Annotated in this window: 56 protein-coding genes and 2 pseudogenes (1 of these 58 only partly in view); 24 read left to right on the top strand and 34 right to left on the bottom strand. The window is 65.6% G+C overall.

The annotated features are described in order from the left end of the window. Window positions 1-303: 303 nt before the first annotated feature. Window positions 304-2,688 carry a glycoside hydrolase family 3 C-terminal domain-containing protein gene (locus ON19_RS34360; protein WP_043702665.1) on the bottom strand — a complete coding sequence of 795 codons (2,385 nt, stop codon included), beginning with the start codon at window positions 2,686-2,688 and terminating at the stop codon, window positions 304-306. A gap of 20 nt (window positions 2,689-2,708) precedes the next feature. Further along, window positions 2,709-3,113 (bottom strand): hypothetical protein, encoded by a 405-nt coding sequence (locus ON19_RS42550; protein WP_157229997.1) that lies wholly within the window; start codon window positions 3,111-3,113, stop codon window positions 2,709-2,711. A 131-nt stretch (window positions 3,114-3,244) separates the two neighbouring features. Between ON19_RS42550 and ON19_RS39475 the strand changes: the two genes are divergently transcribed. Further along, window positions 3,245-4,525, top strand: coding sequence for an NsdA family TPR-like regulatory protein (locus tag ON19_RS39475; protein ID WP_498043930.1), 1,281 nt, complete (start codon window positions 3,245-3,247; stop codon window positions 4,523-4,525). A 62-nt stretch (window positions 4,526-4,587) separates the two neighbouring features. On the opposite strand, the gene ON19_RS34370 is transcribed toward ON19_RS39475, so the two are convergent. From ON19_RS34370 to ON19_RS34380, 3 genes are all read right to left on the bottom strand, one after another. Further along, window positions 4,588-5,250 carry a DUF305 domain-containing protein gene (locus ON19_RS34370; RefSeq protein WP_043702668.1) on the bottom strand — a complete coding sequence of 221 codons (663 nt, stop codon included), beginning with the start codon at window positions 5,248-5,250 and terminating at the stop codon, window positions 4,588-4,590. Then, window positions 5,247-6,815 (bottom strand): LVIVD repeat-containing protein, encoded by a 1,569-nt coding sequence (locus ON19_RS34375; protein ID WP_043702671.1) that lies wholly within the window; start codon window positions 6,813-6,815, stop codon window positions 5,247-5,249. Before ON19_RS34375 ends, ON19_RS34370 begins: the two co-directional genes overlap by 4 nt. Window positions 6,816-6,998: 183 nt before the next feature. Next, entirely contained in the window at window positions 6,999-7,205 is a 207-nt protein-coding gene (locus ON19_RS34380) for a hypothetical protein (protein ID WP_043702674.1), read from the bottom strand. A 366-nt stretch (window positions 7,206-7,571) separates the two neighbouring features. On the opposite strand from ON19_RS34380, the gene ON19_RS34385 reads away from it, so the two are divergent. After that, a complete protein-coding gene (locus ON19_RS34385; RefSeq protein ID WP_043702677.1) occupies window positions 7,572-8,450 on the top strand; it encodes a hypothetical protein in 879 nt (292 codons plus the stop codon). Window positions 8,451-8,520: 70 nt separating this feature from the next. Here ON19_RS34385 and ON19_RS34390 read toward each other — a convergent pair whose 3' ends face one another. From ON19_RS34390 to ON19_RS34405, 4 genes are all read right to left on the bottom strand, one after another. Further along, on the bottom strand, window positions 8,521-9,882 hold the full coding sequence (locus ON19_RS34390) for a diacylglycerol/lipid kinase family protein (protein WP_043702680.1): 1,362 nt from the start codon (window positions 9,880-9,882) through the stop codon (window positions 8,521-8,523). Between the two features lie 3 nt (window positions 9,883-9,885). After that, window positions 9,886-11,325: a DUF2252 domain-containing protein gene (locus ON19_RS34395; protein ID WP_043702683.1), complete on the bottom strand. Its 1,440-nt coding sequence runs from the start codon at window positions 11,323-11,325 to the stop codon at window positions 9,886-9,888. A gap of 39 nt (window positions 11,326-11,364) precedes the next feature. Then, window positions 11,365-11,763 carry a DUF7144 family membrane protein gene (locus ON19_RS34400; protein ID WP_043702686.1) on the bottom strand — a complete coding sequence of 133 codons (399 nt, stop codon included), beginning with the start codon at window positions 11,761-11,763 and terminating at the stop codon, window positions 11,365-11,367. Between the two features lie 233 nt (window positions 11,764-11,996). Beyond that, on the bottom strand, window positions 11,997-12,533 hold the full coding sequence (locus tag ON19_RS34405; RefSeq protein ID WP_043702689.1) for a hypothetical protein: 537 nt from the start codon (window positions 12,531-12,533) through the stop codon (window positions 11,997-11,999). Between the two features lie 335 nt (window positions 12,534-12,868). Here ON19_RS34405 and ON19_RS34410 point away from each other — a divergent pair, with 335 nt between their 5' ends. The 3 genes from ON19_RS34410 to ON19_RS34420 all read left to right on the top strand — a co-directional run bounded on the left by ON19_RS34410 (window position 12,869) and on the right by ON19_RS34420 (window position 18,114). Further along, entirely contained in the window at window positions 12,869-14,713 is a 1,845-nt protein-coding gene (locus tag ON19_RS34410) for a glycoside hydrolase family 15 protein (RefSeq protein ID WP_043702820.1), read from the top strand. A 27-nt stretch (window positions 14,714-14,740) separates the two neighbouring features. Then, window positions 14,741-16,120, top strand: coding sequence for an MFS transporter (locus ON19_RS34415; RefSeq protein WP_255218450.1), 1,380 nt, complete (start codon window positions 14,741-14,743; stop codon window positions 16,118-16,120). 278 nt (window positions 16,121-16,398) lie between these two features. Further along, window positions 16,399-18,114: an alpha/beta hydrolase gene (locus tag ON19_RS34420; RefSeq protein ID WP_043702694.1), complete on the top strand. Its 1,716-nt coding sequence runs from the start codon at window positions 16,399-16,401 to the stop codon at window positions 18,112-18,114. 19 nt (window positions 18,115-18,133) lie between these two features. On the opposite strand, the gene ON19_RS34425 is transcribed toward ON19_RS34420, so the two are convergent. From ON19_RS34425 to ON19_RS34435, 3 genes are all read right to left on the bottom strand, one after another. Then, entirely contained in the window at window positions 18,134-19,303 is a 1,170-nt protein-coding gene (locus ON19_RS34425; protein ID WP_051169597.1) for a glutamate--cysteine ligase, read from the bottom strand. Window positions 19,304-19,395: 92 nt separating this feature from the next. Further along, window positions 19,396-19,686, bottom strand: coding sequence for an SHOCT domain-containing protein (locus ON19_RS34430; RefSeq protein ID WP_043702697.1), 291 nt, complete (start codon window positions 19,684-19,686; stop codon window positions 19,396-19,398). Between the two features lie 46 nt (window positions 19,687-19,732). Further along, entirely contained in the window at window positions 19,733-20,185 is a 453-nt protein-coding gene (locus ON19_RS34435; protein WP_043702700.1) for a DUF6325 family protein, read from the bottom strand. Between the two features lie 580 nt (window positions 20,186-20,765). Here ON19_RS34435 and ON19_RS34440 point away from each other — a divergent pair. Then, the gene (locus tag ON19_RS34440) at window positions 20,766-22,172 is read left to right on the top strand and encodes a hypothetical protein (protein WP_051169598.1); all 1,407 of its coding nucleotides are present in this window, start codon (window positions 20,766-20,768) and stop codon (window positions 22,170-22,172) included. A 111-nt stretch (window positions 22,173-22,283) separates the two neighbouring features. On the opposite strand, the gene ON19_RS34445 is transcribed toward ON19_RS34440, so the two are convergent. The 5 genes from ON19_RS34445 to ON19_RS34465 all read right to left on the bottom strand — a co-directional run bounded on the left by ON19_RS34445 (window position 22,284) and on the right by ON19_RS34465 (window position 26,485). Continuing rightward, window positions 22,284-22,688 (bottom strand): DUF7144 family membrane protein, encoded by a 405-nt coding sequence (locus tag ON19_RS34445; RefSeq protein ID WP_043702703.1) that lies wholly within the window; start codon window positions 22,686-22,688, stop codon window positions 22,284-22,286. A 48-nt stretch (window positions 22,689-22,736) separates the two neighbouring features. Then, window positions 22,737-23,216 carry an OmpA family protein gene (locus ON19_RS39835; protein WP_157229998.1) on the bottom strand — a complete coding sequence of 160 codons (480 nt, stop codon included), beginning with the start codon at window positions 23,214-23,216 and terminating at the stop codon, window positions 22,737-22,739. 343 nt (window positions 23,217-23,559) lie between these two features. Then, entirely contained in the window at window positions 23,560-24,576 is a 1,017-nt protein-coding gene (locus tag ON19_RS34455) for a hypothetical protein (RefSeq protein WP_043702708.1), read from the bottom strand. Further along, a complete protein-coding gene (locus ON19_RS34460) occupies window positions 24,573-25,907 on the bottom strand; it encodes a Dyp-type peroxidase (RefSeq protein ID WP_043702712.1) in 1,335 nt (444 codons plus the stop codon). Before ON19_RS34460 ends, ON19_RS34455 begins: the two co-directional genes overlap by 4 nt. 17 nt (window positions 25,908-25,924) lie before the next feature. After that, on the bottom strand, window positions 25,925-26,485 hold the full coding sequence (locus tag ON19_RS34465; RefSeq protein WP_043702715.1) for a hypothetical protein: 561 nt from the start codon (window positions 26,483-26,485) through the stop codon (window positions 25,925-25,927). A gap of 518 nt (window positions 26,486-27,003) precedes the next feature. Between ON19_RS34465 and ON19_RS34470 the strand changes: the two genes are divergently transcribed. Beyond that, on the top strand, window positions 27,004-27,414 hold the full coding sequence (locus tag ON19_RS34470; protein ID WP_043702718.1) for an SHOCT domain-containing protein: 411 nt from the start codon (window positions 27,004-27,006) through the stop codon (window positions 27,412-27,414). 86 nt (window positions 27,415-27,500) lie between these two features. Here the strand turns inward: ON19_RS34470 and ON19_RS34475 are convergent, their stop codons facing one another. Then, entirely contained in the window at window positions 27,501-28,748 is a 1,248-nt protein-coding gene (locus ON19_RS34475) for a cation:proton antiporter (protein WP_043702721.1), read from the bottom strand. Between the two features lie 516 nt (window positions 28,749-29,264). Here ON19_RS34475 and ON19_RS34480 point away from each other — a divergent pair. Then, the gene (locus tag ON19_RS34480; RefSeq protein WP_043702725.1) at window positions 29,265-30,086 is read left to right on the top strand and encodes a class II glutamine amidotransferase; all 822 of its coding nucleotides are present in this window, start codon (window positions 29,265-29,267) and stop codon (window positions 30,084-30,086) included. A 128-nt stretch (window positions 30,087-30,214) separates the two neighbouring features. On the opposite strand, the gene ON19_RS43500 is transcribed toward ON19_RS34480, so the two are convergent. Continuing rightward, window positions 30,215-30,376, bottom strand: a complete 162-nt coding sequence (locus ON19_RS43500; RefSeq protein ID WP_157229999.1) for a hypothetical protein — start codon at window positions 30,374-30,376, stop codon at window positions 30,215-30,217. A gap of 213 nt (window positions 30,377-30,589) precedes the next feature. Here ON19_RS43500 and ON19_RS34485 point away from each other — a divergent pair, with 213 nt between their 5' ends. Further along, window positions 30,590-31,816: a glycosyltransferase gene (locus tag ON19_RS34485; RefSeq protein ID WP_043702830.1), complete on the top strand. Its 1,227-nt coding sequence runs from the start codon at window positions 30,590-30,592 to the stop codon at window positions 31,814-31,816. A gap of 12 nt (window positions 31,817-31,828) precedes the next feature. Here the strand turns inward: ON19_RS34485 and ON19_RS34490 are convergent, their stop codons facing one another. From ON19_RS34490 to ON19_RS34505, 5 genes are all read right to left on the bottom strand, one after another. Further along, window positions 31,829-32,194: an HPF/RaiA family ribosome-associated protein gene (locus tag ON19_RS34490; protein WP_043702833.1), complete on the bottom strand. Its 366-nt coding sequence runs from the start codon at window positions 32,192-32,194 to the stop codon at window positions 31,829-31,831. A gap of 104 nt (window positions 32,195-32,298) precedes the next feature. Next, a complete protein-coding gene (locus tag ON19_RS42560; protein WP_157230000.1) occupies window positions 32,299-32,469 on the bottom strand; it encodes a hypothetical protein in 171 nt (56 codons plus the stop codon). A 39-nt stretch (window positions 32,470-32,508) separates the two neighbouring features. Continuing rightward, the gene (locus ON19_RS34495) at window positions 32,509-34,107 is read right to left on the bottom strand and encodes an MFS transporter (protein WP_043702836.1); all 1,599 of its coding nucleotides are present in this window, start codon (window positions 34,105-34,107) and stop codon (window positions 32,509-32,511) included. A gap of 50 nt (window positions 34,108-34,157) precedes the next feature. Further along, window positions 34,158-34,436, bottom strand: coding sequence for a hypothetical protein (locus ON19_RS34500; RefSeq protein WP_043702728.1), 279 nt, complete (start codon window positions 34,434-34,436; stop codon window positions 34,158-34,160). Between the two features lie 25 nt (window positions 34,437-34,461). After that, window positions 34,462-35,475: a poly(ethylene terephthalate) hydrolase family protein gene (locus ON19_RS34505; protein ID WP_043702839.1), complete on the bottom strand. Its 1,014-nt coding sequence runs from the start codon at window positions 35,473-35,475 to the stop codon at window positions 34,462-34,464. A 350-nt stretch (window positions 35,476-35,825) separates the two neighbouring features. On the opposite strand from ON19_RS34505, the gene ON19_RS44265 reads away from it, so the two are divergent. The 6 genes from ON19_RS44265 (at window position 35,826) to ON19_RS34530 (ending at window position 41,613) form a co-directional block, all read left to right on the top strand. Continuing rightward, a complete protein-coding gene (locus ON19_RS44265) occupies window positions 35,826-36,008 on the top strand; it encodes a hypothetical protein (protein WP_255218452.1) in 183 nt (60 codons plus the stop codon). A gap of 62 nt (window positions 36,009-36,070) precedes the next feature. After that, window positions 36,071-36,871 carry a tyrosine-type recombinase/integrase gene (locus ON19_RS34510; RefSeq protein WP_227954789.1) on the top strand — a complete coding sequence of 267 codons (801 nt, stop codon included), beginning with the start codon at window positions 36,071-36,073 and terminating at the stop codon, window positions 36,869-36,871. Window positions 36,872-36,999: 128 nt separating this feature from the next. Further along, a complete protein-coding gene (locus ON19_RS34515; RefSeq protein WP_083899851.1) occupies window positions 37,000-38,040 on the top strand; it encodes a tyrosine-type recombinase/integrase in 1,041 nt (346 codons plus the stop codon). After that, a complete protein-coding gene (locus ON19_RS34520; RefSeq protein ID WP_174377761.1) occupies window positions 38,040-38,375 on the top strand; it encodes a helix-turn-helix domain-containing protein in 336 nt (111 codons plus the stop codon). The genes ON19_RS34515 and ON19_RS34520 overlap by 1 nt, the downstream gene beginning before the upstream one ends. Then, window positions 38,372-40,798: a site-specific integrase gene (locus ON19_RS34525; protein WP_043702736.1), complete on the top strand. Its 2,427-nt coding sequence runs from the start codon at window positions 38,372-38,374 to the stop codon at window positions 40,796-40,798. Before ON19_RS34520 ends, ON19_RS34525 begins: the two co-directional genes overlap by 4 nt. Before the next feature lie 8 nt (window positions 40,799-40,806). Then, entirely contained in the window at window positions 40,807-41,613 is an 807-nt protein-coding gene (locus ON19_RS34530) for a nucleotidyltransferase domain-containing protein (RefSeq protein WP_043702738.1), read from the top strand. Between the two features lie 90 nt (window positions 41,614-41,703). On the opposite strand, the gene ON19_RS42565 is transcribed toward ON19_RS34530, so the two are convergent. From ON19_RS42565 to ON19_RS34540, 3 genes are all read right to left on the bottom strand, one after another. Then, window positions 41,704-41,847, bottom strand: a complete 144-nt coding sequence (locus ON19_RS42565; protein ID WP_157230001.1) for a hypothetical protein — start codon at window positions 41,845-41,847, stop codon at window positions 41,704-41,706. A 381-nt stretch (window positions 41,848-42,228) separates the two neighbouring features. Beyond that, window positions 42,229-42,849, bottom strand: a complete 621-nt coding sequence (locus ON19_RS34535; RefSeq protein WP_043702741.1) for a cysteine hydrolase family protein — start codon at window positions 42,847-42,849, stop codon at window positions 42,229-42,231. Continuing rightward, window positions 42,842-44,308, bottom strand: coding sequence for an APC family permease (locus ON19_RS34540; RefSeq protein ID WP_157230002.1), 1,467 nt, complete (start codon window positions 44,306-44,308; stop codon window positions 42,842-42,844). Before ON19_RS34540 ends, ON19_RS34535 begins: the two co-directional genes overlap by 8 nt. Window positions 44,309-44,419: 111 nt before the next feature. Between ON19_RS34540 and ON19_RS34545 the strand changes: the two genes are divergently transcribed. Further along, window positions 44,420-45,130, top strand: a complete 711-nt coding sequence (locus ON19_RS34545; RefSeq protein ID WP_043702747.1) for a TetR/AcrR family transcriptional regulator — start codon at window positions 44,420-44,422, stop codon at window positions 45,128-45,130. 178 nt (window positions 45,131-45,308) lie between these two features. Here the strand turns inward: ON19_RS34545 and ON19_RS45140 are convergent. Beyond that, window positions 45,309-45,445: pseudogene (locus ON19_RS45140) on the bottom strand (molecular chaperone DnaJ); the annotation flags it as partial. Beyond that, a complete protein-coding gene (locus ON19_RS34550; protein WP_157230003.1) occupies window positions 45,379-45,609 on the bottom strand; it encodes a hypothetical protein in 231 nt (76 codons plus the stop codon). The pseudogene ON19_RS45140 and the gene ON19_RS34550, both read right to left, overlap by 67 nt. A 510-nt stretch (window positions 45,610-46,119) precedes the next feature. On the opposite strand from ON19_RS34550, the gene ON19_RS41085 reads away from it, so the two are divergent. Further along, a protein-coding gene (locus tag ON19_RS41085; RefSeq protein WP_372478688.1) for an IS5 family transposase occupies window positions 46,120-46,940 on the top strand; the annotation gives its coding sequence in 2 pieces (ribosomal slippage) (window positions 46,120-46,462 and window positions 46,462-46,940; 822 coding nt in all). 888 nt (window positions 46,941-47,828) lie between these two features. Here the strand turns inward: ON19_RS41085 and ON19_RS34570 are convergent. Further along, complete coding sequence (locus ON19_RS34570; RefSeq protein WP_043702762.1) at window positions 47,829-48,437, bottom strand: TetR/AcrR family transcriptional regulator; 609 nt, start codon at window positions 48,435-48,437, stop codon at window positions 47,829-47,831. A 125-nt stretch (window positions 48,438-48,562) separates the two neighbouring features. Between ON19_RS34570 and ON19_RS34575 the strand changes: the two genes are divergently transcribed. From ON19_RS34575 to ON19_RS34595, 5 genes are all read left to right on the top strand, one after another. Continuing rightward, the gene (locus ON19_RS34575; RefSeq protein ID WP_043702764.1) at window positions 48,563-49,678 is read left to right on the top strand and encodes an Rv3169 family protein; all 1,116 of its coding nucleotides are present in this window, start codon (window positions 48,563-48,565) and stop codon (window positions 49,676-49,678) included. Further along, on the top strand, window positions 49,678-50,706 hold the full coding sequence (locus tag ON19_RS34580; protein ID WP_043702768.1) for a phosphotransferase family protein: 1,029 nt from the start codon (window positions 49,678-49,680) through the stop codon (window positions 50,704-50,706). The genes ON19_RS34575 and ON19_RS34580 overlap by 1 nt, the downstream gene beginning before the upstream one ends. A 54-nt stretch (window positions 50,707-50,760) precedes the next feature. Beyond that, the gene (locus tag ON19_RS34585; protein WP_227954791.1) at window positions 50,761-51,357 is read left to right on the top strand and encodes a TetR/AcrR family transcriptional regulator; all 597 of its coding nucleotides are present in this window, start codon (window positions 50,761-50,763) and stop codon (window positions 51,355-51,357) included. Window positions 51,358-51,456: 99 nt separating this feature from the next. After that, entirely contained in the window at window positions 51,457-52,470 is a 1,014-nt protein-coding gene (locus ON19_RS34590; protein ID WP_043702774.1) for a TIGR03617 family F420-dependent LLM class oxidoreductase, read from the top strand. Next, window positions 52,467-53,279, top strand: coding sequence for an enoyl-CoA hydratase/isomerase family protein (locus ON19_RS34595; protein ID WP_043702778.1), 813 nt, complete (start codon window positions 52,467-52,469; stop codon window positions 53,277-53,279). Before ON19_RS34590 ends, ON19_RS34595 begins: the two co-directional genes overlap by 4 nt. 220 nt (window positions 53,280-53,499) lie before the next feature. Here the strand turns inward: ON19_RS34595 and ON19_RS42575 are convergent, their stop codons facing one another. The 3 genes from ON19_RS42575 to ON19_RS45145 all read right to left on the bottom strand — a co-directional run bounded on the left by ON19_RS42575 (window position 53,500) and on the right by ON19_RS45145 (window position 55,437). Beyond that, window positions 53,500-53,733: a hypothetical protein gene (locus ON19_RS42575; RefSeq protein ID WP_157230004.1), complete on the bottom strand. Its 234-nt coding sequence runs from the start codon at window positions 53,731-53,733 to the stop codon at window positions 53,500-53,502. A gap of 971 nt (window positions 53,734-54,704) precedes the next feature. Continuing rightward, window positions 54,705-55,154, bottom strand: coding sequence for a Cif family virulence factor (locus ON19_RS34600; RefSeq protein ID WP_227954792.1), 450 nt, complete (start codon window positions 55,152-55,154; stop codon window positions 54,705-54,707). Between the two features lie 40 nt (window positions 55,155-55,194). Further along, on the bottom strand, window positions 55,195-55,437 hold the full coding sequence (locus tag ON19_RS45145) for a hypothetical protein (RefSeq protein ID WP_043702782.1): 243 nt from the start codon (window positions 55,435-55,437) through the stop codon (window positions 55,195-55,197). Window positions 55,438-55,555: 118 nt separating this feature from the next. Here ON19_RS45145 and ON19_RS34610 point away from each other — a divergent pair, with 118 nt between their 5' ends. Further along, complete coding sequence (locus tag ON19_RS34610) at window positions 55,556-56,326, top strand: TetR/AcrR family transcriptional regulator (RefSeq protein ID WP_051169607.1); 771 nt, start codon at window positions 55,556-55,558, stop codon at window positions 56,324-56,326. Window positions 56,327-56,554: 228 nt separating this feature from the next. On the opposite strand, the pseudogene ON19_RS34615 reads toward ON19_RS34610, so the two are convergent. After that, window positions 56,555-56,758 (bottom strand): annotated as a pseudogene (locus ON19_RS34615) (Tn3 family transposase); the annotation flags it as partial. 118 nt (window positions 56,759-56,876) lie between these two features. On the opposite strand from ON19_RS34615, the gene ON19_RS34620 reads away from it, so the two are divergent. Next, window positions 56,877-56,889, top strand: partial view of a universal stress protein gene (locus ON19_RS34620; protein WP_043702788.1) — the 5' end (the start) only. It continues 863 nt past the right edge of the window; the window shows 13 of its 876 coding nt (coding positions 1-13); its start codon is at window positions 56,877-56,879; the stop codon falls past the right edge of the window.

Below are 56,889 nucleotides of genomic sequence, written 5' to 3' on the forward strand. Positions count from 1 at the left end.
CTCGGCGACGCCGACTGTCGCTCATATGCCATTCGCTATGCCGCGCATCGCAGTCGGCGGCTCTCGGGCCGCTGACAATTGACCGAGCCGATCGCGCTGACTGTCGGACTGCAACTGGGTCTCCTCGATACTGCGCTGTACTCACTGATAGTGGTAATGGCGCTTGCGACAACGGCAATGACCGGCGTTTTGATGACGCTGGTATATCCGCAGCGTCTGGCGCGGGCCGCCGCCGGTCCCCGGCCCGGCCAGGGTGCGGCCCGGGCCCTGATCCGCATGTGCCGGATTCGCGCGAGGACACAGTCAGTCGACGTATGCGGTGTGTGGAAGGTCGGTGACCGATGTTCCGACGTGAAGGGTGAAGGCGCCGGGTTCGGTTGCCCAGCCGTTGTCGGTCCAGTGTTCGAAAGCTCGTTGTGGCAGGGTGATTTCGACGAGGCGGGAATCGCCGGGCTCGAGGTTCACGGTGGCGAATCCGGCAAGCCAGCGCACAGGGCGGTCGACCGAACTATCCGGGCGGGACAGGTAAGCCTGGACGACCTGTTTTCCCGCGCGATCGCCGGTATTGCGGACGGTGATCGTGGCGACGCGACCGGAGACGGTCAGATCGCTCGAAGACCATGTGGTGTAACCGAGCCCGTGCCCGAACGGATAGGCGGGTTCGGTGCCGGTGCGCAGCCACGCGCGATAGCCGATGTGCATGCCCTCCGCATAGTCGAGGGTGCCGTTGTCCGGGGTTGTGCCGAGGACCGGCACGTCCGTGATGGTCTTCGGCCAAGTCGTCGGCAACCGGCCACCCGGCTCGGCGGCGCCGGTGAGGACATCGGCCAGCGCGGCGCCGAATTCTTGGCCGGGGAACCAGGACAGCAGCACTGCGGCGACGTAATCGCGCCACGGCATTTCCACGGGTGCACCGGAGTTGACCACCACGACGGTGCGCGGATTGACGGCGGCGACCGCGGTGACGAGTTCGTCTTGTCGGCCCGGCAGTCGCAGTGAGGTGCGGTCCACGCCCTCGCTCTCGATCCGTTCCGTGGTGCCTACCACGACAACTGCCGCTTCGGCATTGCGTGCCAATTCGACTGCGGCCGCGAACTCTTCGTCTTCTGGCCGTCGCGGGCGGGTGATACCCAGAGTTATGCCGAGGACGATTCCGAGACCGGGCACGGCCTCCTGGACATCGACGGCCACGCGTACGTCGACTTCCTGGCCGACCGCGAGCGTCCGGGTCACATAGCGCTGCGGCGGGTTCAGTAGTGCCGCGGCCGGATCGCCTGAGCCGAGGACGACGTCGTCTTCGAGTGCAGTGGCCCCGTCGACATCCAACCGCACATGGCCGATGCCGCCGAAGCCGATCTGCCAGTCGCCTGCGGTGTCGGCCCGCAGCCGTGCGCGTAACTGGATCCGCGATGCTCGATCGGCCACCGGGTCGCCGAGTAGGACCAGACTGGCCGTTGTGCGGTGCTGGGTGGCGATTTCGGTCGTACCGGCGAAGTACCGCACACTCAGTCCGGGCGTACCGGTCTCGGGGTCGGTGATCAGCTCGAGCGGGGCCGGAATCAAGCCCTCGGCCAAGCGGACGCCCGGTGTGTGAGTGACGGGCAGAACGGCCTCCAGTCCGGCGAGTGGAGTGGTGGTGTGGCCCGGGAGCACCGTGGCGCTGCCGCCGCCCAAGAATCGAGGTTCGGCTGCCGACGGGCCGAGTACCGCGATCTTCGTGCCGTCGCCCAAGGGGAGCGTTCCGTCGTTGCGCACCAGCACCATTGCCTGTGCGGCGACGTGGCGAACCAGATCCTGCGCCTGAGCGTCGGTGAAATCGGGTGTCGGCTGTGGGGGTCCGTCCAGGGCGCCCACTCGGGTAGCGAATCGCAGGACGCGCCGCACCTTGTCGTCGATCGCTTCTTCGGAGATCTCGCCGGACCGGACCGCCTTGGTCAACGGCTCACCCCACAGCATCGGCGGACCGGGCATGCAGAGATCGGTTCCGCGTGCCGCACCCGCGATGCTTCGGACGGCGCCCCAGTCCGAGACCACGACGCCATCGAAGCCCCACGAGCCTTTGAGCGGTTCGTCCAGCAGCGTGTTCTCGGTCATGGTGACGCCGTTGACCGAATTGTAGGAATTCATGACCATCCAGGCTCCGGCCTCGACAGATCGTTCGAACGGGTACAGGTAGAGCTCGCGCAACGTACGGTCGGCGACGCGGACATCGACTGTGAACCGGTCGGTCTCCGAGTCGTTGGCTACATAATGTTTCGGGCATGCGCTCACCCCGTGCGCCTGCACTGCTCGTACGTAGGCTGCGGCCATCTCGGCGGTGAGCAGCGGGTCCTCGGAGAAACATTCGAAGTGTCGGCCACCCAGCGGTGAGCGGTGCAGGTTGATGGTCGGACCGAGCACCGCGTATACGTCTTTGCGTCGCGCCTCGGCGGCGATCAGCGCGCCGATCTCGCTGAGCAATTCCGGATTCCAGGTCGCCGCTATCGCCGTGCCCGACGGCAGACTCACCGACGGATCCCTCTCGTCCCAGTTCTCGCCGCGTACTCCCGACGGCCCGTCCGAGATCGGCATCTCCGCGAGCCCGATGGCGGGATCCCCGGCCAGCCGGAACAGACCTGCTCCGGATATCAATCGCAGCTTGCCCTGCAGGTCGAGCTTTGCCAGCAGTTCCTCGATGCGGTCGTCCATGTGCGACACCTTTCGTCGGTTCAGTCGGTGATGTTGCCGGCTTGATCGGCCCAGTTCGCGGTGTTGTGCAGGAGTTCGCCGGTCTCCGCGACGAATGCGCTGTGCGCGAAGGGATCGCCCCGCAGCCGATCCATGAACCACGCGGTGAGATAGCAGAGGTAGCCGTCGACTCCGGCAGTGCACGTGGCGTTCGAGCATCCGGGCCGGCCTTGGATGTCGTTGTGGTCGGCGCCGGTTCGCGCCGCAACTGTCCACGGCCCCTGCTGGTAGTAGGTGGCCTCGACTGCTCCCGCCGGTTGGTGGCTAGGTGCAGCCTGGGCCTGCGATGTGGCCACTATCGCCGCGGCAGACACCGCGAGTACCGCCGTGGCGGCGGGAAGACAGCGTCGCCGCCACGGCGGGGATCTGAAAAGTCGGTCACTCACGAGTGTCGACGATATGGCTGCCGAACCGTCCGGAGGCCCGACCGCATCGCTCTGCAGACTGTTGCAGACGGGCACGCCTGCCTTTCGCGGGGGACGTATCCTGACGCGATGTTCGCTCCGATAGGCATCTGTTGGCGCGCCGCGAGGCGGGGCGCATGACAGAGATCGGGCGTGCGCTGCGCGCGGCACGCACGGCGGCGGGCATCAGCCTGCAAGGGATGGCCGCACGTACGAATTATTCGAAGCCGTATCTCGGGCAGTTGGAAACCGGAGTGCGGGTGGTCCGGAAAGAGCATGTGGCCGCTTACGAGGCGGCGCTCGGCACCTGGTTGGGGCCGCTGCACGAGCAGATGCCGGTGGCCACGGCCGATGCGATGCACGATGGCGATCTGCCTGCCGAGTTGGCGCCGCTTCTGCTGCCTGCCGCCGGTCTCGCCGACGGCGACAACACCGGATTCACACCGACCGAAATGGATGCGGCCGAAAAGTTGGCGATCTGGGCGCGGGCGCGTCAATGGCACGATTCGACGCCGCCGATCCGAATCGTAACCGGCTGGCTGGAGGCGAACCTTTCTCGGTTGCAAGGGCTCTCACCTGGCAGCCCGAGGGCCCGGCGTGCGCTGCGGGTAGGTGCGGAACTCGCCGACATCGCGGCCGCGATGTACTGGGACGCCGAGGACAACGACTCGGCTCGCCGTTTCTACGTCCGCGCCGCGCGCCTGGCATACACCGCCGGTGACTCGAGGCTGGTGTCCGCGATCCTGGTCGGGTTGACCTGGCAGTGCCTGGACCGTGGTCGGCCGCAGGACGGCCTGGAGGTTGCGCAACTGGCGCAGTATGTTGCCCGGCGATCGGCGACCTCGCGGCTGCGCGCGACCCTGGCCGATCTCGAAGCCTGCGCGTACGGCATCCTCGGTGATCAATCGGCGTTCCAGCGGACGCTCGCCTATGCCGCGGAATGCCGCCTGGAGGCCGCCGACAGCGACGAGACGGTCTCCGCCGCCGACCGAAGCCTGACCGCGGCGAAGATGGGCAGCATTATCGGACCGCGCCGCCACTGGCCGGGCCCCGGCAGGCAATCGCTGGTGCTCGGTGCCAATTATCGCCTCCTGGCCAGGACCCGTCCACAACTGGCTCGCGCGGCGTTCGGTGCCGATCGGATCGAGGTGCCCGACGATATCGTCGACCCCGCTATCGCGCTGACTTCAGCGGCTCGGCTGCAGTTGATGCTGGGCGAACCGGACCGAGCCGCCGATCTGGTCCATACGGCGCTCCCGTTGTGCGGACCCGCGGCCGTCGGCCGCGTGGCCGCCCGACTGCGCGATTTTCATCACGAATCGTCCGAATTCGACGAGGTTTCCGAAATCCACGCGGTTCGGACCGCCATCGACGATGTCACCGCTGACCGGTGAGTTATGAGATCGTCGGCATCACCCGTGGTTGCCTACCTTGGAAACCGCACGAACCGATCCCGCTATCCGGGTGCCTGTGCGCTGTGCTGGGTGAGAAGTAATCCGATGATGCCCGCTTCCTGGCTTTGTGTGCTGATCATGTCCCTGGCGATGTATTTGACCGGGCCACTGGCGAGCTGTTCGTCGATTGCCTGGGCCATGGCGATACCGCCGTAGTGGTGGTTTCGCATCAATTGCAGGAATAGAGTTTCCGCGTCACGGCCATGCGCTGCGGAGAGCGCATCGAGTTCGGCCATGGTGGCCATTCCCGGCATGGGGGTGGCTGGGTTCGTGGTCGGGGTCCGAGCCGGGTGGTGGCGGCCCGATTCCACGGGGTGATCGGAGTCGTGCATCCAGGCCATGGGGTGGGGGTTGGTGGGCGTGACCTGGGCCAGTCGCAGCCAGCCGAGCATCGTGCCGATCTCCAGGCGTTGGGTGTCGGCGATCTGCTGGGCGAGCCTCAGCACGGTGGGGTCGACGTCGAGGCCGAGGCGTTGGACCATGATCAGCGCCTGCTGATGATGGGCGGTCATGTCCTGCACGAACGCGATCTCGGTCGCATTCAGCACCGGGGTGGGGGGTGAGTCGTCCGGAACGACGAGCGGACGGATCGCCGCACCGAGCACAACCAGAAGCAGGGCCAGTGAACCGAGCGCGGCGGTGGTGATCCAGCGGCGCCGTGTCACGAGCCGACCGTCGAACGCTGATCGACCGGGGGAACGTAGACGCCGGGCGCCAGTTGCAGGGTCGAGAACCCGTTGTCGGCGCAGGTGGTCCAGAGTTGGGTGCCGTGCCATTCTGGAGCGGACATGCACCAGTCGCTGGACAGGTCGCCGAATGCGACATTGCCGGTGCGAGTGCTCGCTGCTGTGGCCGGATCGAAGATGCCCTGATCCAGTGCCTGCATCACCGACTGCGCACTGAGCAGGGGGACACCGACGATCGATGCCAGTGCGTGCGGTGAGTTCCACAGTTCGGTGTTGTGCCCGGTTTTCGCCGGCGGGTTGTAGTAGGCGATCTCTCGAACATGGAACGGATCGCGCACGTCGAAGACCCGGACACCGGAGGAGATCCAGCCGCAGGCCAGCGCTGTCGGGTTCGAGGGGCGGTCGGCCGCGCAGTAGTGCGCATCGTAGGCGAACAGGGAGCCGCCCATGCTGGAAGCGAGCGCGCTGTCGCGATGTTCGGACAGGTTGATCTCCAGCTTGATCGAGTTGACCACGCGCGGTCGGGTGTCGTCGGAGATATCGATGACTTTGACTCCGCCGGAACCTGCCTCGTCAGCGACGAATAGGTAAGGGGTACCGCCGTAGGTGACGGGTATCGCCTGCTGTGTTGCCCAGCCGTCGGTCCACGTCAGCTCGGCGACCACCGGAACCTGCGGGTCCGGGTCACGGCGCTGGACAGCGCTCGTATCGAGGATGGTCAGGCCGCCCAGGTTGTTCGCAAGGTACATGCGATTGCCGTCGGAACGCAGGCCCATCCCATGCATCGATGTACCCGGCATGCCCTGCCAGATGACGCGCGGATCGGCCGGGTCGGTCAGGTCGACAGCGCTGACGATGCCGGGGAGGACGCCGGAGGCCCAGTAGGTGTTGCCATCAGGGGAGAACCCGCCCTCGTGTGCGGTGATCGGGACCGGTAACGCCAGGTCGGTGCCCGGTCCCGCGTTGTGCAGGCGTGGGTGCGCGCAGTCGGAGACGTCGTAGACCGAGATCAGCCCGGCGCCTGTGAAGGCTGGAGCCCCGGTGCCCACCAACAATTTCCGAGCGGAATTGACCTTGAGGCTCTCCCAGGTTCCGGCCAGCATCGCCGGTTCGGTGAGCGTTGCTGTCAGGACCGGATTCGCCGGGTCGGACACGTCGATGACCTGCACGCCGATCGCCGGTCCGAGCAGATTGCCGGGGAAGAAGCTGCCCAGGTAGACACAGTGCTCGAAGCTCGTGGAAGTGATGCCACCGCCCCGGCCCGCGTAGCCGCCCAGGCGGGTGATGTTGCAGCGGTAGCCCTGGGTGCTGCGTCCGCTGTCGCGGTCTGCCGCCGGCACGTCACCCTGCAGACCCGTCTCGGGCATGGAATCGCTCCCGCAATCGGCGCGGCCGACGGCGTTGTTCGCGACACCGAGCACTTCCTGCACGGAACCGCTGCCGCCTTCAGGTGGTTGGGCTGCGCCGATCCCGACCGGTAGCAGTGCCGCGGCCGCGGCGATGGCAAGTAACCGCCGTGCGCGGCTGATCGGAAAAGCTCTCATGTTCCGCCCTCGCCGGGGAGGGCACCTTTCTCTTGGAATTCGGCAAGACTGCGGGACCGCAGCAGCCACCACGTGGACTGCGGAGTTCGGTCACACACGAGCGTCGACGATAGAGCCGCCGTACCGTCCGGAGAGCCGACCGAACCGTTCTGCAGACTGTTGCAGACGGGCACGCCGGTCGCGCTATCCCTTCCGAGTCGGCGTCGTCGCGAGGGTGACCAGGGCGTCGGCTGTCTGGCGGCAGAATCGCTCGCCGTCCTCGCTGCCGCGGGTCAGTGCGCGGATCAGGATCGCGCCGCGTCGGAACTCGAAAATCAGGTCGGGATCGCAGTCTGGGGTGGCATGTCCCGCCCGGCAGACCTCGCGTGGATGCTTTCCTGGACTGGGCATGCTCGGAATTCGAAGGTCGAGAACGCCTACCGGGGACGCCCAGCCGCGAAGAAACCATCGAGTACTACCAACAGCGCAGCGGCATGACGGTACGCAACCTGCGCTACAACGAATCGAGGAGTTCGACACTTCCGCAGCCCCTGCCTTCATGGGTCCGCGCGCATACGTAGATCCACGCTGCCGACACAGTGATCCTCACCCAGGTGCACCCGCTTGGGGGGTCGTTTCCCAGTCGATCGGTATGCCGGCAAAATCCAGCCGGGCTTTGCCAACGCAATTGATATAAGTCGACATCGTTGCCCAGATGACGGCGTAGCGTAAATCCGATCATTCCCGGCCGAACGAGCAGAAGGACACTGAAGTGCGGTGCGGTCCGTGAAGTTGTCTGTGGCGTTGGCCCGAGAGGTATCGCTCGCGCGAACACACGCCGCGACCGGCTGGCTGCGAGGAACTCCGTACGGTCGCACGCTGCGCCGCGTGATCGAGGGACTCGCGGAGATCCAGATCGTGGATCGGTCGCTGGCGCTTGCCGCGCAGATCTTCACCTCCGTGCTGCCGGTGATCATTGCCGCGTCCGTTTTCAGCGGCTGGCATGGGGCGGCGAACACCATCAAGGACCAGTTCGGCTTCGATTCCGAATCGCTGGACGTCGGCGGGGGATACACCTTGACCGATCCGTCGGCAGCCGCCTTCGGTGTGGTCGGACTTCTGATGGTCCTGCTCGGCGGCACGTCGTTCGCGCGGGCGCTCGCGCGCGTCTACGAGGCGGTCTGGAAGGTGCCCGTGATCGGTCCGCGCGACGCGTGGCGGTGGCTGGCCGCGCTGCTCGCCGTCGCTTTGGCCGCAGGGCTGGTGGGGCAGACACGCGAATTCACTCAGATCCGGTACATAGGTCGGCCGCTGGCCCTGCTGAGCGAGGGAGCCATCTGGGCGTTCGTCTGGATGCTCGCCCCCTTCCTTCTCACCAAGGGAGCGCTGACCGGGCGTCTGCTGTGGGTGTCCGGCGTGCTCACCGCGGTCGGTTTGACCGCGGTACACCTGGTAGGCCGCGTCGTCTTGCCTCGCGTCACAGCGAACGCGAAGGAGCACTTCGGCCCGCTGGGGCTGGCGTTCACCTCGGTCAGTTGGCTTTTCCTCATGTCGGTCGTGATCGTAGGGGCGGCATCGGTTGTGAAGGGGCTGGCGCTGGACGAGACCCCTCTCGGTCGCTACCTTCGGGGCCCGAACGGCGACGACCGCGAATGACGCTGTGGCTCCAGCAATTCCGCGCCGACCGGACGCGAGCCCCCACGCCGGCGGCGGCTGATCGGAGAGATCAGGAACCGTGGCCGAGCCGGGGAGAACTACCGTTGTGGTGCCACGCCAGTGTGCGGAGGCGAACCCAATCGACGGTGGGTTCGGCGGGACGGACCCCTGGACGGTTGCGTGGAACCCGGACCCGCAGGGCGGCGGGCTCGATCGTGCAGCGCACCGGGGTGGAGAGCAGGAGCGACTCACCGTCGACACCGACCGGGGCGTCCGGTCCGTCGGCGTCGATGACCGCCTCGACCGTCGTGTGCTGCGCCAGTCCGCGAACGTTGGCGCGACGCAGGAGGCCGACCGCCTGGCGCGTGCTCGCGACCGACACCGTCACGACACCGAGGACGCCGCGGTCGAGCCGGTCCCGGCGGCTGAGGCCCGCGAGGTCACTACTGCCGTAGGGGTTGTTGCTCACCAGGACTGCCTGGGGGTTTCGCACGATGACGTCGTCGCCGATCCATACGACGAGTTGCGAACCCGAGTGCCCGGCGAGCAAGTCGGGGAGCAGCTGCAGTGTCGTCCCGGCCTTGTCCTCTCGGTAAGCGGGGCTGCGCACGACCTCGGCGTAGACGCCGAAGGAGGCGTTGTTCACGAACGGGCGGCCGTTGATCCAGCCGAGGTCGACGGCTAGGTCGACGCCGTCGCGCAAGGCGTCGAGCGACCGGCTGGGGTCGGCGCGGTCGAGGCCGAGATCCATCGCGAAGTGGTTCCGTGTCCCGGCGCTGATCACCAGGAACGGCAGATCGTTCTGGGCCGCGACCGCCGCCACGAGGGCCTGCGTCCCGTCCCCGCCGGCCACACCGAGCAAATCGGCGCCTCGTTCGACCGCCTGCCGGGCCAGGGCAGTGACATCGACCATGCCCGGCCCCTCGAGCAGGACGACTTCGGCGCCCAGTTCCTCCGCCTTTCGCCGCAGGTCGAATTTGGCGACCTTGCCGCCGCCCGAGTGCGGGTTCATGATCAGGACCGGGTGCCGGGCCGGCGTAGCCGGGACCTCCGGCATGGCGATGTCCAAGGGTCTTCCGCGCAGAGCGGCGCGCGCGCAGAGCACCGCGAGGAACGCTGCGACGTAGGACACGACCACCTCTGCCAGCAACTGCGCACGAATGAACAGGACCAGCACGACGATCGGCGCGAGCACCGCGATGCCCAGTGAAACCCAGCGCAGCGGGCCGCGACTGCTGAGGAACCAATACAGCGCGGCGACGGTGACGACGACGCCGCCGACCCCGACGCAGAGCACACCTACGGTGCTCAGGATTCCCGCGGACACAACAGGTACCGCCGCGGCGAGGAACGCCAGCACGAACGCAGCCCGTGCCCACCAGCGCTGCGATCGGGTGGCTGTGTCGGAGGAGGAGGGTCGGTTGTCGGTCATCGGTTACACCCCGAGCCGGGCAGTGACTATGCCATCGTCGATCGCCTTGCGTAGCGCGGCGTGGTCACGTGCGTTCTGGTCGGCGTAGTCCTCGGCGAACGTGGACATCGCTTCATCGAAGTCATCGTCGGAATCGAGGTAACTCGCGATGGCGAACCGGTCGCCTGCGCGGGCGTGCGCGTGGGCGAGCACGCGTGCGCACAGGCGGCCGTAACGGGCCAGCAGGTCGGGGGACATGGTTTCGACGACGGCGGATCCTTTACCGTCGCGGAGCTGGCGGACATAGAAATCCCGCACCACTCCGTCGGTGTCGACGCCTTGCTGCCAGCCCAGGAAGATGTCACCGGCGGCCTGCATCAGCCGCTGACCGGTCACGACGCGCTCGCCCTGGTCGGTGCAGGTCGGGCCGTCGAGGTATGCCGCGAGTACCGACGGTTGCGCTTCCTTGGCCTGCAGGAACAGCGGGTCGTCGCTCGGCCCGCGCAGGAGGATGATCCAGGCTCGGGTGCCCACGCTGCCCACACCGACGACCTTCCGTGCCGCCTGGACGTACTCGAACCGATCGAACAGGGCCCGCCAGTTGGGTTGCAGCGTGTCGCGGTAGTGACGGAGCCGTTCGATGAGTGCCCGGTCCAGCTGCTCGGCGTCGGCGTCGGCGAAGATCTCCTCGATCGGGACGATCAGCGGCGGCATGCTCACAATCCTCGGCCGCCCGTCCACGACAGTGGTCAGCTTTGCCAGCGCCTGGACGCTGTCTCTGCCCCATGATTTATCGATCGTCTTCTGGATGCGTTTTCTGGTCGAGGAATCGAGGACCTCGCGCAGCTCGTCCATCTGGGTCGCGGCGTCGATGTGGGAGTACCAGACCGCCAGCTCTCCGTGTCCGGCTTGGCAAGTCATCGTTTCGCGGTATTCGGCGGCGCAGGCGCGGATGCTTCTCCCGCGTTGTTTGCCACTGTGGTCGTTGTCGCGTCCGGCGACAGCGAGGCTCGCGACGAGTCGTTTGACATCCCATTCGAACGGGCCGGGATAGGTTTCGTCGAAGTCGTTGAGGTCGAAGGCGAGTTTGCGTTCCGGTGTCGCGAAAAGCCCGAAGTTGCTCAGGTGCGCGTCGCCGCACAGCTGGGTGCACAGACCGGTGGTCGGGGCGTGTGACAAATCGTCGGCCATAACCAGGGCGGCGCCGCGGTAGAAGGCGAACGGCGAAGCGACCATTCGCCCGTACCGCACCGGGACGAGTTCCGGAATCCTGGTCGCCGCCTGCGTTTCGAGCAGACCGACCGGGTCGCGGTCGCGAATGGCATCGTGCTCGGCTACAGCGCCGTACGGCGTTCGGCGCCGTGCCGTCTCGCCGTATTCGATGCGGTCGGCCCGTGTCCGTTCGCCGGCCACGTCAGCGCGCCCGGCGGGCCGCACAACGGAGGAATCGTTTTGCGCTGTCATCACTTCTGCACCGCATCGATTCGCACAGAGGAAACTCGACTAAACGCGTTCGGGTTTCCACGTCGCGACCGCCCAGATCACAACGATGTCGAGTGCGATGATCAGTACCGACCACCAGGGGTAGTACGGCAACCACAGGAAGTTGGCCAGAATCGAGAGTGCGGCGATAACGATCGCGGAGACGCGGGCCCAGCCTGCTCCGGTGAACAACGCGAAGCCGATCAGCATGATCAGCGCGCCGAGCACGATGTGAATCCAACCCCAGGTCGTGAAGTCGAACTTATATACATACTCGACACCCGTTATGAAGACCTCGTCTTCGGCCACCGCGGAGATCCCCTGGAACAACTGGAGAAGACCCACGGTGACGAGGATGATCGCGGCCCCTATCGAGGTTCCTGCCGCGACGCCCTGTTTTACCGACGAATTCTCGGACATAATCGCTCCTATCCTCGACCGATCAGATACCGACAATTCTCCGCCGAAAGTACTCGCCGGTGTGCTGGATCACGGAACTGCCGGTACCACCTGCAATAGGCTGGGCCGGCCACACCGCCGAACCGGGAGTGCCCGAGGCCGGACGCGCCGGGCGCAGCACACCATGCCGACCCACACCATGCCGACCCACTGCGGTGGGTCGACGGGCGCGTGGAGCACGTCACCCGGACGTATCAGTGGGTGAGGATCACCTTGATTCCGACGACGGTGGCGGCCGCGCAGACCAGCAGCACCGCTCCGAGCAGCGTCCAACGATTGGGTCGCTCACCGTGGAGTCGCGCGACGACGAAGACGATTCCGCCGATCCGCACCAGCATGGCCGCCTCCGCGAGCAGCTGCGCGGTGCGCGGATCGATCCACCCGATCGCCGCGGCCGCGAGGATCGCGCAGGGCAGCACCGCCGAGCTGAGGATGGGTAGGGAGTCACGCAGGTCCGCCCACCGCTCCTGTGGAGAGAGTGCATGGCTCTGGCGCACCGATTGACCGATACCTTCGGCGAAGGCATGCGCGATGAACGTGGAGAGGGCGGTGCCGAGGACGACCCAGATGCCGACGTACTCGGCGGACGGGTTGACCGGTATGAGCGCGGCAAGGATCAGGACGTTGCCGTAGATGTACGCGCTGATCCGGCTGGCCGCGTTTCGGCGGTCGAGCGGAACGTTCCGGGAAAACAGGGGCCCGTGCAAGAGCGCTTGTCTGCTGCGTTCCATCAGTCCTCACAGTGTTCGTCGCGCGCCACCGGTCTCATCATGGATGGATTCGAGGGTTGTCGAGTAGTAGCTGATCCGGCCGGTAGTCGAGTGAGGTTCGATGCCGCCACATCGAAAGTTCGATCGAGATGCGGTTTCCGGGGCTGTCGAGGATGCCAGTCCGATCGCCACAGGTTTGCCATCTTGAGCAGATCTACTTCGTCAGTCTTCTCCCGTTCGCCGACGGCGCGGCGCACACTGGGGAGGACAGTGCTTCCGGAGAGGAGGTGCAGGCGCTTGGATGGGCCGGTTCGGCCATCCGGTCATGCCCGATTCCCGGTATGAAGGAGCAACTTGTGAACGCCTACCCATCGATCGCCGAGCACGGCATCGTCGGCGATCTGCAGACTACGGCATTGGTCTCGTCTGCGGGCACGATCGACTGGTGGTGCACACCACGGTTCGATTCACCCAGCCTCTTCGCGTCGCTACTGGACAGCGAGCGGGGCGGACATTGTCGCCTGGCCGCCGATGTCACGACGGAAGATATGGCTGTCCGCCAGCTGTATATGCCGGACACAGCCATCCTCGTCACTCGGTTCATGGCGCCCGAAGGGGTCGGGGAAGTCGCCGACTTCATGGAGCCGATCCGCGATTCCGCGCCCACCGACCGGCATCGACTGGTGCGCGTGGCCCGGGTGGTCCGGGGGAGCCTGTCGCTCACGCTCGATTGCCGCCCACGATTCGACTACGGACGCGCCACGCACACTCTGGAACGGCTCGGCGACCGAGCTGCGGTCTTCCACGGTCCCGGCACGGATCTGCATCTGCAGACCACCGACCCGGTGTTGCTGCATGCCGAGGACGGAGACATCACGGCCCGCTTCACGCTCTCCGAAGGGGAGACCGCCGTGATCGCGTTGACCAGCATGGCGAGCGACGGCCCGGCACCGGCACATCCGTCGCGGGAGGATGTCGCCACCGCTTTCGAACAGTGTCGCGGTTTCTGGCAGTCCTGGCTGCGTTCGTCCACCTACCGCGGCCGGTGGCGGGACATGGTCAACCGTTCGGCGATCACGCTGAAACTGCTCACCTATGCACCCAGCGGAGCGCCGATCGCCGCTGCCACGATGGGCCTGCCGGAACAAATCGGCGGTGAGCGCAACTGGGACTACCGCTACACCTGGATCCGGGATGCCTCGTTGTCGGTCCGGGCGTTGATCGATCTCGGCTTCACCGACGAGGCATTGGCTTTCCGGCGCTGGCTGCGTGACCGCCTCGACGCCCATGACACGGCCTCCGGCGAACCGCTGCAGATCATGTACCGGATCGACGGTGATCCACATTTGGACGAGGAGGTACTCGACCATCTGGAGGGCTATCGCGGTTCCGCACCGGTGCGGGTCGGGAACGCAGCGGCCGATCAGATCCAACTCGATATCTATGGTGAGGCCGCCGATGCCCTGGCCCAATCGTCGGATATGGGCGGCATCTGGGGTTGGCGGTCCTTCGCGAACCTGACCGACTGGCTGGCCGAACACTGGGACCGGCCGGACGAGGGGATCTGGGAAACGCGCGGCGGCCAGCAGGAATTCACCTATAGCCGACTGATGACGTGGGTCGCGTTCGATCGCGGTATTCGATTGGCCACGGAGTACTCCCGGCCCGCTGATGTGGCCCGCTGGACGCAGGCGCGGGACGCGGTGTTCGCCCAGATCGTCGAACGCGGCTGGAGTGCGAAACGACAGGCGTTCGTGCAGCACTACGCCACCGATGTGCTGGATGCGTCGCTGCTGCTGATGCCGCGCATGGGATTTCTGTCCCCAAAGGATGCGGCGTGGCTGAGCACCCTGGATGCCATGGACGACGAGCTGGTCCGTGACAGCCTGGTCTACCGCTACGATCCCGAGGCATCCCCGGACGGTCTGCGCGGCGTCGAAGGCACCTTCAACCTGTGCAGCTTCCTGTACGTCGAGGCGCTCGCCCGTGCGGGCCGGGTGACCCAAGCCCGCTACGCCTTCGACAAGATGCTCACCTACGCCAATCACGTCGGGCTCTTCGCCGAGGAGATCGGCCCCTCCGGTGAGCAACTGGGCAACTTCCCTCAGGCATTCACCCACCTGGCCCTGGTCGCGGCCGCCATGGCCCTCGACGAGCAACTCGACCGCGCCGAGGCCCAGCCGACGGCGACGACAGGATAGGTCGACAGCCGGATGGCCGGTACCGGTGTGTCCAGCCCACCCCGCGGTGCGCTCGTCCCGCTGGCGCTCGCGCAGTTCATCTGTAGCTTCGCCGGTTCGAACATGAACGTGATGATCAACGACATCAGCGCCGACCTGAACACCACCCCGCAGGGCGTGCAGATCGCCATAACGATCTTCCTACTGGTCATGGCCGCGCTGATGATTCCCGGCGGCAAGCTCACCGACCGCTACGGCCGCAAACGGTGTTTCGAGCTGGGTCTGATGATCTATGGTGTCGGCGCCGTATTGAGCGCCCTCGCGCCCGGCCTCGGTGTGCTGATCCTGGGCAACTCGATCCTCGAGGGTATCGGCACCGCGATGCTGATTCCGCCCGTCTACATTCTCACAACCCTGTTGTTCACCGAAACAACTTCGCGGGCAAGGGCATTCGGCGCAATCATGGCGCTGGGAGGTATCGGTGCCGCAGCGGGACCACTGCTCGGCGGAGTCATCACCTCGACGCTCGGCTGGCGAGCCGCATTCGTGTTCCAAGCACTGGTGGTCGCGGTGATCGTGCTGCTCGGACGGCGCATCGTCGACCCGTTGCCACCGGACCCGACTCGGACCTTCGACGTGGGTGGCGCGATTCTCTCGGCGGCCGGACTGATCCTGCTCGTGACAGGCATTCTGGCCGCCGACGACAACGGCTGGCTCATGCTCGCCCTGCTCCTACTCGGCGCGGTGTTCCTGCTGTGCTTCTACCTCTACATTCGTGCCCGGGAGCGATCCGGCCGCGAGCCGCTCATCTCGACCAGCCTGTTCCGCAACCGCACTTCCAACCTGGGCCTGGTCACCGAGCACATCCAGTGGCTGCTGCTGATGGGAACGTCGTTCGTGGTGGCGGCGTATTTGCAGGTTGTGCGGGGATACAACGCGATCGAGACCGGCGTGATCTTCACTGCGGCCACCCTGGGACTGCTGGCGTCGTCTCTCGCGGCCGCGCGGCTGGCGCGACGGCGGGCCCAGCGCACCCTCATCATGGCGGGCTTTCTGGTGACCATCGCCGGCATCGGCGTGCTGCTCGCGCTGGCCGGCCGCTTCGTGAATCCCTGGGCGTTCGCGCCCGGATTGCTGCTGATCGGATTGGGGCTCGGCGTCATGCTGACCCCGGCGGTCAATGTCGTTCAGTCCAGCTTCGGCGAGGACCAGCAGGGCGAAATCTCCGGGCTGTCGCGCAGCGTGTCCAATCTCGGCTCCTCGCTCGGCACAGCCATCGCAGGCACCATCCTCGTCGCCGGGCTCTCCTCCCACGCCTACGCCGCCTCGATGATCGTTTTGGCTGTCATCGGTGCCGCCGGATTCCTCGCCGCAGCGTTGCTACCTCGGCAGGCAACTGCGGCTGCGGAGAGCCGTGGGGCCGGGTGAGGGCTTACTCCGTGCGCAAGCGCCGCCGCGCCTGACCGTCTGCGCCGATGCGGTCGCTCGCGTGTTGCGAGTCGCGAGCGTCGGGACTGAAGCGGTGGACGTACCGAGCGCCGCCTGGTGCGCGGCAGAGTGTTTCCTCACGTTCGCCGGCGACCCCAGATAAGCGGTCGAGTGCCCGGCGCGCCGAGATCGACACCGCGGCGCGAGCGAGCCGATGGGCATCATTCATATATCTGCAACAGACCAGCAATTCTGATTCTGCCGCTAAGCTTGTCAGCGTGCCGACCGATGTGATCGACGGTGCAGCCGACCGCGAATCCGGTTCAGTCCGCTCTCGCGGGCATCATCGCTGGCTGCCGGACCGGTATGCGTTCGGCGGATGGGTTGTCGCGGTGCTGTTCGCGTGGCTGTCGTTGACGCCCACACTTCTGCCGCGCGGCCCGTTCTTTCAGGGGTTGGTCACTGGCGTATCAGCAGCAATCGGCTATGGCATCGGGTTCCTCGGCTCGAAGTTCGTCCGCTACCTTGTGCAGCGGGAGTTGCCGGCACGGGTGAAGACTGTCGTGCGGCGTACGGCCGTGGTGATCGCGTTGGTCGGAACCGTGGTGCTGCTCGTATGGTTCGGGGACTGGCAATCGCGGCTGCGAGAACTCATGGACTCCGCTCCCTTCCCATGGTGGGGTTATGTCCTCATGGTGGCGCTGGCGGTCGTGTTCTACGTCGGGTTGGTGGCGCTCGGGCGCCTGCTCCTCCACGCGGTGCGGTGGGTCGAACACAAGGTCAGCCGGGTGATACCGCGGCGGATCTCGGCGACGGTGATCGGAGTTCTGGCGGTAGCCCTGCTGGTTGCGCTCATCAACGGGGCGGCGGTGCGCGTGATCATGTCCGGGCTCAACAATTCCTTCGCATCACTCAACCAAGAGACCAAGGCCGGTGACGACCCGCCGGCCTCGTCGCTGCGGTCGGGCGGTCCGGGCTCGCTGGTCAGCTGGGATTCGCTCGGGCGTCAAGGTCGTGCGTTCGTCTCGCGCGGCCCGACCGTCGACGAACTATCCGCCTTCCATGGCGGACGGCGCGCGACGGAACCGATCCGTGCCTACGCGGGGCTCGCCAGCGGTGGTGACTCGATTCGGGAGAATGCCCAGGTAGCGGCTGACGAACTCGAACGTGCCGGCGGCTTCGAGCGCGCCGTGGTCGCCGTGGCGGTGACGACCGGTACCGGGTGGATCAACGAAAGTCTCGCGTCCTCGCTGGAATACATGTACAACGGCGACACCGCCATCGTGGGGCTGCAGTATTCCTATCTGCCGAGTTGGCTGTCGTTCCTGGTGGACAAAGAGCGGGCCGGACAGGCCGGCGAGGCGCAGTTCGAGGCGGTGTACGACAAGTGGAAGAAGCTGCCGCCGGAGTCGCGCCCGAAGCTCGTCGTGATGGGGGAGAGCCTCGGCTCTTTCGGGGGCGAGAGTGCTTTCGGCGATGTCGACGATGTCGAGCTACGGACCGATGGTGTGCTGTTCACCGGCCCACCCAATGCCAACCGGATATGGACCGACGTTACGACGAACCGGGATCCGGGCTCTCCGGAACGGTTGCCGGTTTACGAGCAAGGCCAGACCGTGCGTTTCGGTGCGCAAGCGCCCGCGGACCTCGCACGCCCTGATGCCCCATGGGAACGGCCACGGATGGTCTATTTGCAGCACGCCTCCGATCCGATCGTCTGGTGGACTCCGGAACTTGTATTGCGCAAGCCGGATTGGCTTCAAGAGGAACGGGGCGAGGATGTGCTCGACAACACGCAGTGGTATCCCTTTGTGACGTTTCTGCAGGTGGCGGCCGATATGGCAGTGTCGACCAGCGTTCCCGACGGGCACGGACACACCTATGTCGTCGACATCGCGGACGCATGGAGCGCGATACTCTCGCCCGACGGCTGGACCGCAGCGGACAACGACCGCCTGAGAACCACACTCGCCGGTATCGGCGGAGACGGCTGACCTTGCTCCGCGTTTGCCGTCATCGTTCGAGCGCCGACTGGCCGCTCTCGGCGATTCGGCATCCCTCGATTGTCGACTGCGTTGCCGCATCGATGACCCCCATGAGACCGCCGGCGCGCAGAGCTCGGCGCTGCCGCATGGCGCCATTGCCACCGGCGAGGACCGCCGCCATCGCATCGCGGGTGTGTACGTAGTCGCCGAATTCCTCGAGACACGATCGGGTGTAGGAGAGCAGACGATTCAACAGCCGGACGACCGGTACCAGGCGCCGTGTGGCTATGTCGAATCCCGAACCCGCGAGACCGTCGCGTGCTGCCCTCCAGCACGCCGACCGCAGCTGCCCCTGGTCGATCGGATCGGCGAGCCGACCGCTGTCCACTGCGGCCACGGCCGTGACGACCAGTGCCCGGACCAGCGTCGCCAACAGTACGGTTTCCGCGACAGTGGCCGGAACGTCGCTGACACGGATCTCGATCGTGGGCAAGTGCGCGGACAATCGCACGTCCCAGTAGATCATCGCGGTGTCGAGGATGCTTCCGCTCTCGCGGAGCATCTCGACCGCGTCGTCATAATGCCCGGCCGACCGGAAGTACGGCGGTGGCCCCGCGCTGGGCCACCGCGACCATTGAAGGTGACGCCAACTGGCGTATCCCGTGTCGGAACCGCCGGTGATGGGGGAGTTCGCAGTCAACGCCAGTAGGGTCGGCAGCCACGGCCGCAGGTGGTTGCTGACCTGAACCGCGACTTCCCGGTCGGGCACGCAGACGTGGACATGGCAACCACAGATCACCTGTTCGGTGAGTTCCCCGAACCACTCCGCCATCCGCCGATACCGCGGTGTCTCGGTCAGGGATCGGGTCGGCGGAAGCCACAGGGGGACACCCAGGGCGAGCAGCCGGGATTCGGACCGCGCCGCCGCCTGCGCAGCCAGAAGCCGCGCCCTGCCCAACTCGTCCCGCAACGCCGGAATAGTCGTGCACACCGGGGTAGAGGTCTCGAGCTGGCACTTGGAGAGCTCCAATTGCACGTCGATGCCCGAAGCCGCGGCTGCGACAGCGGTGCTGGTCAACGAGGGCCGACCAGTGGCAGGATCGACCAGAACGAACTCTTCCTCGACGCCGACGGTAAATTGCTCGATCCCGTTACCGCTCCGCGGATCGGACGAATTCATCGACACAGCAGTTGCCATGGCGACCTCCGACTGAACAAATTTCCGACCGTCCGACCCGCCGATTCCGGTGCCCTGACGTCGAACCAACACCGTGGAAACAATTTACTACTTCAAGATCGGAGAATTCTGGCCTTCTCGGCTTCGAACTCGGTATCGGTAAGCACGCCTTGGGCTTTGAGCTGGGCGAGTTCCTTCAGTGCGGTGATCCGGTCCATCCCCGCACCGGGGCCGGATTGCGGTGCGGGCGCGGGTTGCGGTGGCGCATACTGCGCGTCAGGAGCGTACTGCGCATCCTGCATGGCCCACCGCTCTCCCTGCCGTCGGGAGACGCGGTTGGAGACAGCGGTCGCAGTTCCGGCGACCATGGCGGTGCGGGCTACGCCGCGAAGCAAACCGGGCATGACGCTCTCCTTATCGGTCGAGCTGACGACGCGATTTTTGTTGCTGCTAACGGGTTTCCGTCTCGATAGCGCCGAGCGACGACAGGATGCTCTGCACTGGGATGCGTCCGGTGGCCACGAGTTCGGCGCCGTTGCGGCGCAGCGCGGACGCGAAGGGCGCCGCCCACCTGTTCTCATAGACCAGGATCGCGGCCGAACATCCCGGCTCGAGGGCTCGGCCCGCCTCCTTGCGGTCGGCATCGTCGAGCAGGCCCGATCCCGCCTCCGCGAAGAGGGTGATGTCGAAATCCCCTTCGAGACCGACGTCTGCTATGTCGATTCCGGAGAGGGAGCCGTCGACATCCTTGCGGACGAATGCCAGGTCCAATACTCGGATAATGCCGCGCTCGACGAGGTCGCGCAGCAACGGTAGCGCCGAACCGTTCGGAGGCCTGTCGGCTGGGAATTCGATCACGAGATAGTCGACGGGACCTAGTGCGTCGATATCGGTTTCGGTCACTGTAGCCTTCTTTCTGTAACGAATAAGAGTCGTATCAGCGACTCTCACAGAAGCTGCTTCCAGTTCACTGCGGATCGAGTGCCGTCGATTCGAGAAATCATCGACGTCAGTGGTGCTAATCTGAGTCCTAGCGTACGCCCTGACAGTCACCAGGTCGCTGATTCCAGCCGGACCTCGAAAGCCCTGACCCGTATTGGTCCGGCGTTGATCAGCACGTGCTGCTTCTATGCAGAGAGTTCTACTGGAACGGCGGTTAGGACGCAGGTCTGATCCACCGCTGTATCAACCCCCTGTGGCCGACCCTGATCATCGCCCTCGGCGGTAGCTAGTGGCGATCTGGTCAGTCTCGACCTGGAACCTCGAGCCAACCGCGCCCTCGGCGGACCGCACCGCCGAGACCGGGGCGGCGCCGTCCTCACCCGAGACCGGGGCGGCGCCGCCAACCCCGACCGCGCGATAGCGGTTGCCGCAGTTGCTCGTGGCCGACGAAAAGTAGGTGCTGGGGCACGGACAACCGACACCGTCGTTTCAGTGGATGTCGGACCACTGCCCGTATTCGTTCGCGAAGTGAGGGGTTCCGATGGCTCCCGAGGACACGCCCGGCGGCAAGTTGAGCGCCGACGAACGCGCCGAGCTCGAGCGGCTGCGGGCAGAAGTGGCCGCACTGCGGACGAAGGGCCCGGCCGCGGCGCCGCCGGTACGCCGACCACCCCGGCATGCGTGGCGGTGGACCGCGGTAGCGATCTTGACGGTGCTGGTCGCGGTTCTGGCGATCACCACCGTAGTGTCGCGGTTCGTACGCGGCGAGGTCCTCGACACCAACCGGTACCTGAACACAGTGGCCCCGCTGGGCTCGGATCCGATACTGCAGACCGAGGTCTCCGACACGATCACCGACGAGATCTTCGCGCGCGTCGACATCGAGGGCCTCACCGCGGACGCGCTGGCCGCCCTCACCGACGCCGTCCCGGCGACCGCGAACCGGCCGCGGGTGGATCGCGCGGTCGAAGGGCTTGCGCCGGTGATCACCCAGCAGACCCGCGGCTTCGTCAACGACACCGTGCTGTCGTTCGTGCGCAGCGACCAATTCGAGGACCTGTGGCTGCAAGCCAACCGCGCCGCCCACACCGCGTTGGTGGCCGCGGCGACCGGGCACGTCGGCCCAGAGTCGGTGACCGTCGACGAGAACGGCACGGTGACCCTCTCCCTGCGCACGGTGATCGAGAACGTCAAAGCCCGGCTGCTCGACCGTGGCTTCACCTTCGCCGAGAAGATTCCCGCGGTCGACAAGCAGTTCGTGCTGTTCCGATCCCCGGAACTCGTGCGGGCGCAACGGGCGGTCGACAGGCTCGACAAAGCTTCGGCAGTGTTGCCGTGGGTGACGATCGCGGCCGTGATTGCCGCGATCGCCGCGGCACCGCCGGGGCATCGACGCCGCGCCCTGGCTTTCGTCGGGCTCGCCATCGCGGTGGGCATGCTCATCCTGGCCATCGCGCTGATCGTCGCCCGGGCACTGTATCTGGACAAGATTCCGCCTGACGTGCTGTCACCGGACGCCGCCACGGCCATCATCGACACGGTGCTGGTGCCACTGCGAACCGCGTTGCGCGGAGTCGCCGTGCTCGGCCTGGCGATCGCGCTGGGGGCTTACCTCACCGGGAGCTCTACCTCGGCCATCGCGGTGCGCCGTGGGTTCGAACACGGCATGGACGCGGTACAACACCTGCGGCGATCGCGTCCACCGAACCCGGTAGCAGCCGGGGCTTTCCGGGCCCGCGCCGCGCTGCGCTGGGTGATCATCGGTATCGCCGCGCTCATGCTGGTGTTCTGGCGCTACCCCACCGGACTGGTGGTGGTGTGGATCGTCCTCGGCGCGCTGCTTGCGCTGCTCGCGCTGGAACTCTTGATCCGACCGACCCGCGCTTGGCAGGACGAGTCCGAGATGAACAACGACGCGGGGGCACAGCCGGGGCCGGTCGGCGCATAACCGGCGACCGGACGCCCGCGCCGACGCTGCTCGTCCTCGCGCTCCGGTGCAGTGTTTGTCGCGGCCATGGCTCGCCTTGCCGGGGCCGAGAGCTGTGCGGTGCGAATCGGTTCAGGCGCGGCGGGGATGCCACGTCGTCACAGCCCAGATCACGACGACGTTCAAGGCGATTACCACGATCGACCACCATGGGTAGTAAGGCAGCCACAGGAAGTTCGCGAGGATGGACAGCGCTGCAAGGAACACGGCGATCACTCTCGCCCACATGGCTCCGGACATCAGGCCGGCCGCCGCGATCACCAACAGGATCCCGAGAATCAGATGGATCCAACCCCAGCTGGTGGTGTTGAACTGGTAGGTGTATCCGGGCGTGGCCACCAGAACTTCATCCTTGGCTATGGCGGAGATCCCTTCCAAGATCGACAGAATGCCGACTGCCATCAGCAGGATGGCGGCACCGATGGATGTACCGGCCGCGACCGCCTGCCCGACGGAGCGCTGATCGGTTGCTGACATGGTGAATCACCTCTCATCATTTCCGAGTCGGTGATCGCGTGCTCGCGCCTATTCGGCGACCACCGCGATCTGAGCCTCGTCGACCTCGACGTCCGGCGCTGTCGGATTCGCCTCGGCACGCACATCGATGCGCGACTTATCGATTCCTTCCGCCTCCAGTTCGGCCACGATGTTGTCGCCGCGGGCCTTGGCCAGAGATTTGGCGGCCGCGATGTTGGAGTCGCGGGCGTATGTCGTGATCTGTATTTTCGTATCGTTCCCTTTCAGCGGGATCGCAACCGCTTTGATCGTGGCGACATCCCCCGGACCGAGATCCGAGCTGCCATCGTCGAAGCTGATCGGCGCGGCAGCGATTGCCGTGTTGATCACATCCTGGATCTTCTGCTGCGCGGTATTCAGGGCCGAGCTCACGACAGAGGACGCCGTCGCCCCGATGCTGCTCCGCATATCGTGCGTCTCCGCACTGGTCGGCGTCGTCGAGTTCGATTCGCCGTCGGACCCGCAACCTGCCGTCATGATCAGAACCACCGCGGTCATCATGATTCCGCTGAGGCTTTTTCTGGATCTCATCGGCCTACTCCCGTTTTCGTTGGAGAATTCCGTTCGCGTCCTTTGGTGCCTGGACGTCGCCACTTCCGCAAGATCGGACTCGAGGGTCCGCCCGGGCGCATCGATCGGTGGCGCCCTCGTACAGTGATCCTGGCACAGGTGTGTCATCCGGAGTGCCGTTTCCGTGGCGCTCGCTCGGCCTTGCGATCGGCATTACCGCGTTCTGGTGCCACCCCACCGGGCTCGTGTTGGTGTGGATCCTCGGCGCACTTCTGGCGTTACTCGCTGGAACTGCTGATTCGCCTCGCCCGCCGACGCGGTGTCACTTCATGAGTGCGACGTTGCGCCAGAAGTTGACGAGGCTTTCGGTTCCGCCGAACAGGGTGGTGAAGTTGGTCGAATCGACTATGACGATGTCGCCGGCGCGTCGGTCGGTGGGCGGCAACCAGATAAGGGTGTTGAATTCGGTATTGCCCTCGGCGGTGAAGGGATGGGGTCGGTCGAGGTCGATGGGCTGGCGGGCGAGCAGCCGCACGGATTCGTTTGCGGGTGCGGTGAGGTGATAGTGCGGGAGGTGGGGGTGGAAGTTGAACGTGGTGACGTTCTCTAGCAGATGCAGGGCGTCGAGGTCACGGAATGTGGTCAAAGGCGCGATGGATTTCGTGTCTTCGACGACGGCGGGACGGAGCCCGTACATGTTGTGCACCGGTATGTCGAGGGCTTTCATCAGTGAGCGGGTGTAGGCGCTGAAGCGTTGTTGGCGTGGCACGAGTGTGTCGCGGTGGTGGTCGTATTCGACTTGGCGTTGCTGGAGGTCGTCGGTGCAGCCGACGTCGTGGTGCGGCGCCAGGAGCAGACAGGTGTCTTCGCGTCGTAGCCAGTCGTCGATGGCTGCGATCTCCTCGGGCAAGGCTGCTGCCTGACCGAGTACGTGGTCGAGGCCGAAGATCATGAGGGTGTCGGTGTCGGCGAGGATGCGTTCATCGATGGGTAGTTCGAATCCGGCTTGATCGATGCGCTGGAAGACTGCGACCGGATGGCCGGTGGCCGCTGCGGCGATCTGCTGGAAGGTAAGTGTGGAGCGGTGGAACAGCTCCAGCGTTCCCGCGATGCCCTGCAGGAAGTGGGCGGTGTCGTATTCGGGTGTCTCGTAGGCCGGCCAGGTGGCCTGGCGTACTTCGGTCATGGTGGAGAAGCGGTTGTCCAGCGCGGCCGGGTCGCGCTGAGCTTCCCACGGGTAGCTCCAGGTCCAGTAGATACTCAATCGGCGTCTGCCGGGCGTGTAGGTGCGCGGCAACTGGGATTGGTTGTAGGTGCGCGCCGGAGTGATGGTGCTCATGGTGCTACCTCGTTGTCGGTGAGAGTGCAGAGGTAACGCAGGGCGCTGAGACCGGGCAGGAAAAAGTACGCGCCACCCCTGAGGGTTGTGAACGCCGGTAAGCCCTTGATCGTTTTGCGAATCGGGCGCTTGGGGATCTTGTATTCCAGGGTTCCGTCTTGATTGCCGATGATCGGGTCGTGCTCGTTGCCGAGTTCGTGGAAAGTTTTGTCGTTGATCCACACGTTCTGGGCGAACTCGAATTGGCGCACCAGGCTTGCACACAGGACGAAGGCCGCGATTCCACGCTCGGCGCCGTCCTCGGGTACACCCTCCGGGAGGTACGGTCCGTAGGTAGCGCCGCGGCGGATCAGGCGCCTGCGTTGCATGTTCACCGCGGTGTCTCGGGGATTCAGCCTGCGGATGTGAGAACCCAGCGGCGCCGCATAGCCGTAGGGATCCATCTCTTTGTAGTTGAAATCGTTGTTGCGCTGCATATCAGCCCCGAGTTCTGGGTCGTCCTTCTCGGGGGCGAGCACCAAGGGGGCGCCGCTTCGCCAACGGCCCATCAGTTTCGCGGCCAGCAACTCTTGCTCCTCAGGGGTGTCGCTCCGCTCGGCCAGGAAATCGCGAAATCGCCCGACGTGTTCCTCCAGGCGCCGGTAGGCCATGTAGCTGCCGTTGCGCGACAACACCTCCGGTTGCGGCAGTCCGGCCGCAGGGCCATCCTCGTCGGGATATCCCAGGATGAACTCCCCAGCTTTGATCGGGGCGCCCGTGCCCGGTGTCGGCTGTTCACCGGAGCCTTCGATCACCGGCTGCGACAACCGGTCGCGGTACCCGAAATGGTCGTGCGCGTACTCCAACGGCGGAACGGCCGCCACGTCCAGCGACGAGAGGACTGTCACGCCCGCGCAGCGAGCAACCAGTTGATCGTGCGCTCGGATACAGCGAATACGTTCGGCGTCGTCGCGGGCGAACAGTATGGCGATCGCGTGCAGCCCGTCGCGGGCCAATCCCCCCACCCAGTGGTCGGGGCTATCGAGCCCGATGTCACCGAGGGTGTCAGCCCGTGCTGCCATGCCTTGCCGGAACTCCTCGGGAAACGTCGCCAAGGACTGGTCGGGCACGCCGAGTGCGCGCAGCCCGGTCCAAGTGAACGCGAGTGTTACCCATCGGCGGTCGGTGCTCACGCGGCGCTGCGCATCGGCCGCCGAGGCGACACGGTCGACCATGCCCGACAGCCACGCCCGCCCACCGGCGCCACTGTCGAACGACAGGAACTCGTAGCGTCCGGTCAGCGCGGGGACGCGGGTCAGCACAATGTGCTGGATATCGTCGATTTCTAGCATCAACGAACCTCGTGGTGCTACTGCATTTGGTCGAGCATGTCGGAGAACGCCGCCTTCACGCGCAGTGCCTTCTTGATCTCTTCCGCGGTCACATATGGGTACTCGCCGTACTCCAGGAAGCTCGGGAATTGATGCTCACGGAAGAACTCGACGACCGCATCGGTATCGGTCTTCCAGTCCTCGGGGAACCCTTCGAGGTTGACGAAGACGGTCGTGATACCTATCGACAGGAACAGGGCGATAGCGTCCTCGACGTACTTGTCGAAGTCGGTGTCGAAGATCCCTTGATACTGGAAACACAGCCCGTCACCGATGTCGAACAGCACCCACCGCAGGTAGTGCAGCCGCAGCGGCGCCAGCACAGTGGGGTCTTCTCGAACCGCGGCCGCGAGCTGTTCACCGTACTCCCGGATCGCCGCCTCACGACCGGGTTTGACCTTCGCGATGATGGAGAAGCCGTAATTGGCCGGTGTACGGGGGAATATCGGCCCGTACCGGCCCTGCTCCAGCTCGAAATACCCTTCCTTCGGAATGGCTATCGCAGTCGGCTTGGACCAATCCCCATTGTCTGTGGTCATGTCCGCCTCCGTCTCCAGCGGTGTGGCTCCAGTGGCACGGTCACGAAGAATCGCAATCAGCGCGGTTTCGAACGGATCCGCGCAGAGCGCACCGCCGCCCGCGACGCGACGGGTGGTATCGACAGCCGGCGCAGACGTGGCCCGGATACCGCAAATCGCCTCGCGGCGATGCTCACGCGGTGAGTTTAGCAGGCGAGCCCCTCCGCGATTATGGCCTTTGCCGGTGCGTATTCGACACTTGGACAGTCGAACTGTTGTACGTCGGCAAGAGTCGCTACCCATGTACTATATGCTCGGTACTTTCTCGTTGCATCGGGCGTCTGGACCCGAAGACGTTCAGCGCTCATTTCATACCGGACTGCCGAGCAGTCGTCCGAGTTCGACGCAGGAATGGTGCTCACAAAGAAAACAAAAGTTTGCTTTTCGATCGAGGGGCCGACCGGCGGTCCGATTTACTCCGCGGTCGGACTCCACGTCCGGCAACGACACGGGAAAGATCCGCCAAGGAGGTTCACAACATGGATTCGTTTTGGGATTACGTGTGGTACACGATCCTGGTGTTCGCCTTCGTGGCGTATCTGATCGTGCTGTTCCAGATTCTCGTGGATCTGTTCCGCGACCACTCCGTCTCCGGCATCGCCAAAGCCGTGTGGGTGATCGGCCTGGTGGTTTTGCCGTACCTGACGGCGCTGGTGTACCTGATCGTCCGCGGGCGGGGGATGGCGCTGCGCGCCCAACAGACGCAGGCAGAAGCGAGGCAGGCCACCGATCAGTACATCCGGCAGGTCGCGGGCAAGTCCCCCGCCGAGAGCATCGCCGATGCCAAGGCCCTGCACGACTCCGGTGTCATCAATGACGTGGAATTCGAGCAACTGAAGGCTCAGGCGTTGGGGCATCCGACTTCAGCACACAACGCGTCTACCGGCTAGTGCCGCGGCGGCCTTCCCTGTCGTCCGGCGTCGGTCGGTAATCCGCCACTGTGGCGCCATCTACCGCGGCAGGGTGGGCAGGTTGGTCAGTTCCTTGCGTCTGGTGCCGGATGGTCGTCGACTGGCGGGTTGCGGTGTAACCAGGTGGCGTAACGCTGGGCCAGTGGCGCGGCGCTGAGTCCGTGGGTCAAGACCGACAGCCCGATCGTGACGACGGCGGTGGCCAGGAGCAGATCTTGGTGGGGTAGTTCTCGGTGTTCTTCCAGGATCAGGATTACGAAGACGATGGTGGCCAGCCCACGGGGGCCGAACCAGCCGACGAAGGCGACGGTCGGAACTCGGGCGTGGGTGCCGAGCATCGACAATCCGACGGGAAGTATCCGGACCGCGGTCAGGCTCAACACGGCGTACCCGAACACGCTCCAGGACAGGTGGCCGAGGGCAGGACCGAGCAGCACGGCACCGAACACGATGAAAGTCACGGCGTCGAACAGGTCACCGGCATCGTCGAGTAGGTCGGCCGGTACATCGCCGTTTGCGTTGTGCCGACAGATCCTCCCGAACGCCAGGCCGCCGACGAAGGCGGCGATGAAACCCGACCCGCCGAGCGGTACGGCGATGGTGTAGGCGAGCGCGGCGGCGGTGAGGGGAACGATCTGCGTCCACGCACGGTCGATCGTGTGGTGCCGCTCGGCAGCGACCAGGACTGCGGCGGCGATTGTCCCGGCACCGACACCGGCCGCGATGCCGTACCCGACTTGTTCGCCGACCAACCGGGCGGCAGCGCCATGACCGATGGCGCCGGCTTCGGTTTGGGCGAGTGCCAGCACGATCAAGAACAAGGGCACGCAGATTCCGTCGTTGAGGCCGCTTTCGACGTTCAACCCTTGCCGCACTCGCGAGGGTAGGACCGGCAGCGTGACCACGGCCTGCCCGAGGGCAGCGTCGGTGGGGGCAAGGACTACCGCGAGCAGGAGCGCTTCAGCCCAGGTGAGCTCACCCAGCACGATAAGCGCCGCACCGAACCCGGCAACGATCGTCAATGGCAGACCGATGCCGAGCAGCCGTGCCGGCAGGGAGATAGCGGCCCGGAGCGCGGTCAGGTCCACTTGCGAGGCGTCGGAGAACAGCACCAACGCGAGTGTTATCTCGGCAAGGAGTTTGACGGTCTCGGCAGTTGTTTCCACCTCGATCAGCCCCACCGCTGCGTTTCCGAGTACCAGACCACCAGCGGTGAAGATGATCGGCGCGGTGATCGGTGTACCCGTGATACGCCCGGAGATCGCCGCGAAGGCCAGCAGTATCGCGGCGATCGCGGGTAGTGCCCACATCACCGTGACATCGCAGTGGCTGCCTGGAATTCTGTTGCCATCGCGGATCTCTTCCAGTTCAACGAGGCGCCATGGATCTTGGTCGCGGCTTCTGGAAGGGCTTCGGTGCTTGCAGCATCGACCGGGTCCGGTTGTCGCACCGGTTGATCTGAGAACCTGGTGATCGACGCGGAAGCGGGCGCGAATCGATGCTCATCTCGGTTGTCCTCCCGAACCAGGGCGGTGTGGAACCTCGATCGACAACAGACTGCTCCAGCGGCGGTTGCGCGCGCATCACCCGCAACAGGTGAAGGCGGGGGACGCCCTCGGCAGTTCGACTCGCCACGTGGCGTCAACTCGGCGAACTCGAGACCCAAGGCGTGCTCACCGAGGCAGAATTCAACGCGCAGGTCACTTCACCCAGGACAAAGTCATTATCGACAATTTTCATACTCGTGACCGGGCCGATACGGTTTCTCGCCGGGCGAGGGCTAGCGCCCATAGCGTCGATTCTGTTTGAATTGTTGCATGTGCCGGTGGATGGCGTATTCGGGTGAGCCGATTCTTGTCGAGGATCTGTTGTTCCGCCCTGAACATTCCCTGATCGATCAGAGTCTGCACTCACGTATGGGAGAGACCACCACCAATGGTGACGGCTTCGGTGTCGGCTGGTACGGCGAGGGCACTGAACCGGCGGTGTACAAGGGCATCGAACCGGCCTGGAACGACAGCAATCTGCGGGAGATCGCCGGCCAGGTACGAGCATCGATGTTGCTCTCGCACGTGCGATCCTCGACCGGGACCGCAGTGCAACGCAGCAATTGTCATCCATTTCGGCACGGGAAATGGTTGTGGGTGCACAACGGCGTCCTACGCGGCTTCCGCGATATCAGGCGCGACCTGTTGATGGCCGTCGACCCGGCGCTCTTCCTCGACATCGAGGGGTCCACGGACACGGAAGCCCTGTTCTACCTTGCCCTGACGTTCGGTCTCGTGGATGACCCCTTCGATGGCGTCGCCCGCGCGGTTGGCTTCGTCGAAGATGTCGGGCACGCGAACGGGGTCGAGCATCCGGTTCAGATGACCGTCGCGACCACCAACGGCGAATTTCTCTGGGTGTTCCGATATTCCAGCGAGCGGCGAACGCGGTCGCTGTTCTTCTCCACCGAGGTCTCCCAGCTGCGCGCACTGCACCCCGAAATCGAGGTCCTGCGCGAACTGGGCGGCGAAACCCGCTTCGTGGTGTCCGAGCCCCTGCGCGACCTCGAGGGCGCGTGGAACGAAGTGCCGGAATCGTCGGCGGCTGTGGTGGGACCCGGCACCGCCGCGATTCGGCCTTTTGCGCCGATCTCACCGGTCTGAGTTCGGAGTTCGGCACAACGCCGATATCGAGTAAGGTCGCCGACTCGTATCTCCGGTAGCGGCTTCGTGGTCGGGCCCGCGCCGTAACCCGCTGTGCTGCGGCCTCCAACGAGGTCGTGGTCCACGAATCACGGACGATCTGCGGCGGTACGGCCCGAGGTGAACGGTTGCGGTGTCGCGCTGTCGAACAGGGAAACCAGGACTGGTTGCTGTCCGGCCGGTGCACTGCCCGCGGCTACGGCGACCTGCTCACGGTATCGGGAGGCCAGTTCGTCCGCCTTGTCGCGCACATCGACGATCTCGCCGAGTGGTCTCGAATGGATGTTTCGCCGAGTGACAAGAGGGCTGTCCGTCCAGAGCGGAGGAGAAGTGACGAAAGCGAGAAGACGCCACTTCCCGCCACATTCAACATATAGCGGACCGGGGGGCTTGCGGCAAGACCCCGGTCGTGCCGCAGAATTGCCGGCCGAGAGCCCGAACCGGCGGAAATGGGGAGTTACGAAGTGCGCGTGTTGTTGACGACGTGGGGATCACGCGGGGACGTCGAACCGCTGGCGGGACTTGCGGTGGCGTTGCGGGAACTCGGCGCCGAGGCGCGGGTCTGCGCGCCGCCGGACGAGGAGTTCGCGAAGCTGCTGGAGCGTGTCGGTGTGCCGCTGGTGCCGCTCGGCCCGACGGTGCCCTCGGTCGTCGCCAACCCGAAGCCACCGACGGCGCAAGATGCGTTCCGGCTCGCTCCCGCGCTGGTCGCCGCGCGGTTCGACACGCTCACCGCAGCGGCCGAGGGATGTGACGCGCTGTTGGCGACCGGCCTGATGCCGGCCGGCGCACGGGACGTGGCCGAGAAACTGGGCATCCGCTACGTGCTCGCGTGCTTCCACATCTATGGACTGCCGTCGCGGCACTTCCCTCCGGGGAGACGGCCGGGCACACCGTCCCCGCAGGAAGAGACCGACAACCGGGTGCTGTGGGCGCAGGACGCACAGCGGGTGAACGACTTGTACGGCGAGGCGCTGAACAGTCATCGGGCGGCGATCGGCCTGCCACCGGTGGACAACGTCCGCGACTACGTTTTCACCGGCCAGCCGTGGCTGGCGGCGGACGCGACGCTGTGTCCGTCGCAGGGCATGACGGACCTCGACGTCGTGCAGACCGGGGCGTGGATCCTGCCCGACGACCGCCCGCTCCCGAACGGTCTGAAGGCGTTCCTGGACGCCGGTGCACCACCGGTGTATGTGGGCTTGGGCAGCATGGCCGCATACGCCCTGAAGGACATCGCCCGGGTGGCCATCGAGGCGGCCCGTGCGCAGGGCCGCCGCGTCGTCCTCGCCCGCGGCTGGGCCGAACTGGCCCCGATCGACGACGTCGATGACTGCTTCGTCGTCGGCGAGGTCAACCAGCAGGCACTGTTCCGTAGGGTGGCCGCGGTCGTGCACCATGGCGGCGCGGGCACCACCACGACGGCAGCCCGAGCCGGCGCGCCCCAGGTGATCGTGCCCCAGATCGCGGACCAGCCGTACTGGGCCGCCCGAGTGGCCGAGCTGGGCATCGGTGTTGCGCACGAGGGCTCGACGCCGACCATCGATTCCCTGTCCGCCGCGCTCACCACGGCCCTGGCCCCCGAGACCCGAACGCGAGCCAGGACCGTGGCCGGTGCGATCCGAGCCGACGGCGCGACGGTGGCCGCGAAACTGCTCCTCGACGCAGCCAGCCGGAAAAGCCGCACGTAACTTGCTGCTGACTCAGTTAGTGTGCGGGTGGTTCTTGTGGGGGTGCCTGATGGAGTCGCCACCCTTTGTCTCGTGCAGCCGGCCGAGCCGGCTGGCGAGCAGATGCGCCATGCTCTCGGCCGCGCCCCGGCAGGCGTCATCGATCGTCGCGGCGTTGTGAGTCACCGCGACCGGCTGCTGACCGATTGGACGAGCCTGCAGCACGCATCGCTTGTCGTCCGGTCCGCCTTTGCCCGCGTTCTGGTCACTGAGGTGGGCTTCGACGCTGGTGATCTGGTCGCTGAAGCGCTCGAGCGTCGACGCGATCTCCTCCTCGACGTACCGGATCAGCTTTTCGCCGCTGTCGATGTTACTGTCGGTGTTGATCTGAATCTGCATGTGCGTATCCATTCCGGTAGGTGGCAACTATTACTCGGACGGAAGCGAATGGTGTTCGTCGTCGACTCCGCCGCCGTAGCGTGCTCCGCGTATACCCCCGGTGCTCACCGTAATCCCCGATGATCATCGGACTGCGCGGTCTGGGTCGCCCAACTGTTGGCGAAAGCGATGCCCCGGAGTTCCAAGGCGCCTATGAGGGCCTGGACGCCGCCTGGGCCCGCGGGCAGCGCCTCGCCTCGCCGTAATCCGGTGATGGTCCCGCCGCTGCTCGTCATCGGCGGGACCCTCGGTAGACCGGAACGCAGTTCTCGGTGTCAATGTGCGGTGCCGCCGGTGGCCGGGGTGCGACCGTGCTTCATCACCAGCGCGAGCGAGAGGGCAAGCACCGATGCGGCCGCGCAGACCCAGAAGCCCAACCGGTAGCCGTGATCACCGAACAGGTCGGGCAGCAGGGTGGCCGGTCGGGCTTGCCCGCCGACGCTCACCAGCGCGCTCATGCCGTTGTTGTGCAGGAACGCGGTGACGATGGCCAGACCGATCGCCACACCCATGGACTGCATCACACCGAGCATGCCGAGGCTGATGCCCTGTTGTTCCTGTGGAACCGCCTCGACCAGCAGGATCGGCATGCAGGCGTAGTACATGCCGAATCCGATGCTGAAGATCGAGTTCACGATCAGGAAGTTGATGGTGGTCAGCGGCAGCAGCGCGAACGCGATCCCCGCGCCTGCGAAGATGAACAGGGCGAGGACCAGCGGCAAGCGGGCGCCGACGCGCTTGGCCAGCAGACCCGCCACCGCGCCGAAGATCATCGTGATCACCGAACCGAGCAGCGCGATCCGGAAGGCGAACTCGAGCAGGGTGTACCCGCTGCCGTAGGTGTAGCCGGGATCGAGGGCGACCTGTACCGCCTCGGGCGGCAGCGCCTGACCTGTCATCGCCTGGATCTCGGCCAGCGTGCCCTGGCCGACGCCATCGACGACCGTCGACTCCGGTGGGGTCTGGGCCATATAGGCGATGGCGTAGGAGACGATGCCGATCTGCAGGGAAGCCAGGAGCGCACCGGCGAGAACCAGCGCGACGCGCGGGTGGAACAGCAGCTTCATGTCCATGATCGGTGTCGACACGCGCTTTTCGACGACGACGAACACCACGAGTAGCGTGATGCCCGCGATCAGCCAGACCAGCGTGGTCGCATTCGCCCAACCCCAGTCGTGGCCCTTGTCGACGTAGATCAGGGTGAGGGCGGCGCCGCCGGACAGCAACGCGGCGCCGACGACGTCGATGCGCTCGGGAACTCGCAGCTTGGATTCGGGCACGATGAACCACACCAGCGGCAGCATCACCAGGGTGAACGCGGCGAGCACCCAGAAGATGGCTCGCCAGCTGTGATTGTCGACCAGGTAGCCGCCCAGGATGGGGCCCGCGATGGAGGCGACACCGAAACCGGTCGCCGTGAGACCGAGTGCGAGCGGAACCATGTTGCGCGGCATCAGGTCTCGGATGAGACCGTAAGCGATCACCGCGGTCGCGATGGCGGTGGCCTGCAGGCAGCGACCGAACAGGAAGACGGCCCAGTTCGAAGTGGTCGCGTCGAGCACGCAGCCGATGACGAACAGAGCGCCGCAGATGAGGAACATCCGCTTCTTGCCCCACACGTCACTCATCTTGCCGATCAATGGCGACGCGGCCGCGCCGATCAACCCGAAAACGATGATGGCCCAGTTGATATCGGCCCCAACGCCGGGGAAGCTCGGCGCGATCTTCTGTAGTGCCGCCGCGACGATCGTGTACTGCATCGGGGCGATCTCGGAGAACAGGACGATCACGGCCAGCACCGTAAAAATCCTTGCGCGCGAGACGCCGTCGAGCCGACCGGTGTCGTTGTCGAGTTGAGAGGTTCTGGTGGACATGGCCACACTCCGTTGTTCGGGAGCTGCGTTCGAGATGGTCGATCGGTGGGTCAATAGATGTAGGCGGTGTGGGGGAGGTCGGCCATCTCGGCGGTGAGCAGCGCCGGGTCCCAGGTCGCGGCGACAGCCGTACCGGAGGGCAGGCTCACCGAAGGATCGCGTTCGTCCCAGTTCTCGCCACGCCCACCGGAGGGTCCGTCCGAGACCGGCATCTCGGCGAGTCCGATCGCGGGGTCAGCGGCCATCCGGAACAGACTCGCCCCGGAAATCAGCCGTAGCTTGCCGTCCAGATCCAGCTCGGCGAGTAGTTCCTCGATGTGGTCTTCCATGAAGAGTGCAGCAGCCTTTCCTCGGTCAGCGGGTGATGGTGCTGGCCTGATCGGACCAGTGGGGGTTGTGCAGCAGTTCGCCGGTGTCGGCGAGGAACGCCTCGCGGGCGGCCGAATCGCCGCGCAGCCGGTCCATGAACCAGGCGGTCAGGTAGCCGAGGTAGCGGTAGACGCCCTCGGTGCAGCTGTAGTTGGTGCAGTCCGGTTGGCCCTGGATGTCGTTGTGCTGGGCGCCCACCACCGCCGCGCGGACCTTGGGTAGATCGGCGGGCAGCGCGTCGTAGTACGCCCGCATCGACTGCAGACCGATCAGCTCCGGCGGGAGTTGCTGTGTCGCGGGCGAGATACCGTCGGCCGAACCGTTGACCAGCAGCACCGAACCCGAGGTCACCGCGGTGGGGTCGATACAGGCGCTCCGGCCGTCGACGGACGGCAGCGACGCACAGGCCGCCGACAACGGCATCTCGAGGGTCACCGCGGTGCTGACGGCGCCGCCGCCGCGCGCGAGGGCGTTGATCGCGCCGAGGCCGCCCTGTGAATGCCCCGTCGCCCCGGCCGCGGCGGTGTCGATCTTGCCGCGGAAGATGCTGTTCGGGTCGCTGTTCTGGCCGGCCAGGTACCGCACCGCGTCGAGCATCTGGATACCGGTACCGGTGTCGGTCCGGTCGGCGGCGATGACCACGAACCCCCACGACGCGAGGTGCGAGAGCAGATACGCGTATTCGCGTGGGTGGGCCATAGTGCCGTTGCCCCAGGTGATGACCGGGTGGACGGCCCCGCCCGCCCCGAGGTCGGCCGGATACCAGATGTCGTAGGTGTCGCCGGTCGACGTGCAACAGTCGACGCCGGTCCGCTCGGCCACCGCCCACGGGCCCGGCGCGTAATAGGTGGCTTCGATCTGGGCACCGGGTTGATAGGACGGCGTCGCCGCCGCCGGTGTCACCCCGGTCGCCGCGGCGACGAGCAGCGAGAGAGAGGTCAGCGCGACCCGCACGCCACTGCGCGGGCGCCGACCGGACGGGACATTGTTGTTGCTCACGATGTCGGACGATAGGGAGATGAACAGCTGCGTAAATCGCTCCGGGCCGTCTTGCAGACTGTTGCAGACACCCGACGGGGGCATATCGGCGAAGTAGAACTGTTGACCGGACTAGCGGACGACACCCCGCTGTTGGTGGCCTCAGTTCCTCCGACTGCCCGGTAGACCTCTCTCGTCTGAATCGAGAGAGGTGGTGCGGAGTGTTCGAGGAGATTGCCGGGACGTGCGGACTGTTCAGGTGCCGAAGTGGGGGGCGCGTCGTCGCGGTCGTCGACGAGACCGGCGCAGCGGTGGCGCCGATCCACCGGTACTTGATCGATTTCATCGCGCAGGGGAACAGCCCGAACTCGGTGCGCAGCTACGCGTTTGCGTTGTTGCGGTGGTGGCGCTGGCTACACGCGGTCGAGGTCGAGTGGGACCGGGCAACAGCGACCGAGACCCGAGATCTCGTTCTGTGGTTGGGCTTTGACTCGAAGCCGAGAACCTCGCCGCGGACTCGGTCGCTGGCCACGGCCGGAACGGTCAACCCCTGACGCGGAAGCGGTATCTGGATGATCGCTACGCCGCGCGTACGATCAGGCACTCGAATGCGGTGGTGCGTGCGTTCTATGAGTTCTGGATCGAAATCGGTGTGGGCCCCTTGATCAACCCCGTGCCGCTCGCCCGCCGTAGCGGCCGCGCGAACGCACATCACAACCGTCTTGAGCCGCACCGTCCCGGAGGCCGGATCCGCTACAACCCGAAGCTGCCCAGACGCCCGCCCCGCGAGATCGCGGACCCGCAGTGGCAGGCGTTGTTCGCGGCGTTGCGATCGAATCGGGACCGTGCGGTGCTGGCTCTGGCGGTCAGCACCGCGGCGCGTGCCCAGGAGATCTTGGGAATGCGGGTGGCGGACGTGGACTGGGGTGAGCAGCTTGTCCAGGTGATCCGCAAGGGAACGCGAGCGAGCCAGTGGCTTCCGGCCAGCGCGGAGGCGTTCGTCTGGCTGCGGCTCTATCTCGCCGAGCTCGATGCCCCGTTGGATCCGAGACAGCAGCTGTGGCGGACACTGCGGCGCCGCGACCGTGGCGCGGGATCCCAGTACCAGCCGATGAGTTACGACACGCTGCGCAAGGTTCTCACCCGCGCCAACGCGGCGTTGGGGACGAACTGGTCGATGCACGACGCCCGCCATACATGCGCGCTGAGGATGGCGCGTGATGAGAATCTGGACGCCAGCGACGTGCAGATCATCCTGGGCCACGCGCATCTGTCGACCACTGCCGACATCTACTTGCTCTCTCGGGAATTGCATCAAACGGGCGAAATCTGCTGGTTGCCTGATGGAGAGCGTGGTCGAAACTACCGGGGAGGCGGCGTGGAAATGCCTGTTGGCCAGCCTGTTTGCCTCGACTAGCCCATTTGATGCATGATTCTCGCACTATTCGGTGGCGCGAGGAGGGTGGGTTGCGGCAGGTCGATCTCGCTGGGGCGGCTCATCTGGAGCTGGTGTCCGGGGTGGCGCAGTTACGTCCGCAGGATGCGATGGCGGAAGCGATGTTTCGCGGTTGGCGCGCTCAGCAGGCGGCGCGTGGTCTGCGGGAGGAGACGGTTACGGCCCGGGAGAACCTGGTCCGGCGGTTCATGGAGTTCGTCAATGACTACCCGTGGGAGTGGACCCCGGCGCATATCGATGAGTGGTCGCTGTGGCTGACCAGCGAAAAGCGTTTGGCGCCGTCGACGATCCGCGGTTATCAGGGCGGGTTGCGGCTGTTCAGCGAGTACCTGATCGATGGCCGATACGGGTGGGCGGTGGCATGTGAGGATGCGTTCGGGACATATCCGGTGGCGATTTGCCACGAGTGGAACACGATCGCTCATCTCAACGACTACGAGGGCCGGCCGGAATCGCGGCCGTTCACTCGGGAGGAGATCCAGCGGTTCCTGGACTATGCCGACGATCAGGTCGAGCGGGCGGTGCGGTCGAAACGCAAAGGGGCACTGGTCGCTTACCGTGATGCCACGATTTTCAAGGTCATATATGGATGGGGCCTACGCCGTTCCGAGGCTGCGAAGCTGGACCTGGTGGACTTCGGCCGTAATCCGAAGGCGCCGCAGTTCGGCCGGTACGGCACGCTCAACGTCCGCTATGGGAAGGCGAAGCGAGGGCAGCCGGCGCGGCGGCGGAATGTGTTGGCGGTGATGGATTGGGCGGTGGAGGCGGTCGCCGACTACGTCGAGAACGTGCGGCCGCGGTTCGGCTGCCCGGAGCATCCGGCGCTCTGGGTCACCGAGCGTGGTGGGCGGATCAAGCCCGCGGAGATCAATGCCCGGTTCGTCGCCTACCGGGATGCGCTGAAGCTCCCGAAGGAATTAGTCGTGCACAGCGCACGACACGCGTATGTCACTCACCTCACCGAAGATGGGGTTGACCGGCGGTTTATCCAATCGCAGGTTGGGCACGAATGCGACAGTTCCACGGCGATCTACACCCACGTCAGCTCCGACTACATGAACACCGCACTGGCGAAGGCGCTCGCACCTGCGCTCGCATCGACCGCCGTTGCGGCAGACAAGGACCGATGATGCCCGCCAAGCTCGACTACCACTGGCACCTTCGCAAGGTCATGGCAGACCGGGGTATGTTCCAGACCACCGATCTGCTCGAGCCGCTCGCAGATCGTGAGATCGTGCTCTCGTCGAGCCAGGTCTACCGGCTCGTGGTCGAACGCCCCGAACGGCTGAGCCTGAAGATCCTGATGGCGTTGCTGGACATCCTCGACTGCACAATCGACGATCTGATCGAGCCGGTGGTCTCCGCGCAGGCTGCCGCTCGCACGAAGAAGGCGGTCGGCGGCGAAACCAGCCTCGGAGACCTGCGCCCGAAACGGGCTCGCGTCCGCGGCGCCAGCCCGCGGTGACCAGCGCCGACCACGACCGGGTGGTCTCGGACCCGATCGGGTTCATGACGGACCTGATCGCGGCCGTCGACGGTCGGTGCGAGCCTCAACAGATCCGAACCGTGGTATCGGTCATCGCGGGCGGACGAGCCAAATCGCGGCGTCTGGCGGCCTTTCTCGCCGAGCGGCCCGGCGTGTTGACCGATGGACGGTCCCCGGCGCCTCGGGCCATCGGCGACCTGCTGATCGAGTTGCGGAAGGTCGGGGCAATGGTCGCCCAGCCTGTCTGCGCCGACTGCGGAAAGCCGATGCGGACCCTGCAACGTCGCGGCCAGGATTGGTACTGCGGGCCCTGCTGCCAGCGTCCACTGCCCTGCGCCGGCTGCGGCAAGCTCAAGCACGCCTCGACCCGTGATCGCGCGGGACAGCCCCGCTGCGCGCAATGCCCCGACCGTGACGACCGCGATCCGATCTCGATCATCCATGCCGTCGTCGCCGAACTGGATCCCGCCGTCGAACGCGGTGTCATCGCCGTTGCGGTCGGCAAGCTCGCATCCCGGCCCAACCATCAGCGCCGAATCGGCTGGGCTTTGGAAGCCCAACCCGAATTACTGACCGGCGCTGGGCATCTCGCGCCGGTCCGCGCGATCGTCCCACTGATCGAGGCCCTTCACGCGGCAGGGGTCGCCGGGATCGTGCGGCCGTCCTGCCCGCGTTGCCACCGCGTCGTCCACATCGACAAACCGCTGGACGGGCAACGCGTCTGCCGCACCTGCATCGCCCGCACCCGCATCGAGGAATGCTCACGCTGCGGTGTTCACCGCGAGCCCGCGACTCGTGACGACCATGGTCGGGCGATCTGCCCGAACTGTTTGGTCACCGACCCGGACAACCTCGAAGTCTGTCTCAACTGCGGGCGCCGCCGCCCGGTCACCCTGCGAACGCCTGACGGGCCGATCTGCGGCCCCTGCCCGCCCCTGCCGATCGCATCGTGCTCGATCTGCGGGGAGGAAAAACCTTGCGGCACATCCCGGACAACCGGCCGCCCATGGTGTCCTTCCTGCCAGCAGCTCACGGCACGATGCAGCTCCTGCGGCCGGACCGCCGCCGTCATCTCTGGCACCCTCGCCCGGCCACGCTGCGGGGACTGCACCACCCGCAACCTCTGGCACGACTGCCCGACCTGCAGCGATCCGTCCTATCCGCATCCGGGCCAATGCGTTCGCTGTCTGATCAACCAGCGCCTCAACGAGATCCTCGGCCCACCCTCGGAATCGCTTCACCCCGGTCTGCAGGCGCTGCGGCACAACATCGCCACCGCTGAACACCCCATCACCGCGATGCGATGGCTGAAGAAGAAGTCCGTCGCTCCGGTCGTGGCCGACCTCGCGGCCGGCCGCCGCGAGGTGACTCACGAGGCCCTCGATGAACTTCCCGACAGCCCACCCCTCGCGCACCTACGGCAAGTCCTCATCGGTGTCGGCGCCCTGCCGCAACGCGATGAACACATGGTCCGCATCCAGCGATTCACCGACCAGATCCTGGCCGCCCAGACCGACCCGGAACAACGGCAGGTGCTGCACCGCTACATGGTCTGGCAACTGATCCGGCGGCTCCGGCAACGCAACAACGGACGTGTCACCACCATCCAGCAGTTCAACTCGGTGCGCCAACGCAGCTACGCGGCGATCGCCTTCCTGGACTGGCTCACCGCACACGACCTCACACTCGCCACCTGCGGGCAGGCCGACCTCGACCGATGGCTCACCGACGACACCGCGACAAACCGGGAACCGGCAGGTCATTTCATCCGGTGGGCCCACAAGAACAAGCTGACCAGCGTCCGTGTCGGCGCCCGCCGCTGGATGGGCCCCACCCGGCCCCTCGAGGACGAGCACCGCTGGATCACCGCGCGCCGCCTGCTGCACGACGACACCCTCAAACCCGACGACCGGCTGGCGGGCCTGCTGGTACTTCTTTACGCCCAAACCACGGCGGCGATTTCCCGGCTGACCGTCCTCGACCTCGAAACCGAAGCCGACCCCGTCCGGCTACACCTGGGCAGCTCACCCATACACCTGCCCGAACCGGTCGCCGACCTCGCCCGAACCGTTGCGGCAAATCGCAAGGGCCACGCGACAATCGGCGCGCTGACTCCATCGATCTGGCTGTTCCCCGGCGGACAGCCCGGTCGGCCCATCAGCACCAGCCATCTCACCCAGCGATTGAAACGACTCGGCATCCGCCCGGGCGCGGCCCGAAGCACCGCACTGTTCCAGCTCGCCACCGAGATCCCCGCCGCAATCCTAGCCCGCACCCTCGGCATCCACACCGACGTCGCCGTCGCCTGGCAGCGACTTTCCGCCGGAGACTGGACCAGCTACGCCGCCGACATCAGCCAGCGATCGAAATCGGTGGACCCTGAGCGGGAAACGCCTGCATAGTTCCTGGCATGCACACCGAAGGACTGGACGCCGAGGGATACATCACGCGCGAAGGTTCGCTGAGCCGGGTCCAACCGGAATTCACAGCAGTTGTGGACCACGCACGCACCCTGATCGCCGACACCTTCGACAACACCCGCATGCACAGCGCTTACCTCTACGGCAGCATCCCACGCGGCACCGCCAAACCGGGGACATCCGATCTGGACCTGCTGATCGCGCTACACGATGAGCCCAGCGATCACGACCGGCTCGACGCCGACACACTGGCAGCCGACCTAGACACTTCTTTCGGTCAAATCAACGGTGCCGGAATCGAACTCGCCAGCACGAGCAAGCTACTCAGTGACCTGGAACGCTACAACCTCGGCTGGTTCGTCGCCTGCTTATGCACCCCACTACTGGGCGACGATCTCGCCGGCCAACTACCCCGATACCGCCCCACCGCGGTGCTCGCCCGCGAAACCAACGGAGACCTCGACCAAGCACTCCAACGCTGGCGTCACCAACGCTCAGCCGAACTCACCGATCCCCAATACCGACGACTCAGCCGAACCGCAGCCCGCAAGATCGTCCGCACCGGCCTGACACTGGTCATGCCCCGCTGGGGCGGCTGGACCAGCGACCTCGACCGATCCGCTGAAATCTTCGGCCACTACTACCCCGAACGCGCACAGCAGATGCGACTGGCCGCCAGCATCGCCCGCACACCAGCCACCGACCCCACCCTGCTCGACCTGATCATCGATGATCTCGCCGTCTGGCTGGCCACCGAATACCACACAGTCCACGGAGCCAAAACCCCCCGCACCTGAACCAGCTACACCACAGCTGAGACCCACGACCGACACGGATCAGTGAGAAGCCGTGACGCGCGAGCATTCGGACGGTTTGAATATCCGACGTCACCATTTGTCGAGGACCAGGCTCAGATCGTGTCGCGAGTGCAGCGTCATCTCGCCGAGCGACGCGCGGTGCCACCACCGTTGCCGGCCGCCGGTGTTCAGGGCTACGACGACAGCGATCTCACGATCTTGTTTGGAGGACAACTGTGAGCACTAGGACGACTGCGCAGCCGCCCGCGACGAAGCCCTGGCATGCGGCAGCGAAGCTGGCCAGCATCGATCGGATAAGCCAGCGCTCTGACGGCTCCACCCTGACCGCATTGGGCATGCCGGAAACGAAGACATCCGCGTCGGCGCAGGCGGCGTCACCGCACGTGGTTCCGCCGAGCTGAGTTCGAGGGCCTCAGTGCCTCGTAGTAGCACCGTTCTGGACTGCCGTGGATGACTCTGCGCCAGACCTGCGACTGTTCCAACTGGGTCGGGCCGACCGAGTTGGAACTGTCGGAAACCCTGCGTGGTTTGATCGCGAACCTCGGCACGAACGCGAGAACCGACATGCACGCCGCCCGAACCATCTGTTTGCCGTCACTGAGCCGCGGCCGTTGACCGGCGGCCGCCTCGTACCCTGCCATCGAGCAGTTCCGTTGCGGCGGCGAGACTGATGACCGAGTCACGTTGCAAATAGCTCATGGCGTTCAGCGCGGAGTGATGCGCTGGCTCCGACGATCCGTAGACCGCGTCGGCCACAACTCGGAAGTGGTAGTCGTTCTGGTGGGCGTCAACGGCGGTGTAGTGCACACACACATCGGTCAGGCCTCCCGAGAGGATGACGGTGCTGGCTTTGTATCCACGCAGGATCGTGTCGAGATCGGTGTTGAAGAAGGCCGAGTAGCGCCGCTTGCGTACTTCGTACTCGTCCGGCCGGGGCCCGAAGTCGTCGATGAACCCCGCCCCGGGAGTGCCCTCGATGCAATGCAGATCCTCTACACCGTCGATCTCCCGACCGAGGTCGGTGAGCGTGGGGTGATGAACTTCGCGGATGAAGATGACCGGGATCGAGGCACGACGAGCGCTGTGTACAAGGCTGCGGATCGCAGAGATCTCCGGTGCGTCGAGTCCGTTATCGGTGGTCGGGACGAAGTCGCGCTGCACATCGATGCAGATGAGGACGACGTCGGACGTCGCAGGGGCAGGTAGTTCACGCATCGGTACCGATCCTTTGACTTGTTCGACGGTAGCGAAGGAACACAGTGGCGCCGAGAACGCCGGTGAGCAGGTACATCAGCAGGCATCCCCACTCGACGTACCAGGTGGCGCCGACGTCACGCGGCCATGAGATGTTGATGATTTGCAGAAGCAGCCATAGCGTGGCGACCGCGTTGACAATCAGTCCGCCGAGTTTGCCCAGTCTGAATACTCCAGGGGTCCACATTCCACGGACGCGAGTGAACAGCATTGCGGCCACAGGAAGGAAGAAGGCGATGTAGAAGCCGCCTGTGGACATAGCGATCATCACATCGTAGAAGTCGAATCCGACAGCGAGAATCAACAGGCTGCACGTTGCCACCGAAGTCGAGGTCAAAGCGTTGCGCGGCAATCGATCTCGGCCGGACAAACGCGTCAGTGCCGCTGAACCCGGCAGCGATCGCTGGACGGCCATCGCGTGCACGCTGCGCGACAGAGCAGTGCTCACCGCGGCGATCCCGGCAGCGAACCCGATCGATACGACCACCGACATCGGCACGACGACCGCGCTACCCAGATTGGACAACAACGTCTCCACGACCGAATCATCGATCGATCCGGCCGCCACGGCCTCGAGATCAGGGACCGCCAGGATCAAAGCCAACCCGGCGTACATCACGGTTGCTGCGACCAAGACCAGCGAAGCGATCTGTGCCAGCGGTACGTTGCGCCCGGGGTTCTTCACCTCGGCGGCAAGGTCGCCTGCGCTTTCGAAACCGATGAACGCCCATCCGACTACCGCAACCGCGGCGAGAAACGGTCCGACAGTGAAAGCCATTCCGCCATCGTCGAATCCGGACCACAGGACCGAGAGGCTGTTGTGTCGGTGGAAGGCGAGCAGAACCGTCCCGACAAAGAGGCTGCCTATCACCTCGCACGCAATCGACAGCGCGATGAACACCCTGAGCAGGCGCCGGTCGAGACTGTTCACCAGAGTAGCGATGATCATGAATCCCACCGCGAAAGCCAGCCGCATCCCGGTTCCGGGGTTGTCCAACCCGAACACCGCGGCGGCAAAAGTACTGGCGGCGAATGCAGCGGCGGCATTGAGTGTGATGAGCGTCCAGATATAGACCCACCCGGTCAGCCACCCGTAGCTCTCGCCCACCAATCTTTTCGACCAGGCGTAAACGCCACCCTCTTCTGGCCACCGGCTCGACAACTCACCGAAGACCAAAGCCACGAGCAGTTGACCACCGAGGATAACCACAAACGCCCACCAGAACGATGGCCCTGCGATACCCAACGCGATATCGAAGATCGCGTACAGCGCAATGATCGGCGAGATGAACGCGAAAGCGATTCCGAAAACAGAACTCAAACTGAAGTCGCGGAGGTCGTCGCTGACGGCGCCGGGCTCATCGCGACGAGTATGAGGCACTGACGTTCCAGCGATCGCACTATGACTTTTATTGATCACCCGACCTATATTCAAGACTTGTCGCGACGCGGCAATGTCGTCTGCGTTACGAACGCATGAAGCGAGGTAACTATCAGATGACCCTGAACTGCCTTATGACACCATGAACTCGTGGAGACACGAGGTCGAGGGCGCCCCCGCGCGAGCATCCCGACACGCGCAGGCGGTAACACGCGTAGTGAGATTCTCGACGCGGCAGCAGAGTTGATTACGACCCAGGGTTTCGGGGCGACCAGCACCCGACAGATCGCCGACGCCGTCGGGGTGCGCCAGAATGTGCTCTACCATCATTTCGCATCGAAAGACGACCTTCTCGGCACACTGCTAGAGGCACTCATCCGGCCTGCGCTCGACGCCGCCCGCGCGCTGTCTACGTACCCCGCTGCCGACGCGGTCGACCGCGCAGCGCGTCTGTACGCTCTGTCGCTCTACGACTCCCAGGTGCTAGCCACCTGGAAGTGGAACCTCGGCGTGCTGTTCTTCTTACCCGAAGCCCATTCAGCGGTCTTCGACTCGGCACTGAACATGCGCCGCGCGCTGAGGCAATTCCATGTCGACTTCGCTGCCGAGGTCGCAGACGACACAAAAAGCGGACCCGTCGACGATCACACATTTCGACTAGTCGAATCCGTCGCCAACATCCGGGCCGACGGCACACTCACACCGGATAGTCCGCGCCACCTAGCCGTGGCATGCCTGCGCCTAGCCGGATGGACTACCGACTTGGACCACGTCATCGACCGGGCGAACCACCTACTGGAAAACATTGACGCACGCATCACTGCCACCGCCCCCCAGGCAGGGAGTCAAGGTCTCGAGTAGCCACCCCGCAGGGGGTGGCCTTTCCAGCCGCGCCATGTCAAGTTTGATCGACAGAATCTCAGTTATCGGTGCAGATCGGTTGTGAAACAACGCATTCTGAGCCGCCGACACGGGGATCGGCTGCTCGAGGACTTGCCGTTTCTCGTTCGAGCAGGATCCAAGCGCTGGGGCAGTGGCATCCGTCGGATCGCACTGGAGCGGACTCGACCGCACCGGCGCCGCGGCAGGGGGGCACGAACGCGCGGTCATCACCTGACCGCGGAAGCAACGCTGCACCGACTGAACTTCGATTGCGCCACCGCAGGTTTCGCAGCGCTCCGATGCTCGGCCATCGCGGCCTTGAACTCCGGGGAGTCGAACGGATTACCCGCATCCAGGTCCGCGGTGCGTACCAGACTGGAGTTGGGTTGCGACAGTATGTGTTCACCGAGGGCTGCCAGGTCGGTTTCCAGGTCGGTGATGTCGTAGGTGCCGGTCACCGGCAGCTGCGCCACACTGGGCGGGAACAGCAGCAAAACCCCCGTCGCGTGTTCGGGCCTGGGTGAACATCTGCGCGGCCTCGGCGATCTCCTCGGCGGGCAGCAACCCCCACAGCGCCGACACCAGACGCCTTCCAGCTCCGATAACTCACCTTCGGCGGCGGCTTTCGCGGCCGCATGTAACCCGGCACCGAGTAGCAGCTACCCCGCACCAGTGCTCTCTGCGGCTCGTTGAGTGCGGGTGGTCCCGTCCAGAATCGCCGCCAACCCGGGCTCGGCGTTCCTCGGGGGACGAATCCCACGGTCGCGCAACGGGGTTCGGAAGACCCCGTATCGGTGCCGTCTTCGACGGCGCGTGGATCGGAATCTTGCTCGACAGACATAGCCATTTCCTCGTTCATCGAGGACCCCCCCACCCACACGCCAACGCGACGAGTAAGAGCTCCTAACAGAATGATCGTGGTGTGGTTTTGATCTCGTCGGTTGTTGATTGTCTGGCGGGAGGTTGGTGTGGCCCAGCGCAGGCCGTGGGAAGTCGAGGACGGGCTGTGGGAGCGTATCGAGCCACTGTTGCCGACGGTCGAGCGGCGCTTCCGCCATCCTGGGCGTAAACGGCTTGACGACCGAAAGGCGTTGTGCGGCATCCTGTTCGTGTTGTACACCGGAATCCCATGGGAGTTCTTGCCCCAAGAGCTGGGGTACGGTTCCGGCATGACCTGCTGGCGTCGGCTGCGGGACTGGCACGAGGCGCGGGTGTGGCAGCGGCTGCACGAACTGCTGCTGGCCGATCTGAACGCTGCCGGACTGATCGACTGGTCCCGCGCCGCCGTCGACGGTTCGCACGTCCGAGCGTTAAAAGGGGGCCGAAAACCGGTCCGAGTCCGGTCGACCGCGCCAGGACTGGTTCCAAGCACCATGTGATCTGCGAGGGAGGCGGTATCCCGCTGGCGGTGACGCTGACCGGCGGGAATCGCCACGACGTCACCCAACTCGACCCGCTGATCGAGGCGATTGCCCCGGTGCGAGGACGACGGGGGCGGCCCCGTCAGCGCCCCAGCGAGCTCTACGCCGACCGCGCCTACGACTACGCCATACACCGCGCCCGGGTACGTGCCAAAGGGATCAAACCCCGCTTCGCTCGCCGCGGCACCGACCACGGCTCCGGGCTGGGGGTCTATCGATGGGTCGTAGAGCAGACCATCGCACTGCTGCACTGGTTCCGCCGTCTGCGCATCCGCTGGGAGATCCGCGACGACATCCATGAAGCCTTCCTCAGCATCGCTTGCAGCATCATCTGCTGGCGCCGGCTCAAGAACAACTCAATCTGTTAGGAGCTCTAAGTACGCGCAGCGGACCGTTGCGGCCCCGGGCACCTCAAACTCCCGCGACGATCTTCCCAAACGAGAGCTCGCCACGAGGCACTTCGCGCCCAAATCTGCCGCAGCGGGTTTACCTCACCCGCCCAGCGCGATCCGTAGGCCGGGGCGGCCCGGACGACGCCAGCATCGGCGGCGGCCGCTGCACATCGGCAGCTTTGGGGAAATTCCAGTTAAGTATCGAAGCGATGAATTGGCCGCCTATGAGTCGGCGCTGCACACGTCGCTGGATCACCTGGCGACCGGCTGACCGTCGAATCGGTCAACGAGCTCGAGGACCTGCCGACACCACTGTTTTCGCTGCTGTTGCCGTCCGTCGCGAACATGCGCGGCGATCACCCCGCCGCGATCCTCACGTCATCGGTGCGCGAGCTCTGTACCTGCTCGGGATCGAAGGCGCCCGTCTCGACGACCTGCATGACCGAGGAGCTGCCCATACTGGATGCCATCGCACTGTCGCGGTGCCGCGGCAGTTGATCTCCAGCTTGATCGTGTTCACCTCGCGCGGATGAGGGTCGTCGGCGATGTCGGTGAGTTCGACGCCGCCGCACCCGGCCTCGTCGGCACTGAACAGGTACGGCACGCCGTTGTAGGAGACGGGAACGTTCTGCTGGGTCGCCCAGCCGTCGGTCCAGGTCAGCCGGGCGATGACCGGCACGGGGGTCGGGCCGCTGCACCGCGGAGGTGTCCAGGACAGTCGATCCGCCCCTGTTGTCCAGACAGAGGCGGTTTCCTGCGGCGCGCAGACCCATGCAGTGCATGGGCGGGCCCGGCATGGGCCTGCCAGAGCACACGGGGTCGGCCGGTTCGGTCAGGTCGACGGCGCTGACGATGCCAGGGATCTCATGTCGTACTTTCGTGGTGGATGGCCAGGGTGACCAGGGCGGCGGCGGTCTGGCGGCAGAATTGTTCGCCGTCCTCGTCGCCGCGCGTGAGGGCGCGCAGCAGCGTTGCGCCGCGCAGGAATTCGAAGAGCAGGTCGGGATCGCAGCCGGGGGAGACCTGGCCTGAGTCGATCGCCGCGTCGATGGTTCCGCGCAGGGCAACCCGCGCGGGACCCTCGCCGCGCTCGCGCAGCCGTCGGTAGCTCTGCTCGTCGTCGTGATAGGCCGAGAGCAGGCCGGGGATGCCGGAGCGAGCCGCGGGGTGGGTGGCGGCGGCGAAGAACAGCCGGGTCCACGCGAGCAGATCCGCGGCGATGTCACCGGTGGGCTGCACGACCACACCGGTCTCGAGCGCGAAGATCGCGTCCTCCACGAGGTGGATCTTGTTCGGCCACCGACGGTAGATCGAGGTGGCGACCACCCCGGCCCGGCGCGCTACGCCCTGGATCGTCGTGGCCTGAAAACCCTGTTCCACCAGCAGTTCCTGGGTGGCCCGAAGCACCTGCTCGTCCAGCTGCGGGTCACGTGGGCGGCCGGGTCCTGGCCGGACATCGCTCTGTTCGGTCACCGATCACTCCTCCTTCGATGTGGGCCGAGCGTAGCCGAGATCGGATCTTTTTAAAAACGCTTCATTGTGTATTTGAATTAGCTAACTTGAAACGTGTTCCACCCCCACTCTCGAAGGAAACGCCCATGCTGACCCCCCAGGACGAACTGCTCTGCCATCAATTGCCGACCACCTTCGACCACGTCGTCCAGAGCGATTTGCGCTGGACGGAGCGCATCGTGCTCTACGGCTTCGACACCACCGGCCGGGTCAGCGTCATGACCGGCATGGCCCGCTACCCCAACCGCAATGTCATGGACGCCTACGCGATGGTCACCGTCGACGGCAAGGCGCACGTGACTCGCCTGTCCCGCGAGATCGGCGGCAACTACGACGACCTAGGCGCCTGGCAGGTCGGCCCCTATCGCTACGAGATCACCGAGCCGTTGCGCGGGGTGCGGGCCACTCTGGCCGACAACGACCACGGTGTCCGCCTCGAACTGAAGTTCTCTGGCCAGTTCCCCGCCTACGAGCAGGAACCCGCCTTCTTCCGCACTCGCGGCCGCGTCCGCGAGGACGCGCGACGCTATTACCAGAACGGCGAGATCTCCGGCTGGCTCGAGGTCGACGGCGAACGCATCGACATCGATCCGAGCACCTGGTGGTTCGGTCGCGACCACTCGTGGGGCACCAGGCACGGTGGTGGCGGTGGCAGCCTTGGGGAGGGCGCCGGCCTGCAGCCCTCCGAGATCCCGGACGGTGTTCTGTACTTCATGGGCATCTTCCAGTTCGACGACGAGCTGGTGCATTTCGCGCAGCGCGAGACCGCCGACGGGCAGCGCTGGCACTTCGAGGGCTCCATCCAGCAGCCCATCGAGGCACACGCGCCGACCGTGCCGATCGTCGGCGTGACCCACGAACTCGAGTTCCGTGACGACTTCCGAATCGTGTCGGCGGGCACCTTCACCGTGGACGCCGCCGACGGCACCACCCGTTCGTTCTCCGTCACCCCGATCTCGGACTTCTGGCCCGGGCTGGCCGGCTACGACATGTATCGCGGCTACGCCTCCGGTATCTGGAAGGGTCCGTCCTACAGCGACGGCTTCACCGTCGATCTGAACGACACCGACGAACTGCGTCAGGTCAGCATGCTCACCGAGACCTTCTGCAAGGTCGAGAGCAGCGATGGCAAGGTCGGCTACGGCCTGGTGGAGATGGTGTTCATGGGTCGCAATGCCCGGTACGGATACGAGGGCTACTGATGACCGCTCGACCCGAGGCAGCCGATCTGCCGACCGCCGTCGTCTCGGTGCTGCGCGCCGGATTTCCCGGCGCGGACTCGGTCCGGGTGGCGAACTGGTCGGCCAGCCCGCGCGGGCTGGCAACCGAGACCTTCCTGTTCGACCTCGAACGCGACGACGACGAGCCGGTGCCGCTGGTGCTGCGCCGACCGCCGGAGGTGGCGTTGTTTCCCGACTACGACCTGCTGCGACAGGTGCTGGTCATGCGCCGGCTCGCCGACACCACCCTCCCGGTTCCCGCTGTCCGCTGGCTGGATCGCGACACCGACGCCCTCGGTAGTCCGTACTTCGTGATGGACCGGATCGAGGGCAGCGCACCCGGTGACCTGCCGTCCTATCACTCCGCCGGGCTGTACTTCGACGCCGAGCCGGCCCAGCGTACGAAGATGTGGTGGGGCTGTGTCGACACCATCGCCGAGATTCACCAGCTCGACTGGCGCACACTGAATCTGGACTTCCTGTCGTTTCCGCAATTCGGTACCGCACCGCTCGAGCAGATGATCGGTTACGTCGACGCCGCGCTCGACTGGGCGTCGGCCACCCAGCCGCCCGCGCTGCGCCGGGCCGTGGACTGGCTACGCGCCAATCTGTACGAACCGGAATACGTCACGCTGTGCTGGGGCGACGCCCGCATGTCGAACATTCTCTACGACAGCGAATTCCGGGTCACCGGCGTGCTCGACTGGGAGATCGCCTACATCGGCGACCATGAGGCCGACCTCGCCTGGATGCTGTTCCTGGATTGGGCGTGCTCGGAATTCCAGCACACCGATCGACTTCCGGGAACGCCCACCCGGGAGGAGACGATCGTGCGCTACGAGGAACGTAGCGGGATGACGGTGCGCAACCTGCGCTACAACGAGATACTGGCTGCCGTCCTGCTCAGTATCCCGTTGCTGCGGATGGCCCACCGGTTGCAGCTGCCGCCGGAGATCGATGTGACCGCGTTCTGCGTCGCTCGGATCGAGCAGCTGCTGATCGACGCGTAGGTGCGACCGTGGGTCGCGGCGGATCAGAATTACGTTACAGATTAGTATGTAATGGTGACTTCGGAGACTTCGCCGCGCCCCGGTCGGCCGCGTGATGCCGACAAAGACCTCGCCGTGCTCATCGCGGCACGGCAGTTGCTGGCCGAAGTGGGGTACCCGCAGACCACGGTCGTGGCAATCGCCAAGCGCGCCGGGGTGAACTCACCGGCCATCTATCGGCGCTGGCCGACTCGCCAGGCCCTGCTGGAGGAGGCGATTCATGGTCCGGGCGCGTACGCGCCGCCCGAGCCGACTGGGGACCTGCGTGCCGACCTGGCAACCTGGGTGCGCATCTTCCTCGCTCGCGCGGACAGTCCGGCCGCGCGGGCCGGGGTGCCGGGCCTGCTGGCCGATTCGCAGACCAAGGAGGCGCGGCGGCGCCTGTTGGCGATCGGGACACCGGTGCGCAAGGCGTTCGCCGAATTGCTCGCCGGCGCGGTCGACGACGGCCGGATCGCGCCCGGCGCCGATGCCGAACTCGTCTTCGAGATACTCGCTGGGACAACGACATTCCACGCGCTCTCGCGGGGTAGCGAAGAGGCCGAGCTGTTCGTGTCGAGGATGGCCGATGCGCTGTACGCGCTCGTGACCGCGGCGACGGACCTCGACTGAGTCCCGTATGCGGAGCTTCGGCCTGTGACACCCGCTGAATAACGTTACATGCTACTATGTAATTATGATCGCAGTGCTGCCGCAGATCCTGGCGGATCGATGAAGGTCGATCTCCAACTGAACGGTCGTCCGGACGGAGCCGTCTCGCAGGCAGCCGAACTGGTCGCGTGCGGCGCCGACGGCCTGTTCACCTTCGAGAGCCCCCACGATGTCTTTCTCCCGCTGACCCTGGCGGCGACCAGCGCCGAACCCGTCGACCTGATGACCAATGTCGCCATCGCTCTTCCGCGCAGCCCGGTGCACCTGGCGCACGCGGCCTACGATCTGCAACTGCTCAGCCGCGGCCGGTTCCGGCTGGGCCTCGGTTCGCAGACCCGCGCGCACATCGGCAAGCGGTACGGCGCCACGTGGTCGCGGCCGGCGGCACGGATGCGGGAGATGGTGCTGGCGGTCAAAGCCGTCCTCGACTCCTGGCAGAACGGCACCCCACTGCGCTTCGAGGGCGAATTCACCCGGCACACCCTGATGCCGCCCACTTTCGATCCCGGCCCCAATCCCTATGGGGTGCCGCAGATCTGCCTCGGCGCGCTCGGCCCGATCATGACCAGAACCGCGGCCGAGGTAGCCGACGGGCTCTTGGTCATGCCGTTCAACAGTGCCCGCCATTTCGCCGAACGCACTCTGCCCGCCATCGAGGAGGGCCTGGCGCGTGGCGGTCGCGATGCCGCGGACCTGTCGATCTATCCGCAGGTGATCGTCGCGATGGGCCGGACCTCCAGTGAACTCGAGGCCGCCGCCGTCGGTGTCCGTCGGCTGCTCGCCTTCTACGGCTCGACACCGGCCTACCGTCCGGTCCTCGATGTCGAGGGCTGGGGTGAGCTCCAGCCCGAACTGAACGCGCTGTCCAAGCGCGGCCAGGTCACCGCCATGACCGAGCTGATCGATCACCGAATGCTGCAGACCCTCGCCGTTTACGGCACGCCCGAAGAGTGCGCCGCCGAGATCGTGGCGCGATTCGGTGCGGTCGCCGACCGGATCTGTTGCTATTTCCCGGGTTACGCCGTCGCCGCCGCACACATCAGAGATCTGGTCGCCGAATTGCAGGTCGCATGAGCGGCGTGCGAATCGACATCGCCGATGGCATCGCGGTGGTGACCTTGGACCGGCCCGAGCGCCGCAATGCCTTCACCGCTGCGATGGGACGCGCGCTCGGACGGGCGTACCGCGATCTGGACGCCGACGACGTGGTCCGGGTCATCGTGCTGACCGGCGCCGTCCCGGCCTTCTGTACCGGAGCGGACCTGAGCGGCGGTGCGATGACGTTCGACAAGCCCGACAGCGTGGCCTTCTCCGCGTCGCCGGTCGACCCGCCCGCCTTCGCCCTGCGAAAACCGGTGATCGCCGCGGTGAATGGGCACGCGATCGGCATCGGGCTGACCCTGGCGATGCAGGCCGACATCCGCTTGGTCGCCGACGACGCCCGCTACGCCATTCCTCAGGTGCGCCTCGGCGTCGTGCCCGACGCGATGGCGCACTGGACCCTGGCCAAGGTCGCGGGGATGTCGGTCGCGGCCGACATCCTCTTGTCGGGAAGGACCTTCGACGGTGCGGAAGCGGTGCGGCTCGGCCTCGCTACCCGGTGCCTACCCGCCGCCGACGTGCTGCCTGCCGCCCTTGCGCTGGCCGCCGACATGGCCGCCAATGTCGCACCGATGTCCGCGTCATTGAGCAAAAGATTGTTGTGGGACACCGCGATCCACGGCTACGACCCCAACCGCGTCGCCGATCTGGAAACCGAACTGCACCGGCGGGTCATGGGCAGCCCCGACGCCGCGGAAGGAATACGCGCCCGGCTCGACCGCCGCAAACCGGTGTGGTCTGCCCGGCTCTCGAGCGAGTGGCAGGACTTGCCGCAGCACTGACCTGCCGATCGGACACGCAGGGGAAGCGAAGTGGGGTGACCTGTGGTCGTGCGGGCAGGAACTCTCAGCGCCAACGCGATGCTCCTAGAGGATCGCTCAGCCAGCCGGAACCCTGTCAGTCAGCCAGAACCCGCAGCCCCGGCGAAACCCGCTCGGGTGCCGCTCATTCATCTCGAAACCATGCGGTGCCGACAAGGTCCACAGCCATCGCCGCAGTGCACTACGGTTCAGTGTGGCTCAGCAGGCCCGTCCACCCGTGGTGAATCGGGATCACCGTTGCGACCACTGTCGGGCTCACCTTCGGTGCCTGATCTCTCGCCTGCAGTTTTTCCGATTCGGCGCGGTTTGGCCATGCGCCGGATGCCGACGGCCGGAGCATCGTCACCAGCTCGTTTGCGCCGCAACGCGTCGAGATGGACGACACTCCCACCAGGCTCGGCACTGCCTGGATCATCCTGTGGAGCGGAGTGCCGCGTCGCGCCGGGGTCGACCGGCCACCACCCTGTCTCCCGCTGCAGTTCCGATCGCATCACAGGCTTGGTCGGTGCAGGGTCATAGACGGAGCCACCTTCCGAGCGCCAAGGTTTGTGGCGACCGTCACCGGCCTCTTCCGCCACGCGCCGCGGGCGACGCGGTAGTCGGGTGACTTTCGACGTGCCGTCTCCCGCTCCGAGAATCTCCACAGCCTTCATTCCTTCTGCTTGCTTCCTGCGCAACCGTTCCAGCTCATCGAACCTCTGCCCGCCGGGCCCTGGCAAGGATTCCCGTCCCGGCACTTCCCGCTCCGACATCGAGCTAGCAGCCGACGAGGTCCACTGCACCCGTCGGCGCCACTACCGCTGGCACGCCGCGCCGATGATGTTCGAACCTATTACTGATCGCGTCGCTCACGTCCGTATTCTCCCTCAATAGGTCAACCACTGAGCACCGAAGCCAGGCCCGCGCCGCCGCGAGCCTTGTGGGAGCTACACCGGCGCGAGGTAGAGCCGCACCAAGGCGACGTAGCCGCGGTCATCCAGCAGCACGGTCGCACCGACCCCGCCCTTGGGGGTTCCGGTAGTAATCACCGAAAATCGGGCGGATATGGCGTAGCTGCTGGTGATCGCGGCAGGTGAGGACCCCGATAGCGCGGATCGACCAGGCAGTGACAGCGGTTGCCCCGATCGTGGCGATCTGGGGGCGGCGTCCGGATCTGGCACCTCGCGCTCGGGCGGCGGCCAGTCTCTCGCGGGTGAGTTCGTTTTGCAGGTCGCCGGGCGCCGGCTCACCTGAGTCCGCTGGACGACTGGACTTGCAGACCGAGGCCCAGTCTGTCTACCGGGCCTCGGTTAGCTTCAACGACTTACTGGTCGAGAGGATCTTATGCAACGCCGAGGACTCGGCGGCATCGACTACCGCGTATGAGACTTGCCCTACGCGAGTAGATCATGAGCTGGATTCGGTTCGTTGGGGTGGATCCGTGATCGGCGTGTTCTGTGCCCCTGCGAGCCACCATCTGCCATCCTTCTCGATCAGCACGTACATGGCGATCTCGGAGAATCCGCTCGCTTCGGCGGCGAGCCTGCGGATCTGGGTCAGCACGACCCCTGGCGCGGGCGAAGTCGCGCCGACAACTTCGAAGTGTGACGGCGGCGCAACCTGGGCTTTCATCAAGCGGCGGTGAATGGCGTTCAATTCGGAGTAGCCGGTTACTGACGCACCATATGGACTGCCCCACACCACATCTGCCGCGAAAGCAGCGTCGTAGCCGTCCGCGTCGCCTGCCGCGCCTGACTGTTGCAGCCCTTCGGCGAACCGTGAAGCTACCTCGTGAGCCGTGGTGGCGCGCGAGGGATCACCGAGAGTAGGTCGGGTTTGCATTCTGGCTTGCTCCAATCCTTGAATTATCGTCACCAAAAGATCGGTGGATCCGCGCTCAGCGGAGACTGCCGAGGAGGCCCCCGTGAAAGGGGGTGAGTTCGTCGATGCGGCCGGCGAGGACCTTCGCCAGCCACTCAGGATCTCCCAGCAGGGCTCTGCCGACCGCCACGAGGTCGAACTCGTCGCGCTCCATGCGGTCGAGCAGCTCGCCGATGTGGGCGACCGGACCGAACCGTCCGTCCCGGGTGCTGCCGATGATCACTGCGGTGCGCAGGATGTCGGTAGTCGAGTCAGCCACGAAAACCCCTCAACCGTGTGTACGTTGTATCCACGAAATACACCGTACACATAGCCGTGTACGGTGTCCACATCGGTTACGATGTACACGGCATCATTCGGCGGAAGGAATCCAAGCGATGGCCTCCCAGGAGAGACAATCGGCGAGCGAGGACAAAGACCCCGTCTCGGTGTGGGAGCGCATCGAACGGCCGACGCCTGCTCCCCGCGCGACCCTGACTCCCCGACGGATCGCCGAGGTGGCTGCCGCTATCGCAGACGCTGAGGGACTCGACGCAGTCACCATGCGCCGGCTGGCCACCGAACTCGGTGTCGCCCCTATGGCCGCGTACCGCTACGTCACCGGCAAGGACGAGCTACTCGAGCTGATGGTCGACTTCGTCTACGGAGAGCTCGATCTGCCCGACAGCAAGGACGACTGGCGCGCGACCATACGGTCCGTCGCCCTGCGCATAAGGGAGGCGCTGCTGGCGCACTCCTGGGTGACGCGGGTGGCGTGCGGCGCGCCGACTCCGAACCAGTTGGCCGTAACGGAGGCGGCCCTCGTAGCGCTCGACGGCCTCGGGCTCGACGTGGACACCGCCATGGCGGTCTACAGCACCGTCACCGCCTATGTGCACGGCGCGGTCGATTCGGAGGTCAGGCTGAGTCAGATGCTCCACGTGCGCGGATGGTCCACCCGTGAGGAGGCCCGCGCGGGACTGGCCACACAGATGACCTGGCTCCTGAACACGGGCCGTTACCCGATGTACGCGCGCTATATCCACGACGCCGACCGTAAGGACGACGTGCAGTGGCAGTTCGAGATCGGTCTGGACTCTGTCCTCGATGGCATCGCGGCGCGGCTGGGCAATCCGAAGATATCTCGGGGACCGGTCGGCGCAGAGTAGACCGAAGGCCCGCTGCACGTCACTGTCGAAACCGCCACGCTCTCCGGTGAACTCGTGACCAACCGACTACCACCAGGGCCTCGTGCGGCTGCTGCTGCACGAGATCTACCATCTTGCGGGCGTGCTCAGGCGCGCATGCACCCCGGCATCGAGCCGATCCCTGTTGAGCAGTACACGCACAGTGGCCGGAATTGAGCCTATGCGAGTCGCCATCCCCGCAATCGGGCATCAGAACAGAGTGTCGCGCACACGCAGCGGCCGGTAGCCGGTGGGGCCGAGTTGCGCCAATTCGGAGTCGATGTCGACCTCGATCGCTCCGAAGAAATTGATGTTCTCGCTGTGTGCGGGCGAGATATGGGCGAGCACCTCGTCATCTATGCGCCGGCCACCCTGGCGCAGTTGATCCACCGCCAGCCAGTAGTACTTGGTCGTCGTCCAGGCGGTATCCGGGGTTTGATCTTGATTCAGCCTGTTTCCACTGTGTCGCGCGACCGGAACCGGGTACTTCTGTGCGAGCCAGTACTGACCTCGGTAGCGAAGGGAAACCCTCATGGTCAGCAACG

Source organism: Nocardia abscessus NBRC 100374, from assembly GCF_000308455.1.
GTDB lineage: Bacteria > Actinomycetota > Actinomycetes > Mycobacteriales > Mycobacteriaceae > Nocardia > Nocardia abscessus.

What these genes read in the sequence shown, in the direction of transcription:
- ON19_RS34360 (WP_043702665.1), bottom strand. Translation starts at nt 2,688, where the DNA reads ATGGACGACCGCATCGAGGAACTGCTGGCAAAGCTCGACCTGCAGGGC.
- ON19_RS34375 (WP_043702671.1), bottom strand. Translation starts at nt 6,815, where the DNA reads ATGAGAGCTTTTCCGATCAGCCGCGCACGGCGGTTACTTGCCATCGCC.
- ON19_RS34380 (WP_043702674.1), bottom strand. Translation starts at nt 7,205, where the DNA reads ATGCCCAGTCCAGGAAAGCATCCACGCGAGGTCTGCCGGGCGGGACAT.
- ON19_RS34390 (WP_043702680.1), bottom strand. Translation starts at nt 9,882, where the DNA reads ATGACCGACAACCGACCCTCCTCCTCCGACACAGCCACCCGATCGCAG.
- ON19_RS34395 (WP_043702683.1), bottom strand. Translation starts at nt 11,325, where the DNA reads ATGACAGCGCAAAACGATTCCTCCGTTGTGCGGCCCGCCGGGCGCGCT.
- ON19_RS34400 (WP_043702686.1), bottom strand. Translation starts at nt 11,763, where the DNA reads ATGTCCGAGAATTCGTCGGTAAAACAGGGCGTCGCGGCAGGAACCTCG.
- ON19_RS34405 (WP_043702689.1), bottom strand. Translation starts at nt 12,533, where the DNA reads ATGGAACGCAGCAGACAAGCGCTCTTGCACGGGCCCCTGTTTTCCCGG.
- ON19_RS34425 (WP_051169597.1), bottom strand. Translation starts at nt 19,303, where the DNA reads ATGGCAACTGCTGTGTCGATGAATTCGTCCGATCCGCGGAGCGGTAAC.
- ON19_RS34430 (WP_043702697.1), bottom strand. Translation starts at nt 19,686, where the DNA reads ATGCCCGGTTTGCTTCGCGGCGTAGCCCGCACCGCCATGGTCGCCGGA.
- ON19_RS34440 (WP_051169598.1), top strand. Translation starts at nt 20,766, where the DNA reads ATGGCTCCCGAGGACACGCCCGGCGGCAAGTTGAGCGCCGACGAACGC.
- ON19_RS34445 (WP_043702703.1), bottom strand. Translation starts at nt 22,688, where the DNA reads ATGTCAGCAACCGATCAGCGCTCCGTCGGGCAGGCGGTCGCGGCCGGT.
- ON19_RS34455 (WP_043702708.1), bottom strand. Translation starts at nt 24,576, where the DNA reads ATGAGCACCATCACTCCGGCGCGCACCTACAACCAATCCCAGTTGCCG.
- ON19_RS34460 (WP_043702712.1), bottom strand. Translation starts at nt 25,907, where the DNA reads ATGCTAGAAATCGACGATATCCAGCACATTGTGCTGACCCGCGTCCCC.
- ON19_RS34465 (WP_043702715.1), bottom strand. Translation starts at nt 26,485, where the DNA reads ATGACCACAGACAATGGGGATTGGTCCAAGCCGACTGCGATAGCCATT.
- ON19_RS34470 (WP_043702718.1), top strand. Translation starts at nt 27,004, where the DNA reads ATGGATTCGTTTTGGGATTACGTGTGGTACACGATCCTGGTGTTCGCC.
- ON19_RS34480 (WP_043702725.1), top strand. Translation starts at nt 29,265, where the DNA reads ATGGCGTATTCGGGTGAGCCGATTCTTGTCGAGGATCTGTTGTTCCGC.
- ON19_RS34490 (WP_043702833.1), bottom strand. Translation starts at nt 32,194, where the DNA reads ATGCAGATTCAGATCAACACCGACAGTAACATCGACAGCGGCGAAAAG.
- ON19_RS42560 (WP_157230000.1), bottom strand. Translation starts at nt 32,469, where the DNA reads ATGACGAGCAGCGGCGGGACCATCACCGGATTACGGCGAGGCGAGGCG.
- ON19_RS34495 (WP_043702836.1), bottom strand. Translation starts at nt 34,107, where the DNA reads ATGTCCACCAGAACCTCTCAACTCGACAACGACACCGGTCGGCTCGAC.
- ON19_RS34500 (WP_043702728.1), bottom strand. Translation starts at nt 34,436, where the DNA reads ATGGAAGACCACATCGAGGAACTACTCGCCGAGCTGGATCTGGACGGC.
- ON19_RS34515 (WP_083899851.1), top strand. Translation starts at nt 37,000, where the DNA reads ATGGCGGAAGCGATGTTTCGCGGTTGGCGCGCTCAGCAGGCGGCGCGT.
- ON19_RS34520 (WP_174377761.1), top strand. Translation starts at nt 38,040, where the DNA reads ATGCCCGCCAAGCTCGACTACCACTGGCACCTTCGCAAGGTCATGGCA.
- ON19_RS34530 (WP_043702738.1), top strand. Translation starts at nt 40,807, where the DNA reads ATGCACACCGAAGGACTGGACGCCGAGGGATACATCACGCGCGAAGGT.
- ON19_RS34535 (WP_043702741.1), bottom strand. Translation starts at nt 42,849, where the DNA reads ATGCGTGAACTACCTGCCCCTGCGACGTCCGACGTCGTCCTCATCTGC.
- ON19_RS34575 (WP_043702764.1), top strand. Translation starts at nt 48,563, where the DNA reads ATGCTGACCCCCCAGGACGAACTGCTCTGCCATCAATTGCCGACCACC.
- ON19_RS34580 (WP_043702768.1), top strand. Translation starts at nt 49,678, where the DNA reads ATGACCGCTCGACCCGAGGCAGCCGATCTGCCGACCGCCGTCGTCTCG.
- ON19_RS34590 (WP_043702774.1), top strand. Translation starts at nt 51,457, where the DNA reads ATGAAGGTCGATCTCCAACTGAACGGTCGTCCGGACGGAGCCGTCTCG.
- ON19_RS34595 (WP_043702778.1), top strand. Translation starts at nt 52,467, where the DNA reads ATGAGCGGCGTGCGAATCGACATCGCCGATGGCATCGCGGTGGTGACC.
- ON19_RS42575 (WP_157230004.1), bottom strand. Translation starts at nt 53,733, where the DNA reads ATGATCCAGGCAGTGCCGAGCCTGGTGGGAGTGTCGTCCATCTCGACG.
- ON19_RS34610 (WP_051169607.1), top strand. Translation starts at nt 55,556, where the DNA reads ATGGCCTCCCAGGAGAGACAATCGGCGAGCGAGGACAAAGACCCCGTC.